33 protein-coding genes and 1 pseudogene are annotated in these 55,186 nt (G+C 72.9%); 22 read left to right on the plus strand and 12 right to left on the minus strand.

The genetic code is table 11. From position 1 onward, the window contains the following. The 4 genes from ACIRJT_RS37435 to ACIRJT_RS37450 form a co-directional block, all read right to left on the minus strand. Positions 1-3,948, minus strand: a 3,948-nt coding sequence (locus ACIRJT_RS37435; RefSeq protein WP_403918696.1) for a beta-ketoacyl synthase N-terminal-like domain-containing protein, incomplete at its 3' end; no start/stop codon positions are given. Positions 3,949-4,271: 323 nt separating this feature from the next. Then, positions 4,272-4,541, minus strand: a complete 270-nt coding sequence (locus ACIRJT_RS37440; protein WP_371624236.1) for an acyl carrier protein — start codon at positions 4,539-4,541, stop codon at positions 4,272-4,274. 318 nt (positions 4,542-4,859) lie between these two features. After that, positions 4,860-6,770 (minus strand): BTAD domain-containing putative transcriptional regulator, encoded by a 1,911-nt coding sequence (locus tag ACIRJT_RS37445; protein WP_403918699.1) that lies wholly within the window; start codon positions 6,768-6,770, stop codon positions 4,860-4,862. A gap of 176 nt (positions 6,771-6,946) precedes the next feature. After that, complete coding sequence (locus tag ACIRJT_RS37450; protein WP_403918702.1) at positions 6,947-8,509, minus strand: MFS transporter; 1,563 nt, start codon at positions 8,507-8,509, stop codon at positions 6,947-6,949. Between the two features lie 431 nt (positions 8,510-8,940). Here ACIRJT_RS37450 and ACIRJT_RS37455 point away from each other — a divergent pair, with 431 nt between their 5' ends. Continuing rightward, positions 8,941-9,651: a TetR/AcrR family transcriptional regulator gene (locus ACIRJT_RS37455; protein WP_403918705.1), complete on the plus strand. Its 711-nt coding sequence runs from the start codon at positions 8,941-8,943 to the stop codon at positions 9,649-9,651. Positions 9,652-9,828: 177 nt separating this feature from the next. On the opposite strand, the gene ACIRJT_RS37460 is transcribed toward ACIRJT_RS37455, so the two are convergent. The 3 genes from ACIRJT_RS37460 to ACIRJT_RS37470 are packed head-to-tail and all read right to left on the minus strand — an operon-like array spanning position 9,829 to position 16,442. Further along, positions 9,829-14,994 carry a type I polyketide synthase gene (locus tag ACIRJT_RS37460; RefSeq protein ID WP_403918709.1) on the minus strand — a complete coding sequence of 1,722 codons (5,166 nt, stop codon included), beginning with the start codon at positions 14,992-14,994 and terminating at the stop codon, positions 9,829-9,831. 3 nt (positions 14,995-14,997) lie between these two features. Continuing rightward, a complete protein-coding gene (locus tag ACIRJT_RS37465) occupies positions 14,998-15,135 on the minus strand; it encodes a hypothetical protein (RefSeq protein ID WP_403918711.1) in 138 nt (45 codons plus the stop codon). Then, a complete protein-coding gene (locus ACIRJT_RS37470) occupies positions 15,132-16,442 on the minus strand; it encodes a phenylacetate--CoA ligase family protein (protein ID WP_403918714.1) in 1,311 nt (436 codons plus the stop codon). The genes ACIRJT_RS37465 and ACIRJT_RS37470 overlap by 4 nt, the downstream gene beginning before the upstream one ends. A gap of 301 nt (positions 16,443-16,743) precedes the next feature. Between ACIRJT_RS37470 and ACIRJT_RS37475 the strand changes: the two genes are divergently transcribed. The 14 genes from ACIRJT_RS37475 to ACIRJT_RS37540 are packed head-to-tail and all read left to right on the plus strand — an operon-like array spanning position 16,744 to position 37,817. Further along, entirely contained in the window at positions 16,744-17,781 is a 1,038-nt protein-coding gene (locus ACIRJT_RS37475; protein WP_403918717.1) for a ketoacyl-ACP synthase III family protein, read from the plus strand. Between the two features lie 10 nt (positions 17,782-17,791). Then, positions 17,792-19,411, plus strand: coding sequence for a (2,3-dihydroxybenzoyl)adenylate synthase (locus ACIRJT_RS37480; protein ID WP_403918719.1), 1,620 nt, complete (start codon positions 17,792-17,794; stop codon positions 19,409-19,411). Between the two features lies 1 nt (position 19,412). After that, a complete protein-coding gene (locus ACIRJT_RS37485; RefSeq protein ID WP_403918722.1) occupies positions 19,413-19,685 on the plus strand; it encodes a phosphopantetheine-binding protein in 273 nt (90 codons plus the stop codon). Next, complete coding sequence (locus ACIRJT_RS37490; protein ID WP_403918724.1) at positions 19,682-21,166, plus strand: amidohydrolase family protein; 1,485 nt, start codon at positions 19,682-19,684, stop codon at positions 21,164-21,166. The genes ACIRJT_RS37485 and ACIRJT_RS37490 overlap by 4 nt, the downstream gene beginning before the upstream one ends. Beyond that, the gene (locus ACIRJT_RS37495; RefSeq protein ID WP_403918727.1) at positions 21,163-21,939 is read left to right on the plus strand and encodes a 2,3-dihydro-2,3-dihydroxybenzoate dehydrogenase; all 777 of its coding nucleotides are present in this window, start codon (positions 21,163-21,165) and stop codon (positions 21,937-21,939) included. Before ACIRJT_RS37490 ends, ACIRJT_RS37495 begins: the two co-directional genes overlap by 4 nt. A gap of 28 nt (positions 21,940-21,967) precedes the next feature. Then, positions 21,968-22,636 carry an isochorismatase family protein gene (locus ACIRJT_RS37500; RefSeq protein WP_403918730.1) on the plus strand — a complete coding sequence of 223 codons (669 nt, stop codon included), beginning with the start codon at positions 21,968-21,970 and terminating at the stop codon, positions 22,634-22,636. Next, the gene (locus tag ACIRJT_RS37505) at positions 22,633-24,516 is read left to right on the plus strand and encodes an anthranilate synthase family protein (protein ID WP_403918733.1); all 1,884 of its coding nucleotides are present in this window, start codon (positions 22,633-22,635) and stop codon (positions 24,514-24,516) included. Before ACIRJT_RS37500 ends, ACIRJT_RS37505 begins: the two co-directional genes overlap by 4 nt. Next, a complete protein-coding gene (locus tag ACIRJT_RS37510; protein WP_403918735.1) occupies positions 24,513-25,802 on the plus strand; it encodes a 3-deoxy-7-phosphoheptulonate synthase in 1,290 nt (429 codons plus the stop codon). Before ACIRJT_RS37505 ends, ACIRJT_RS37510 begins: the two co-directional genes overlap by 4 nt. Beyond that, entirely contained in the window at positions 25,799-26,551 is a 753-nt protein-coding gene (locus ACIRJT_RS37515; RefSeq protein ID WP_403918738.1) for a 4'-phosphopantetheinyl transferase family protein, read from the plus strand. The genes ACIRJT_RS37510 and ACIRJT_RS37515 overlap by 4 nt, the downstream gene beginning before the upstream one ends. A gap of 11 nt (positions 26,552-26,562) precedes the next feature. Continuing rightward, positions 26,563-27,951, plus strand: a complete 1,389-nt coding sequence (locus tag ACIRJT_RS37520) for an acyltransferase domain-containing protein (protein WP_403918741.1) — start codon at positions 26,563-26,565, stop codon at positions 27,949-27,951. Continuing rightward, a complete protein-coding gene (locus ACIRJT_RS37525) occupies positions 27,948-31,103 on the plus strand; it encodes an SDR family oxidoreductase (RefSeq protein WP_403918744.1) in 3,156 nt (1,051 codons plus the stop codon). The genes ACIRJT_RS37520 and ACIRJT_RS37525 overlap by 4 nt, the downstream gene beginning before the upstream one ends. Next, complete coding sequence (locus ACIRJT_RS37530) at positions 31,100-33,997, plus strand: KR domain-containing protein (protein WP_403918746.1); 2,898 nt, start codon at positions 31,100-31,102, stop codon at positions 33,995-33,997. The genes ACIRJT_RS37525 and ACIRJT_RS37530 overlap by 4 nt, the downstream gene beginning before the upstream one ends. Further along, a complete protein-coding gene (locus ACIRJT_RS37535; protein WP_403918749.1) occupies positions 33,994-35,403 on the plus strand; it encodes a cytochrome P450 in 1,410 nt (469 codons plus the stop codon). The genes ACIRJT_RS37530 and ACIRJT_RS37535 overlap by 4 nt, the downstream gene beginning before the upstream one ends. Next, positions 35,400-37,817 (plus strand): SDR family NAD(P)-dependent oxidoreductase, encoded by a 2,418-nt coding sequence (locus ACIRJT_RS37540; RefSeq protein WP_403918752.1) that lies wholly within the window; start codon positions 35,400-35,402, stop codon positions 37,815-37,817. Before ACIRJT_RS37535 ends, ACIRJT_RS37540 begins: the two co-directional genes overlap by 4 nt. A 39-nt stretch (positions 37,818-37,856) precedes the next feature. On the opposite strand, the gene ACIRJT_RS37545 is transcribed toward ACIRJT_RS37540, so the two are convergent. After that, positions 37,857-38,474: a TetR/AcrR family transcriptional regulator gene (locus tag ACIRJT_RS37545; protein WP_403918755.1), complete on the minus strand. Its 618-nt coding sequence runs from the start codon at positions 38,472-38,474 to the stop codon at positions 37,857-37,859. 262 nt (positions 38,475-38,736) lie between these two features. On the opposite strand from ACIRJT_RS37545, the gene ACIRJT_RS37550 reads away from it, so the two are divergent. The 4 genes from ACIRJT_RS37550 to ACIRJT_RS37565 all read left to right on the plus strand — a co-directional run bounded on the left by ACIRJT_RS37550 (position 38,737) and on the right by ACIRJT_RS37565 (position 47,881). Then, the gene (locus ACIRJT_RS37550) at positions 38,737-40,926 is read left to right on the plus strand and encodes an MMPL family transporter (RefSeq protein ID WP_403918758.1); all 2,190 of its coding nucleotides are present in this window, start codon (positions 38,737-38,739) and stop codon (positions 40,924-40,926) included. 151 nt (positions 40,927-41,077) lie between these two features. Beyond that, entirely contained in the window at positions 41,078-42,868 is a 1,791-nt protein-coding gene (locus ACIRJT_RS37555; RefSeq protein WP_403918761.1) for an ABC transporter ATP-binding protein, read from the plus strand. Then, complete coding sequence (locus tag ACIRJT_RS37560) at positions 42,868-44,607, plus strand: ABC transporter ATP-binding protein (protein WP_403918764.1); 1,740 nt, start codon at positions 42,868-42,870, stop codon at positions 44,605-44,607. Before ACIRJT_RS37555 ends, ACIRJT_RS37560 begins: the two co-directional genes overlap by 1 nt. 574 nt (positions 44,608-45,181) lie before the next feature. After that, positions 45,182-47,881: a LuxR C-terminal-related transcriptional regulator gene (locus tag ACIRJT_RS37565; protein WP_403918767.1), complete on the plus strand. Its 2,700-nt coding sequence runs from the start codon at positions 45,182-45,184 to the stop codon at positions 47,879-47,881. Positions 47,882-47,990: 109 nt separating this feature from the next. Here ACIRJT_RS37565 and ACIRJT_RS37570 read toward each other — a convergent pair whose 3' ends face one another. The 4 genes from ACIRJT_RS37570 to ACIRJT_RS37585 all read right to left on the minus strand — a co-directional run bounded on the left by ACIRJT_RS37570 (position 47,991) and on the right by ACIRJT_RS37585 (position 51,974). Beyond that, on the minus strand, positions 47,991-49,184 hold the full coding sequence (locus tag ACIRJT_RS37570; RefSeq protein WP_403918769.1) for a thioester reductase domain-containing protein: 1,194 nt from the start codon (positions 49,182-49,184) through the stop codon (positions 47,991-47,993). A gap of 64 nt (positions 49,185-49,248) precedes the next feature. Then, positions 49,249-50,490 (minus strand): aspartate aminotransferase family protein, encoded by a 1,242-nt coding sequence (locus ACIRJT_RS37575; protein ID WP_403918772.1) that lies wholly within the window; start codon positions 50,488-50,490, stop codon positions 49,249-49,251. Between the two features lie 10 nt (positions 50,491-50,500). Then, on the minus strand, positions 50,501-50,920 hold the full coding sequence (locus tag ACIRJT_RS37580; protein WP_403918774.1) for a type II toxin-antitoxin system RatA family toxin: 420 nt from the start codon (positions 50,918-50,920) through the stop codon (positions 50,501-50,503). A gap of 178 nt (positions 50,921-51,098) precedes the next feature. Further along, complete coding sequence (locus ACIRJT_RS37585) at positions 51,099-51,974, minus strand: BTAD domain-containing putative transcriptional regulator (protein ID WP_403918777.1); 876 nt, start codon at positions 51,972-51,974, stop codon at positions 51,099-51,101. Positions 51,975-52,312: 338 nt separating this feature from the next. On the opposite strand from ACIRJT_RS37585, the gene ACIRJT_RS37590 reads away from it, so the two are divergent. From ACIRJT_RS37590 to proC, 3 genes and pseudogenes are all read left to right on the plus strand, one after another. Then, positions 52,313-53,464 carry an FAD-dependent oxidoreductase gene (locus ACIRJT_RS37590; RefSeq protein WP_403918780.1) on the plus strand — a complete coding sequence of 384 codons (1,152 nt, stop codon included), beginning with the start codon at positions 52,313-52,315 and terminating at the stop codon, positions 53,462-53,464. A gap of 126 nt (positions 53,465-53,590) precedes the next feature. Then, a pseudogene (locus ACIRJT_RS37595) lies at positions 53,591-53,807 on the plus strand (ABC transporter permease); the annotation flags it as partial. A gap of 106 nt (positions 53,808-53,913) precedes the next feature. Beyond that, on the plus strand, positions 53,914-54,723 hold the full coding sequence (proC, locus tag ACIRJT_RS37600; RefSeq protein ID WP_403918784.1) for a pyrroline-5-carboxylate reductase: 810 nt from the start codon (positions 53,914-53,916) through the stop codon (positions 54,721-54,723). The last annotated feature ends 463 nt before the right edge of the window (positions 54,724-55,186 follow it).

Consider the following 55,186-nt stretch of genomic DNA (forward strand, 5'->3'; position numbering starts at 1 on the left):
GCGTTTGATGGAGTCGATGCCGAGGTCGGCTTCTATGTCCATGTCGAGTTCGAGCATGTCGGCGGGGTAGCCGGTTTTGAGTGCGACGACGTCGAGGAGTGCGGTCTGTACGGTCGCGGCGTCGAGGCCCGCGGGTGTGGGGGCGGGTGCTGTGGCCGGGGTGGGGGCTGTGGGGGTGGTGGTGCTGGTGAATTCGACGATCTGTCGGAGGGTGCGGAGTTCTGCGAGTTGTTCGGGGCCTGCGGTGATGGCTCCGGCGAAGCGTTCTTGGAGGATGCCCATGATTTCGACGCGTTTGATGGAGTCGATGCCGAGGTCGGCTTCTATGTCCATGTCGAGTTCGAGCATGTCGGCGGGGTAGCCGGTTTTGAGTGCGACGACGTCGAGGAGCGCGGTCTGTACGGTCGCGGCGTCCAGGCCCGCGGGTGCGGGTGCTGCCGGAGTCGCGGATGCCGCGGCCGGTGCGGGAGCCACCGGGGGCGCGAGGGGCTCCGGTGCGGGAGCCGCCGGCAGGGGCTGCGGCGCGGCGGCCGGAGCCGGGGCGATCTGCGCGGGGGCCGCAGCCCGCGGGGCGGGCAGGGGCGACGGGGCCCGCAGGGCCTGCGGCGCGGCCGGACGGGTTCCCGCGGCGGGCGCGGCCCCGAACTCCAGGCCTGCCAGGTCGCGCAGGATCTCGTTGGCCCGCAGGTGGCTGCGGCCGATGTCCAGGCCGTGTTCCTTGACGGCGTTCACACCGGCCAGCACCTGATCGACCTGGCCCTGGACGGCGGCCCGCTCCAGCAGCCCGGCCAACCGCTCCGCGCTCTGCAACTGGCCGTTGAGGTAGTCGTCGTGCAGGGCGAGGTGGTCGGCCACCAGACCGGCCAGGCGATCACTGTCCACGTGAGGTGTCTCCAAGGCGGTGGGTACGGGCACGGGAGCGGGCAGGGCCGGGGCCGCGACCGCCGCGGGGCGCAGGGCCGTGGCCGTGGCGGCCGGGGCGACGGGAGCCGGGGCGACGGCGGCCGGGGCGGGCAGTACGGCGGGGCGGGGAGCCGGAGCCGAGGGCCGGGCCGGCGCCGGGGTCGAGGGATTGGCCGGGGCCGGAGCCACCGACGGCACGACGGGCGAGGCGATCCGGTAGCCGTTGTCGATCGCCTCGCGGTACGCGGCCCGGCGCTCGGGCGAGACGTAGTTGATGCCGTTCAGCAGGATGGACATGCCCTTGACGGGCTCCGCCACCGGCGCTGCGGCGACGTAGCGGTCGGCCGTCTCCAACGGCACGCCCAGCACGGCGAGTTGTGCGACGGCCTGCTTGAGCGCGACGTCCGCGTCGCGGCCCGGCCCGGCGTCCAGGGCGACCGCCCAGTGCTCCCGGTCGCCGAGGATGCGGCGTACCAGCTGGGTGAGGATGTTCTTGGGCCCGAACTCCACGAAGACGCGGAACCCGGCCGCGTACATCTCCTCCACGCGGGCGGCGAAGTCGACCGGGCGGACGAGCTGTCCGGCCAGGACCTCGCGGTTGGCGGCGACGTCCCCGCCGTAGCTCGCGCCCTGGGTGTTGGCGAAGACCGTGCCGTTCGGACGGCCGATCCCGACGTGCTCGACGTCGGCGCGGAACGCCGTGAGCGCATGGCCGACGAACGGGGTGTGAAAGGCCGCGGAGACCGGCAGCCGGCTCGCCCGCAGGCCCGCCTCCTTCGCGGCGGCGACCAGTCGGTCGATCTCGTCCGTGGGGCCGCCGACGACGATCTGGTCGAGGGCGTTGCGGTTGCAGACGATCACATCGGTCCGGTCGGCGAGCAGCTCGGCCACCCGCTCCTCCGGGGCGGAGACCGCGGCCATCGCCCCGGCGTCGAACCCGGGGTCCGACGGCGGTGCCATGGCCCTGCCCCGGGCGCGGGCGAGCGTGAAGAAGGCGTCGTCGTCGAGTGCGCCCGAGGCCCACAGCGCGGTCAGTTCGCCGAAGCTGTGGCCGAGGAACCCCTCGGGGGCGAGGCCCAGTTCGCCCAGGTAGCGGAACTGGCCGGCGGACAGGGCCCCGATGGCCGGCTGCGCGTACGCGGTCGCCCGGAGCGCGGTCTCCTGCGCGGCACGGACATCGGCCCCGAACAGCGGCGGCGGGAAGGCGACCCGGGACAGCGGCGCCTCGCCGGGGACCAGGACGTTGGCCCGGTCGAAGGCGGCCCGCAGCGGGGGCACCGCCAGGACGGCGGTGCTGCCGAGGTTCGTGTACTGGCTGCCCTGGCCCGCGAAGAGCGCGCCGACCTTGCCGGTCCGCGCGGCGCTGCGCCGGTAGTGCACGCCCTTGGGGTGTGACCAGGCGTCGGCGTCGCCACGGGTTCGCAGTTCGCCGAGGGCCAGCTCCCGCAGGGCGGCCAGCTCGTCCTCCGTACGGGCGACGAGCGCGATACGGGCATGGCCCTCGGGTGCCGGTCCGCCGGTCGCGGGCGCGCCCGCGGCGAGCAGTCCGGTCAGCGCGGCCGTGTCCGGCGCGTGCCACAGGTGGACCGCGGCGACGGGGAAGGAGACCTTCAGGTCGTCGCCGTCGCCGTGCTCCTCCAGGACCATGTGGAAGTTGGTGCCGCCGAAGCCGAACGAGGAGATCGCGGCCCGGCGCTTGGGGCGTTCCGGGTCGCGGATCCACGGGCGGGCCTCGGTGTTCACGTAGAACGGCCCGGAGGTGAAGTCGATCGCGGGGTTGGGCTCGGACACGTTGATGGTGGGAGGCAGGACCTTGTGGTGCAGCGAGAGCGCCAGCTTGATCAGGCCCGCCGCTCCGGCAGCCGCCTTGGTGTGCCCGATCTGGGACTTGACGCTGCCCACGGCCGCGTACTGCCGGTCGTCGTTGCCCTCGGAGACGACCGCGGACAGCGCGCTCAGCTCGGTGGCGTCCCCGACGGCGGTGCCGGTGCCGTGCGCCTCGAACAGCTCGATGCTGGAGGGCGAGCAGTCGGCGTCCTCGTACGCGCGGCGCAGCGCGACGATCTGGCCCTCCTTGCGGGGGGCGTAGATGGACTTGAAGCGGCCGTCGCTGGAGGTGCCCATGCCCCGCAGCACCGCGTAGATCCGATTGCCGTCGCGCTCGGCGTCGGAGAGCCGGCGCAGCGCGAGCATCCCGATGCCCTCGCCGATCAGGGTGCCGTCGGCGTCCTTGTCGAACGGGCGGATCTGCCCGGACTTCGACAGGGCGGGCGTCTTGCTGAAGCAGAGGTACATGAAGATGGTGTTCTCGGCGTCGCAGCCGCCCACCAGCATGGTGTCGGAGCGCCCTTCGAGCAGCTCGCTGACGGCGGTGCGGACCGCGCCGAGGGAGCTGGCGCAGGCGGCGTCGATCGTCATGTTGATGCCGCCGAGGTCGAGCCGGTTGGCGACCCGGCCCGCCACCACGTTCCCCAGCATGCCCGGGAACGAGTTCTCCTCCCAAGGGGCGTACGCCAGACGGAACTTGGCGACGATCTCCTCGGCGTCCCGGTCGGACAGGCCGCAGCTGCGGACGACCTCCTTGAGCACCGGGCTCTGGAGGCGGGCGGTCAGCGGCTGGGTGAGCTGGTTGGCGCCGGTGATGCCGAGGACGACGCCGGTGCGGGACGCGTCGTACCAGGGCTGCTCGGCGCCGGCGTCCTTGAGCAGGTCGCGGGCGACCACCAGGCTGAGCAGCTGGAGGACGTCGGTCACCTCCAGCGTGTTCGGCGGGAGGCCGAACTCCAGCGGGTTGAAGGGGACGTCGGGGATGAAGCCACCGCGCTTGGAGTACGTCTTGTCCGGCACCGTGGGGTCGGGGTCGTAGTGCTCGTCCACGTCCCAGTGGCCCGCGGGCACGTCGTCGATGCAGTCGGCGGCCGATACGACGTTCGCCCAGAAGTCCCGCACGTTGCTGGACTTGGGGTAGAGCGCGGAGAGGCCGACGATGGCGATGGGGTCCCGGGCGAGCCGACGGTCGAGGTCGGATTCCTGCGAAGAGTTCACGGCAAGTCTCTCTGGATCTGGGCGAACAGGGACTTCGGGGCGCGTCGCCCCGGCCGCCGGCGCGAAGGCGAGGGGGGTCCGGAAGGCGGGGCGGGGAGCGGCCCTCGGAAGACGGACGGACCGGCTGCTCTCGCGTTGCGGGCAGCGGCCGTCGGCAGGGTGGGCCGGTTCGGCGCGGATGTGGTGGCCGCTGTCGGCGGGGCAGCCGGACCGGGGTTGCGGTTCGGGCCTCACGCCTCGTGGGCCCTGCCCGGGATCGGGCGGGCGGCGGCCGGCGCGTCGGGCGGCCGAGGGCGCTCCCGCCGGGAATCGCGGGAGCGGCCTCAGGCCGCGGCGGTGTGCTTCTGGCTCTCCTCGGCGATGTGGGCGGCGAGGGCCTCGATGGTGGGGTGGTACCAGAGGGCGGTGGTGCCGAGCTCGAACCCGAGCCAGGACTCCATCTCACCGGCGATGATCAGCGCCTGGGTGCTGTCGAGGTCGAGCTCGTCGAAGTACTGGTCGGCCGGGACGTCGGACGGTGCCACGCCGACCCGCTGGGCGATCTCCTCGATCAGCCACTTCTGGGCTTCCTCGGCCGATATGTTCTTCGCCATTTCCCATCCTCTCCAAGCGGTTTATTGCCCACGTCGGGGGCCTCGGTGAATTCCCCGCGGGACGCCTCACGAGTGGAGGCCTCAAAGGGCGGCAGGTGGAGCCCGGAACGGTGCCGGCCGGAATCGTCCTGCGATCCGTGACCCTAGGCGGGCACCAGTTCCGGAGCAACCGAACTCTGCTTGCATAAAGGCCGGGCAATGCTTCTTCCGGAGGAACTCTCCGCGTTCCGGGCCGCAATTGACTCGCTGAGCTGCGGTGATGGCCGGACGGGAGGGGCGGTGAAAAGTGCTGTCAGCCTGCCGTAAGGCTGTCAGCGGTCATGTCAGGCTCCGTTTCCGGCGGTCCTCGGCATTGTCCTGACGGGTGCCCGATGAGGGCTCCCGGGACTGGAACGGGTAGAGGTTGCCCGGCTCCCGCATTCCCTTCCGGTGTTCGGCGACGAACGCGGAGATCGACCCGTCCGGTGTCGCGGCGAGGCGGGTGACGGACCTGCGCAGGTCGAGCGGCAGGTGGCCGCAGGCGGCCGCCAGTTCTTCGGCGGCCCCGGGTTCGGCGGCCGTGCGCTCGGTGCCCAGGTGCGTCACGACGAGTTCGTGCGCCTCTTCGGCGGTCAGCGCGCCCAGGGGCAGGGAGAGCGCGCCCTCCCGTGTGGTCAGGTCGGCCAGGGGGGAACGGCTGGTGACGATCACCGCGTTGCCCGGTGTGCCCGGAAGGAGGCGGCGGACCTGGGACGCGTTCGCGATGTCGTCCAGCACCACCAGGAAGCGGCGGCCGGCCAGCAGGCTCCGGAAGAGGGCGGCCGCCTCTTCCGTGGTGTCGGGCATCCAGCCGTTGCGTACGCCGAGGGAGCGGATGAAACCGGTCAGCACCGTGGCCGGGGTCGCTGTCCGGTGCGCCGGGTCGATGCTGCCCTGGAGGCTGGCGTAGAGCTGTCCGTCGGGGAACGCGGTGAGCCTGCGGTGCGCCCAGTGCACGGCCAGCGCGCTCTTGCCGATGTCCGGGGGGCCGTGCACGACCGCGATGCCCAGGGAGCCGTCCTTGTGCTGTGACTGCTCCAGCAGGCGGTCCAGGGCGGCCAGTTGTTGCTTCCTGCCGGTGAAGGGCGCCAGGACCGGGGGGAGCTGGGCCGGCGCGCCCAGGGTGGGGGAGCCGTCGAACGCGCTCGTGGTCTGCTGGGCCAGCAGGTCCGAGGTGGCGAGAAGCCGGATTCCGGCGGGACGGGCGGCGTCCTCCAGGGGGGAGTTCCGCTCGACGGCCACGCTCTGCCGCAGGACGGCCTGGTGCGCCTGTCTGATGTCGTCACTCGGCTCGACACCCAGCTCGTCCTTGAGCCGTGTCTGCAGCTCGGCGAAGAGCTGGAGCGCGGCGGCCCGGCGCCCGGAAGCGGCGAGCGCCAGCATGATGTAGGCCTGGAGCGGCTCGTGGAGCGGCTCCTCGTACGAGGCGATCCTGAGGTGCTCCACGGCGAAGGCGGGCCGCTTCAGCCGCAGGGCCAGATCGGCCAGTTCGATGGCCACGTCGATATGACGCTGGGCGACGCGCACCACCGCGGGATGGTGCCACAGCTCGGGGAGGTCGTGCACCAGTCGGCCGTGCCAGCAGCCGAGGGCCTGCCCGTAGAGGTCGAGCGCGACCCGCGGGTCGTGCGCGGTGGTCCTGCGGGCCAGGGCCGCCCGGTCCTCGAACTGGCAGAGATCCACCCGCACGCCCGCGCTGTTGAAGACGTATCCACCGCGGACGGTGCGGATTCTCCGGTCGGTGGAGCCGTGTCCGGGGGGCGGATCGACGAAACGGCGCAACCGGGCCATGTGGGTGTGGACCAGTTGCGGATAGGCGGGCGGTGTCTCGCCGTTCCACAGCGCTTCCGCCATCTCCTCGTGGCTGACCGTACGGTCGGGCTGTACGGCGAGAAGACCGAGCAGAACGCGCTGTTTGCGCGGCAGCGGCATGGACCGGTCGCCGCACAGGGCCGAGAGGGGACCGAGCAGCCGGATCTCCTGGGCGTAGGGCCGGGAAGCCGGGGCGTCGGAGGCGTCCGGCTCCTCGCTGGCCCGCCAGCCGACGACTTCGGCGATGCGGGTCAGCGTCTCGTGCCGGGGCGTGACGTGGCCGTGCTCGATATGGCGTATGGTCCGCACGCTCACGGCTGCCCTGCGTGCCACCTGGTCCTGAGTCAGACCTGCTTTTGTCCGTGCGGTGCGCAGTTCGGAACCTCGTATAGTTCTCAACTATGTCCCCACCGTGAGCCGATTGGCGAAGTCGAAAGTGAACTCGCTGCTAGGTTTCCGCTCCCCGTCACTGTATTGCGCATGGTTAATGGAAGCGATCATTCCAGGGAGGGATCGGCGCGGAATAGATGTCCAATCCGCGACTACTTTCCTGTTCCGGCGCCGACGAACGCTCGTCAGGCGACAGGTTTCGGGCTTTCCGCCGAGCGCTGCGGGCCGATCTCCTGCCCGGTCTCCTGCCCGGTCTCCACGACGTCCGACGGGACGGGTGACCTGCGCACGAGGATCAGCACGAGGGCACCTGCCAGCACCGCCGCGACTCCGCTCACCAGGAAGGCCTGGTCGAGCCCGGTGGAGTAGGCCTGCTCGATCGTCCGCTCGCCCGCTTCCCTTGCTCCGGAGGGCAGTTCGGCGATCAGGCGTGCCGACTGGCCGCCCGTGACCAGCTCCGCGGCCGAGTCGGAGTCGGCGAACAGGCCGCTGTCGGACAGCTCCCGCCCGATCGCGCCGGTCAGGATGGCGCCCACCACGGGGATGCCGATGGCGAAGCCGAGCTGCCGGAAGGTGTTCGCCGCGCCGCCCGCCATGCCCGCTCGGTTCGCCGGGGCCGCCGCCAGGGCGGCCGAGGCGAGGATGGGTGACGCGATTCCGACCCCGATACCGGTCAGCAGCATGCCGGGGAGCAACGCCGTCCAGCCGGACGTGGCGGTCAGCCTCATCTCCAGCAGGGTGCCGAGGCCGATCAGGAGCAGGCCGGCGCCGATCGGCCACTGCGGGGCGGCCGACGAGAGGAAGCGGCCGGCCAGTCCGGCGGCCACGAAGGACATGCCGCTCAGCGGCATCAGGATGAGACCCGCCTCGACCGGGCTGAGGTCGAGCACGGACTGGGCCCAGACGGAGACGAACACGAGGTTGGCGAAGGCGGCGGCGCTGAAGACCACCGCACCGGCCAGGAGTCCGCCGAACGAGGGCGACCGCAGCAGCTTCAGGTCCAGCATCGGGTCCTGCCTGCTCCTCTCGACCAGGAAGAAGACGACCAGCGCGACCGCGCTCCCCGCGAAGAGGGCGAGGGTGGTGGTCGAGCCCCAGCCGTCCTCCCCCGCGTGGATCAGGGCGAAGATCAGCAGCGTCGCGGCTGCCGTGAAGCCGACCGTGCCCGGTACGTCGATCCGCCGTCCGGTTCCGGACGGGGAGCCCTTGAGGTGCCGGTGGCCGATGACCAGCGCGAGGGCCGCGACGGGCAGGTTGACGAAGAAGATCCAGCGCCAGTTGACGTGCTCGGTGAGCAGTCCGCCGAGGATCGGCCCGGCGGCGGCCGCCGCGCCGTTGACCGCGCCCCACATGCCGAAGGCGATGCCGCGGTCCCTGCCCTGGTAATTGGAGGCCAGCAAGGCGGTGTTGGTGGCGAACATCGCCGCGGCGCCCAGACCCTGCACCCCTCGGGCGACGATCAGCTGGGCGCTGCTGTCGGCCAGGCCGCAGGCGAGCGAGGCGGCGGCGAAGACGGCCAGGCCGATCAGGTAGACGCGGCGGGAGCCGACGTGGTCGGAGAGGGAGCCGATGGCCATCAACAGGGCGGCGAGGACCAGGACATAGATGTCGACCACCCATTGCAGAGCGGTGAAGGAGGCGTCGAGCGAGTCCGTCATCTGGGGGAGGGCGACGCTGACGATCGTCACATCGATCAACAGCATGAACGTGCCCAGGCAGACCGCCAGCAGCGGCATCCATTTGCGCATGGCGCGGTGCCTCTCAGGAGAAGGAGGAACGAGGGAATGAGGAACGAGGGTGGGTCGGGCCCCACGGGCTCTTCTGCTCGTCGGGTCCCACATCGCGCGGCGTGCTCCGCGGTCAGCGCAGGACAGGGCGACGCCGTCGGCCCTGACCGTACAAGTCGGTGTTAGACAGTGGCTAATAGGTTAGGCTGACTCTACGCCCTGCGGGTCGTCGGGCAAGGGTCTTCCGTGCCGGACTCCCTGGTAGCTCGCCCGATCGCCGGCGTCTTTCGTCTGGATCAGGTCGGATCGGGGAGCGGGGTCCGGTGCGTGCGGCTGCAAGGCGGAGGAGGAAGTCACCGCGGAGCATCGGCGACTGACGACAACGCCGCAGGTGCGCGTGCCGGGGGCCGCGGGCCCGACATGATCCAGACGAGAGGCGCTAGGTTTCAGTCATGCCCGATTCACCTCCGCGTGTGCCCGAATCCGCTCCGCGCCGCCGTTCACGCGCGTCGGCCGGCCTGCCGCCGATCACCGCGGACAAGATCGTCGACGCCGCGGTCGACCTGACGGCGGAACACGGCCTCGACGGCTGGTCGATCCGGCAGATCGCGACCCGGCTCGATGTCTGGCCCGGCGTGGTGGCCCACCACGTGGGCGACCGCGAAGCCGTGGTGATGGCGGTGACGGACCGGATCGTCGGCCGGATTCCCGTACCCGGTGCGGACGTCTCCTGGCGGGACTGGTTCCGTCAGCTGATGTTCGAGGGCCGTGAGGTCCTGAAGCAGTACCCGGGCGTCGCCCGCCGCCTGGTGGTGGTGGGCCCCAATGTGCCGTCCGCGCTGGCGACGATCGACGCCGGCATCAAGGTTCTCCAGGTGGCGGGCTTCGGAGGCCAGGCCACCGAGATCTACCGGTACCTCCTCAACAGCGCGTTCATGCTGGTGGCCGTGGAGGACGACCGGGGAAGCTTCTTCCCGAGCGCGCGGGCGGACATGGGCCGCACGATGGCGGCCTTCGCGCAGGACAAGGACCGGCCGGGTCTCGCGGCGGCAGGCGCGCAGGCGCTGTCCAGGAGCCAGGACACGGCCGAGCAGGACCTGGCGTTCTTCCGCCTGACGGTGGAGCGTTCGCTGGACGGCGCGGAGGCGCTTCTCAAGGACTGAGCGCCCGGTCGCGGCCCCCACGGGCCGGGGCCCCCCCCCCCCCCCCCCGGGCGCGCCCCCCGGGGGGGGGGGGGGCGGGGGGGGGGGCGCCCCCCCCGGCCGGCCCCCCGGGCCCCCCCCCGCGGGGCGGGCCCCCGCCCCCCGGGGGGGGGCCCCGGCCCTTCGTGGAGCGGGGGCTCAGTGCTGCCGCGCCCCGGCGGTCGACTCGTCCGGCGCCCGGGTCGCCAGCACGCCCGCCAGGAAGCCGGCGATCTCGCTCACCGTCGGGTAGTTCCACAGCAGCGTGGCCGGCAGGGCGACCCCGAGGTCGCGCTCCAGCGCCACCCGTACCGCCGCCGCCAGCAGGGAGTCGACGCCCGCCTCCGTCAGTGGCCGGTGCACCCCGATCGCGTCCGGCCGCAGACCGAGGACCGCGGCCACCCGGCCACGTACGTCGTCGAGCAGATAGGCCGCCAGCTCGTCGCCCGACAGGCCCACCCAGTCCGGCACTTCGGCCGGCCGGGCCGCGTCGTCCTGCGTCAGCTCCGCCAGCAGCGCCGGACGGGGTCCCCGGTGGTCGCGGAGCAGCCCGAGCACCGTGACCAGCGGTCCCGGGGCACCGGCCGCGATCTGGTCGAAGGCGCGCAGCGCCCGGTCCGGGGCCATGTCGGCCGCGCCGCGGGCGGCGAGTTCGACGTCGGTCGCCTCCGCCGCGGTGGCCATCCCCATGCCGCGCCAGCTGGTCCACGCGATCGACACGGACTCCCGGGCGCCGCCGGACCGCCGGTGGGCGGCGAGAGCGTCCAGATAGGCGTTGGCCGCGGCGTACGCTCCCTGGCCCGGCAGGCCCAGCAGCGGGCCCGCCGAGGAGAAGAGGACGAAGAAGTCCGTGGCACCGGGCGGGAAGAGCTCGTGCAGCACCCGGGCCCCCTCGACCTTGGGGCGCATGACCTGCCGCAGCGCGTCGGCCTCCAGGCGGTGCAGCATCGCACTGTGGACGGTGCCCGCCGCGTGCACCACGCCCCGGACCGGCGGCAGGTCGAGCCGTTCCAGCGCCTGCCGGGTCGCCTCCCGGTCGGTGATGTCCACGGCGAGCGTGACCACCGTGACGCCCGCCGACTCCAGCCGCCGAACCGCGGTGACCCGGTGGTCCTCGTCGGACCACTGCGAGCGCGGTGGCAGCGGGGTGCGGCCCAGCAGCACGATCCGGCGCGCTCCCCGCTGGGCGAGGTGCTCGGCCAGTTCGAGGCCCAGCACCCCGAGTCCGCCCGTGATCAGGTAGGTGCCGTCGGCCCGGCAGCCGAACGGCTCCTCGTCCGCCGCCGGGGCCGAGGGGACCAGCCGGGGCACCTGGACGGTGCCGTCGGCCAGGGAGAGCACCGGCTCCTGGGGGCGCAGGGGAAGCAGGTCCAGCAGCAGGGTGGCGGACTCCTCGCCGAGCGGGCCCGCCGGGACGTCCACGACGCCACCCCAGAACTCGGGGTGCTCGCTCGCCGCGACCCGGCCCATGCCCCACAGCGGCGAGCCGCCCAGCCGTTCCACCGAGGCCGCCTCGCGCACCCCGGACGTCAGGCACCACAGCCGGGGCTTGCGGTCGGGCAGCGCCGCGACCTCGGCGACGAGCCGTGCGAACGCGACCGCCGTGGCCTCCGGATCCCGGTCCGCGGGCGCGTAGAGCACATGGTCGGCGCCCGCGAGCGCGGTGGCGTCCACGCTCACGGTGGCACCCTGCCCCGCGCAGGCGGACACCAGGGAGCGGGCGAGCTGTTCCGGGCCCAGCACGAGCACCGTCCGGCCGGGCAGCGCGGTACGCGATCCGGCGTTCACCGGGAAGGGCTGCCACTCCAGGTCGAAGCGGCCGCTGGTGCTCCGCTCCTCGCCGGAGAGGCTGCCGTCCAGCTCGCCGTAGCGCAGTCCGCGCAGCGAGAGGGCCGACTCGGCGCCGTCCCCGCTCTCCGCGAGCCCGCGGATGTCCACGTGCACCGTGGTGGGGCGTTCCGCGTCGACCCGCACGGTGATGGCCGCTCTGCGGGGCGGTGGGCCGGACCGGCTCACCTGGTCGATGTGGGCGGGCATGCGCAGCACACCCGGGCCGGTGAAGACGACCGAGGCCATCGAGAGGGCGGCGTCCAGCACGGCCGCCCAGCTGCGGTCGAGCTCCGCGGTGGCCACGGCGGTCAGAACGCCCTCACCGCGGCACAGTTCCTCGATCCGCCACGGGTAGCCCATGTCGGCGACACCGAGCTCGGCCAGCCGCTCGATCACATGGCCCGGGTCCACCCGCTCCGGCGCGCTCACGTCGCCCAGCGGCTCGACGGCCCGCTCGCCGCCGACCTCCGCCAGGGTGTGCGTGGACCAGGCGTTGTCCGGCGCGCCCCGCTTGCGGGAGACGAGCCGCAGTCCGGTGCCGTCCAGGACCGTCTGGATCTCCCGGGTCTCCTCCTGCGGCACCACCACCGGCTGACGCAGCCGCAGATCGCTGAGCACGTCCGTGCGGCCCGCGGTGAGGAAGGTGTTCACCAGCACGGCGGCCGGGACGATCTCGGTGCCCTGGACGGGGTGGCGGCGCGGGTAGGGGCGGGTCCGCAGGTCGAGCGTCGTCGGCCAGACCCGCAGCCGGGAGGCGTGCACCGCCGTCGGGGCGCCGAGCAGGGTGTCGACGGGTGGCTCGGCCGTCTCCCGGGCGTCGACCCAGTGCCGCTCGTGCTGCCAGGCGGTCGACGGGAGTTCGGCGCGCCGGCCCGCGGGATGGAGCACCGACCAGTCGACCGGCACGCCGGCGCAGTGCAGCCGCGCCAGCGCGGTCAGCAGCGTGGCGCGCTCGGGCTTGTCGCGTCGGAGCGTCGGGACGACCAGGGCACCAGGGGCGCCGGCCGTGGTCTCGGTGATCGAGTGGCTGACGACGGGGTGCGCGGATATCTCCAGGAAGGTCCGGTGCCCGTCCTCGACGGCGGCCCGTACCGCGTCCGCGAACCGCACCGGGTTACGCAGGTTCGCCGCCCAGTAGGAGGCGTCCTGCCGGCGCCCGGAGCGCGGGTCCTCGACGGCGGTGAGATAGAGCCGCACCCGGGGGGTGCGCGGCTCCAGATCCGCCACGGCCAGGGCCAGTTCGGCGCTGATCTCCGTCATGTGCGCGCTGTGGAAGGCGACGTCGGAGTCCACCCGCCGGACGGTCCGGCCCAGCGCGGTCCACCGCTCGGCGGCCGCGTCGACGGCGGGGATGTCGCCGGCGACCACGGTCGAGGACGGCGCGGCCGCGATGGCGGCGCACAGGGCGTCGGTGTCGCCGATGTCGGCGGCCACCTCGTCGAACGGCCGGTCCACCATGACCATGGCGCCCATGCCGGCGACCTTGCGCAGCAGCGCGGAGCGGCGGCAGACGAGCCGGGCCCCCTCCGTCTCGGACAGCACGCCGGCCGCCACGGCGGCGGCGATCTCCCCCACGGAGTGGCCGATGATCGCGGCGGGGGCGACGCCGTAGTGCCGCCACAGGGCGGTCAGGCCGATCTGCATCGCGAAGAGCATCGACTGGACGGTGTCGACCGAGCCGAGGTCGCCGTCGGTGAGTACCTCGCGCGGAGTGAGCCCGAGCTCCTCGGCGAAGACGGGGCCGAGCCGGTCGATGGCGGCGGCGAACACCGGCTCGTCCCGCAGGAGTTCGCGGCCCATGCCGGACCACTGCGCGCCGTGTCCGGAGAACACCCAGACCGGGGCGCGCCCCGGGCCGGAGGCATCGCCGGTGACCAGGGCGGGGTGGGACTCGCCCGCGGCCAGCGCCGCGAGGGCGGCGGCGAGTTCGTCCCGGTCGCCGGTGACGACCGCCGCACGCTCGGCGAGGTGGGCGCGGCGGTGGGCGAGGGTGTGGCCGACGTCCCCGAGCGGGTGCGCGCCGACGGCCCCGGACAGCCGGGCGGCCTGGGCGGCGAGACCGGCTCCGTTGGCGGAGGAGACGGGGTGGAGGGTGAGCGGCGGTGCGGCGTCCGGCCGCCCGCCGGCCGCCTCGGTGTCCCGCCCGGCGGCCGGGCCGGATCCGGGCGTTGCGGCCGGGGCCTGCTCCAGTACGGCGTGGGCGATCGTCCCGCCGTAGCCGTAACTCGCGACGCCGGCCAGCCGGGGCCTTCCGGTCGTGGGCCAGGGCGTCGCCTCGGCCACCAGGCGCAGGCCGGAGGTGGCCCACGGGATGTCCTGGCGGGGCCCGTCGACGGAGAGGGTCGCCGGAATGACGCCGTGCTGCATGGCGAGCGCGGTCTTGATCAGCCCGGCGACCCCGGCGGCGGACTCGCAGTGGCCGATGTTGGTCTTCACGGACCCGATCAGGCACGGGCCGCGGCCCGCGGCCCGGTCGCCGACGACCTCGGCCAGCGCGGCGGCCTCGATCGGGTCGCCGACCTTGGTGCCGGTGCCGTGCGCCTCGACGTAGTCGACCTCGCCGGGCGCGACGCCCGCCGCCGCGTACGCCTTGCGCAGCACATGGGCCTGCGCGGTCGCCCGGGGCGCCATGATGCCATCGGTGCGGCCGTCCTGCCGGACCGCGGTGCCGCGGACGAGCGTGATGACGTGGTCGCCGTCGCGACGGGCGTCGGCGAGGCGCTTGAGGACGAGGACACCGCAGCCCTCGCCGCGGCCGTAGCCGTCGGCGGCCTCGTCGAAGGCCTTGGAGCGGCCGTCCGGGGAGATGGCCCCGGCGATGTCGAGGACCGTGGTCAGGCCGGGCCCGGCCATCAGCATGACCCCGCCCGCGAGTGCCAGGGGCACCTCGCCGGCGCGCAGGGCGGCGCAGGCCTGGTGCAGGGCGACGAGGGACGAGGAGCAGGCGGTGTCCACGGCGAGGCTGGGGCCGCGCAGGTCGAGGGTGTAGGAGATCCGGTTGGGCACCCCGCACAGCGAGGAGCCGATCCCGGTCCAGGCCTCCACCCCGGGCAGGTCCTCCAGGAGTCTGCGGCCGTAGTCGTCGGTGCCCACGCCGATGAAGACGCCGGTGTCGGTGCCGGCGAGGCTCGTCGGAGGGATGCCGGCGTGCTCCAGGGACTCCCAGGCCACCTCCAGCGCCATCCGCTGCTGCGGGTCGAGCTGGCGGGCCTCGGTGGCGGACATGCCGAAGAAGGCGGCGTCGAAGCCGCTGATGTCCGTCAGGAAGGCGCCGTTGGAGATCACGCGCGACAGCACGGCCGCGTTCTCCCGCGACCGGGCGCGCTGCGGGGCCCAGCGGTCCTCGGGGACCGGCCCGGACGCGTCGACCTCGTTCATCAGCAACGTCCAGAAGTCCTGCGGGGAGTTGATGCCGCCGGGGAAGCGGCAGCCGATGCCGACGACGGCGATCGGCTCGTCGGGGGACGGCGGCAGAGAGGACAGATCACTCACCATGGGTCACCGCTCACGGGTCGGGGCGTCGTCCGCAGCGGACGACGGGGGACGGCGGGGGACGACGAGGGACGAGAGGGGGCCGGCCGGGCCGGCGGGGCGGGCGAGGACCGGGGCCGGGGCCGGGCGGGGCTCGGGGGTCATGCGTACATGACCGCCTTGTCCCAGTCCTCGCCCTCGCCGAAGAGGTAGCGGGCCTTGAGGATGTCGCGCTGGGCGGTGAGGGCCGAGGTGGGGACCAGCGTGCCGAGCGGGAGTCCGGCGATGTCGTGCGGTACGCCGAGCTCGCGGTCCACCAGCCGGGTCAGCTCCTTGACGGCCCGTTCGCGTACGGCGTCCGGCGCCTCGAACTCGACACGCAGCAGGTCCGGTTCGGCCCTGGCCCGCCAGAACATCACGTCGTACTCGAAGGGCAGGCCGAACACCAGCTCCTCCAGGCGCTGCTGGGTGACCGTGCCGGAGCCGACGGGATACCCCGCGCCGGCCCGGCCCAGCACCCGGACCGTGGGCAGGACCCAGTCGCAGGCGCAGCCGTGGTCGGCGACCTCGACGTCGTCGGCGAGGTTGTAGCGCAGCAGGGGCATGGCCTCGCGGAACAGCGGGGTCACCACCAGCTGGCCGCGGCCGGTGGCGGAGAGCGTCCCGGTGTGCGGGTCCCACACCTCGAAGACCGCGCGGTCCGCCCACAGGTGCAGCGATCCCCGCGGGCACTGGCCGGCGATGGTGCCCGTCTCGGTGGAGCCGTACTCCTCGACGATCGGGATGCCGCCCCAGATCTCGCTGATCCGCCGCCGCCGCACCTCGGTGAGGGGCTCGGTGGCGGTGAACATCGCCCGCAGGGCGGGGAAGTCCTTCTCGGGGCGGAGCCCGGCGGCCTTCGCGGTGGCCGCGAGCATCATGATCTCGGTGGGGTTGCACCAGGTGAGGGTGACGTCCAGGGCGCGCATCACCCGCACCATCCGGGGCAGCGGCGTGGCCAGCGAACGGGCGTCGCCCGGCACGATGGTGGCTCCGCGCAGCCGCCCGGCCGCCTGGGCGAGGTGAGCGGTGATGACCAGGCCGTAGGGGGTGCGGACGAGGAAGGTGTCCGCGGGGGTGATGCCGACCCACTTGCGGGCGTAGCGCTCGGCCAGGTCGGTCCAGTCCTCGTCGGTGTAGTACGAGGCCGTGGGCTCGCCGGACGTGCCGCTGGACTCGTGGTAGGTGGCGAGCTTCTCGCGGTCGACGGCGAGCATCCCGAACGGGTACTGGTCACGCAGGTCCTGCTTGGTGGTCAGCTCGATCCCGGCGAAGTCCGCCGCCCCGGAGGGTGCCGCGCGGCCCGCGTAGCGGGAGGCGTAGAAGGGTGAACGCATCGCCCGGGCGATCACCCCGGGCAGCTCGGCCGCCTGGAGGCGCGCGAGTTCGGCGGGGTTGGACCAGTCGCCCGGTTCCGGACGCGGCAACGACATCGGATCTCCCTCGTCTGTGCCCAGGGCCGCGAGCAGCGGCGCGCGGCCGGTTACGCGCACAGCACAGCACCGGGACACGGGGCGCGCCCGAGTAGTCGCTACTCAAGTCGCGCGCGGGGGGCGCGCCGGGCGTGGGGCATCGGTGCTGCCCAGCCCCGTTCACCTTAGACGCCGTCTAAGGCGAAGGGGGTTCTTAGACGCTGTCCAAGAGAGGGGGTTGAGTACCGCCTACTCATGAGGGTCCGGCGCCGCAGCTGTTGTGCTTGCGGCCAAGGCCACCCACGACGAAGGAGTCGGCGCGATGAGGACCGAGAACCTGTATCTCGCCGGGATCGGCAGCCACCTGCCGCCCCTGTACCCGGCCGAACGCGCGGTAGCGGAGGGGCTGTACGAGGAGGCGGCGAGGGAGTCCTCGGGCATGCTCTCCGCGGCTGTCAGCGAGTCGACGCCCGCCCCCGACATGGCCGTCGACGCGGCCCGTGCCGCCCTGTCCGGATCCGGCCACACGCCGGACGACTTCGGCATCCTGCTGCACAGCTACACCTACCACCAGGGCCCCGACGGCTGGTCGGCCGGGCACTACGTCCTCAGGAACACCCTCGACCGCCCGATCCCCGCGGTGGAGATCAAGCAGGGCTGCCTCGGCATGCTCGCCTCCGTGGAGGCCGCGGCCAACCGGCTCATCGCCAACCCCACGCACGAGGCCGCGCTCATCACGACCGGCGACAACTACTCCACGCCGGGCGTGCGGCGCTGGCAGGCCTCCGGGCTCTTCGTGCTCGCCGACGCCGGATCGGCCGTGGTGCTCTCCCGCCGCTCCGGTTTCGCGCGGCTCCTCGCCGTCGGTTCGCTGTCCGACCCCTCGATGGAGATCCTGCACCGGGCGGGCGAGGACCTCTTCCCGCCGGGCGTCACCCGGGGGAGGGGCCTGAACTTCTCCGAGCGGGCCGAGAAGGTCCGTGAACAGTGGGCCGCCGGCCAGGCCCCGCCGATCAAGAACTTCGGCGACCGGGTCGCCGAGATCGCCGAGCGCACGCTGAAGGAGGCCGGCCTCACCCTCGACCAGGTCAGCCGCGTCTGCCACGTCGGCTTCGCGCGGCCGGCCCTGGAGGCGATGTTCCTGCTGCCGCTGGACGTCCCCGAGGAGAAGAACGACTGGGACCACGTCCGCACCATCGGACACACCGGGGCCGCCGACCTGTTCCTCGGCCTCGAACACCTCTGGCGCGGCGGCGAGGTGGGCCCCGGCGACAACGTCCTGCTGATCGGCGCCAGTACCGGCATGGAGGCCGGCGCCGCCGTCGTACGCATCACCGAGTCCGCGCCCGAAGCCGAGTGAGGAGGGCCCCATGCTCGCAGGATGCACCCCCTGGCCGCCCGATGTGGCGCGGCGCTACCGAGAACAGGGCCTCTGGCGCGGTGAGACGCTCGGCACGGTGCTGCGCGACGCCGCCCGCCGGTACGGCTCCGACACCGCGCTGATCCACGGCGACCGGCACATCAGCTACACCGAACTCGACACCTGGGCCGACCGGCTGGCCGCCGGCTTCCTGGCGCACGGCGTCCGGGCGGACGACCGCATCGTGGTCCAACTGCCCAACGTGCCGGAGTTCGTGGCGATCTCCTTCGCGCTGATGCGGATCGGCGCCAAGCTCGTCTTCGCCCTCCCCGCGCACCGCGAGACCGAGATCAGCCACCTCGTGGAGCTCAGCGGCGCCACCGGCTACGTCCTGCCCCAGGAGCACCGCGGCTTCGACCACCGGGAGACGGCCCGCACGGTCCTCCACGGCTGCGACACGCTCCGCTCGCTCTTCGTCCTCGGGGCGAAGGAGGAGGGCTTCGTCACCGTGGCCGAGCTGGAGGCCGCCGTCGCCGACCCCCGGCCCCTGCCCGAACCCGACCCGTCCGACGTCGCGTTCTTCCTGCTCTCCGGCGGCACGACGGCCCTGCCCAAGCTGATCCCGCGCACGCACGACGACTACGTCTACCAGGCCGGACGGGCCGCCGACGTGTGCGGGCTGACGGCCGCCGACACCTACCTCGCGGTGCTCCCCGTCGCGTTCAACTTCGCCTACGGGTGCCCCGGCGTGATCGGCACGCTGATGACCGGGGGCACCGCCGTGCTGGCCGACACCCCCAACCCGCTGGACTGCTTCCCCCTGATCGAGCGCCACGGGGTCACCGTCACCGCGATGGTGCCCTCCATCGTGCAGCTGTGGCTGGAAGCCGCGGAGTGGAGCGAGGACGACCTCGGCAGCCTGCGGCTGCTCCAGGTCGGCGGAGCCCGCATGCTGCGCGACTTCACGGCACGCATCGCCCCCACCCTGGGCTGCTCGCTCCAGCAGGTGTTCGGGATGGCCGAGGGACTGCTGACCTTCAGCCGGCCCGACGACCCGGCCGAGTCGGTGCTGACCACACAGGGCAGGCCGATCTCGGACGCCGACGAGCTGCGGATCGTCGACGCGAACGGCGCCGCGCTCCCCGCCGGAACCGTCGGCGAGCTCATCACCCGGGGCCCGTACACCCTGCGCGGCTACTACGGCGTGCCCGACTACAACCGGCGTGCCTTCACCGACGACGGCTTCTACCGGACCGGCGACCTGGCCCGGCTCACGGACCGCGGCGAGCTGGTCATCGAGGGCCGGATCAAGGAAATGATCATCCGCGGTGGAGACAAGGTCTCCGCCGGCGAGGTGGAGGACCACCTCCTGGCGCTCGACGGCATCGCCTCGGCCGCGGTGATCGGGGTCGCCGACCCGTTCCTCGGCGAGCGGATCAGCGCGTACCTCGTCGCCGACGGCCCCCGGCGGTCGCTGTCCGACCTCAAAGTGGCCGTGCACGCGCGCGGAGTCGCGGACTACAAACTGCCCGACGCCGTGAGCTACGTGCCTGAGCTGCCCCTCACCCCTCTCGGCAAGGTCGACAAGAAGGCGCTGGCGGCATCCGCCGCGTCCGAGCAGGAAGGCTGACGTGGACAAGTCCCCGAACCCGACGGAGCAGGACCTGCGCGAGACCCTCGCGCCGCTGCTGGGCATCGACCCGGCGGCGATCGAGCCCGACGCCAACCTCGTGGTCCTCGGCCTGAGTTCGCTGGAGATCATGCGGCTCATCAGCCACTGGCGCAGGAGCGGTGTCCCGGCCCAGTTCGACGCCCTCGTCGCGGCGCCGACGCTGAACGGCTGGATCGCCCACTTCGCCGCCGTGACGGACGCCCCGGCGGCCGGTTCGGGGGCGGGCCGGTGAGCGCCGAGCTGATCACGGGCGGCACCGTCTACACCGCGGACGACCGGGAGAGCGTGCACCCCGGCGGCGCCGTCCTGGTGGTGGACGGTGCGATCGCGGCCGTCGGCCCCGCCGCCGACGTCGAGCGGGCCGTCGCCGCGCTCACCCCGGAGCAGCGGACGGGTCTGTCCCGCCGCGACGCCCGCGGCATGATGGTGCTGCCCGGCTTCGTCAACGCGCACTGGCACGAGATGTTCGCCATGCGCCTCCCCATGCGCGGCGCCCTGCGCCCGGCGTCCGACCGCGAGGACCAGGTCGCGTTCATGGGCGGCGGCGGCGACATGCACCAGATATCCGCCACCTTCGACCGGTTCGACGGCCTCATCGACGCGATGACCCCCGACGAGGCGCAGGCCATCGCCGCGTACTCGATGTGGACCCAGCTGCGCGGCGGCGTCACCACCCTCGGCGACATGGGCTCCCTCAACCGCCCGCACTCCATGGTCGCCGCCGCGCAGGCCCTGGGCATCCGCTTCTCCGCGAGCACCTGGGCGAGCGACGCGATCTGCCCGCCGGACGGGAGCCGCTTCGTCCGCACCCGGGACACGGACGGGGTCCTCGCCCAGGCCGAGGACCTGCTGGAGCTGACGGCCCGGGACACCTCCGGCCGCATCCGGTTCCGTCCCAGCGTCGCCTACGTCACCAACATGACCGACGAACTGGCCCGCGGCATGGCCGACCTCGTGGCCCGGCACGACCTGGGCTTCGCCACCCACGTGGGCGCGCTCCGCAACGAGGTCGCGCTGATGCGCACCTACTACGGGCAGACCGGGGTCCGCCGGCTCGCCGAACACGGCCTGGTCGACGAGCGGTTGATGGCGGGCCACTGCGCCTTCCTCGACGAGGACGAGCAGAAGCTCATGGTCGCGGGCCGCGCCCACATCAGCCATTCGCCCGGGAAGTACGGCCCCTCCGGCGAGTCCTCGCTCACCGAGACGGGCGTCGTGCCCGCACTGCGCAGGCAGGGCCTGGACGTGTCGCTGTCCACGGACGGCTCCTCCATGCCGAGCGCCGGGATCGCGGAGACGATGCGCGCCGCCTGGCAGATGTACAACGAGATGAGCGCCGACCAGACCGAGGTGCTGCCCACCGACGCGCTGGCGATGGGCACCAGGATCGCGGCCAAGGGGCTGCGGTGGGACGACGCCGTGGGCAGCCTGGAAGCCGGGAAGCAGGCCGACCTGGTCCTGGTGCGGGCGGACGACTGGCGCTATCTGCTCAACCCCCGGCCGCTGGAGGGCTTCCTGTGGCTGGCCGGATCGGCCGACGTGGACACCGTGATCGTGGGCGGCCGCACCCTGCTGTCCGGGGGGCGGAGCGTCGGGGTCGACGAGGCCGCACTCCAGGAGCGCTATCTGGACGCGCTCACCTCGTTCTCCACCCGGGCGCTCGGCATCCCCGGCGAGGTCGTCGGACGGGTCGTCGGGGGGTGGACCCGATGAGCGCCCCGCTCTCCGGCGTCGCCCTGGTCACCGGAGCCGCCGGCGGCATCGGCACCGAGGTCGTCCGCGCCCTGACGGCCGCCGGGCTCCCGGTCGGGCTCGTCGACCGTGACGTCCCGGCCCTGTGGGAGCTGGCCGCCGAACTGGGCGCGGCCGGGGCCCGGGTGCTCGCGGTCCCCGCGGACGTGACCGTCAGCAAGGACGTCGACACGGCGGTCGCCAAGGTGGAGGCCGGGCTCGGCCCGATCGAGAACCTGGTCAACGCCGCCGGAGTGCTCCGCAGCGGACCGGCGGTCGAACTCAGCGACGCGGACTGGGACACCACCTTCGCCGTCAACGCGGGCGGCGTCTTCCACACCAGCCGGGCGGTGGCCGGGGTCATGGTGCCGCGGCGGCGCGGCGCGATCGTGACGATCGCCTCCAACGCGGCGGCCACGCCCCGTATGTCCATGGCCGCCTACGCGGCCTCCAAGGCGGCCTCGGCGATGTTCACCAAGTGCCTGGGCCTGGAACTCGCCCCCCACGGCATCCGCTGCAACGTCGTCGCTCCCGGCTCCACCCGTACGCCGATGCTCACCGCCCTCCAGGGCGACGCCGCCGAACGGGCCTCCGTGGACGGGGTGCCCGACCACTACCGGCTCGGCATCCCGCTGGGCCGGATCGCCGAGCCCGGCCACATCGCCGACGCCGTGCTGTTCCTGCTCTCCGAGCGGGCCGCGCACATCACCATGCACGACCTGACCGTAGACGGCGGAGCCACGCTCGGCGTCTGACCGATCCCGTGAGAAGAGGACACGTTCCGTGGCGATTGCGCCGATCGACCCCTACCCCCTACCGCGGGCCGCCGATCTGCCGGCCAATACCGTGGCCTGGACCGTCGACCCCCGCCGGGCCGTGCTGCTGGTGCACGACATGCAGCACTACTTCCTCGCCCCCTTCCCCGAGAACGCCGAACCGCGCACCGGACTCCTCGAAGGCGTCGCCGCACTGCGCGAGAGCTGCACCCGGGCCGGCGTCCCCGTCGTCTACTCCGCCCAGCCCGGCGACATGACCCCGAAGGAGCGCGGGCTGCTCCAGGACTTCTGGGGACCCGGCATGTCCGCCTCCCCCGAGGACCGCGGCATCCCGGACGCCATCGCGCCCGGCGAGGACGACACCGTCCTCACCAAGTGGCGGGCCAGCGCCTTCCACCGCACCGACCTGCTGGACCTCCTGACCGTCCAGGGGCGTGACCAGCTGATCATCTGCGGTGTCTACGCCCACGTGGGCATCCTGCTCACCGCCTGCGACGCCTTCGCCCACGGCATCCAGCCCTTCCTGGTCGCCGACGCGATGGCCGACTTCACCCCCGACTACCACCGGACGGCCCTGACGTACGCCTCGGCCCGCTGCGGCGTGTCCGTCACCACGGCGACGGTCTGCGACGCCCTGACGAGCGCGTCCGCGACGCCGGCCGGGAGCGCGTCGTGACCACACTCGACGAGCTGGCCGAGGGCGGGCGCCCGTTCGCCCTCCTGCACCGGCCCGAGAGCGACCACCCCGACACCGTCGACCTGCTGCTCGGCGACTTCTCCGAGGTGGCCACCACGGCCGGCCTGCCGGAGGTGAACGGCGGCGCCGACCGTCACGAGACCCTCGTCCTGCTGCCCTACCGGGTGATCGGCGAACGGGGCTACGACCACCACGACGACGGCGAGCCGCTGCTGGTCATGACGGTCCGGGACCAGTCGCGACTGCCGGTGGGCGACACACTCGGCCAGGTGCTGGCCTGGCCGGTCGAACTGGACGGAGCGACCGGGGACTTCGACCTGGCGGACGAGGCGTACGGCGCCCTGGTCCGGCGGGTGCTCGCCGAGGAGATCGGCCACGGATCGGGCGCCAACTTCGTCATCAAGCGCACCTTCGTCACCGAGATCCCGCACTGGTCGGTGCGGACCGCGCTGGCCTTCTGGGGGCGGCTGCTCCGCGGGGAGCCGGGAGCGTACTGGATCTTCATCGTCCACACCGGCGAGCGGACCTTCATCGGCGCGAGCCCCGAGCGGCATGTCAGCCTCGACGGCGGCGTCGCGGTGATGAACCCGATCAGCGGGACCTACCGCTACCCCGCCGACGGACCGGACACCGCCGGCCTGCTGGAGTTCCTCGCCGACGGCAAGGAGACCAACGAGCTGTACATGGTGCTCGACGAGGAACTCAAGATGATGAGCCGGGTCTGCGACGACGCCCGGGTGGTCGGCCCGGAGCTCAAGGAGATGGCCCATCTCGCCCACACCGAGTACCGCATCGTCGGCCGCAGCACCCGCGACGTGCGCGAGATCCTGCACGAGACGCTCCTCGCCCCGACCGTCACCGGCAGCCCGGTGGAGAGCGCCTGTCAGGTGATCGCCAAGTTCGAACCGCAGGGCCGCGGTTACTACGCGGGCATCGCCGCGCTGATCGGCCGGGACGCGCACGGCGAGCGGCGCATGGACTCCGCCATCCTGATCCGCACGGCGGACGTCGACGCCCGGGGCCGGATGCGGATCGCGGTCGGCTCGACGCTGGTACGCGACTCCGAGCCCGCCGGCGAGAGCGCCGAGACCCGGGCCAAGGCGGCCGGCCTCCTCGCCGCCCTCGACCGCGCGCCCGGCCCCCGGCGCCCGGCCGGCCATCACGACCATCCGCAGATCAGAGCCGCCCTCCTGGAGCGCAACCGGCCGCTGTCGGACTTCTGGACCACCCCCGCCGCGCAGCGCCGCACCGGCCGGGAACGCCTGCTGGTCCTCGACGCCGAGGACACCTTCACCGCGATGGGGGCCCAGCAGCTGCGGTCGCTGGGCTTCGACGTCACCGTCCGCCGGTTCGACGAGTCTCACCGTTTCATCGGCTACGACCTCGTGGTCCTCGGCCCCGGCCCCGGCGACCCCCGGGAGGAGGGCCACCGCAAGATCGCCTACCTGCGCGCCGTCACCGCGAGCCTGATCAATCTGCGGGTTCCGTTCGTCTCGGTCTGCCTGAGCCATCAGATCCTGTGCCGGCTGCTCGGCCTCCCGCTGCGCGCGCTGGACTTCCCCAACCAGGGCGTACGCCGGACGGTCGACCTCTTCGGCACCGCGCAGCAGGTCGCCTACTACAACAGCTTCGTCGCGCACTCCTCGGCCGACCGGCTGTACAGCCCGCTGGTCGCCCACGACGTGGAGGTCGCCCGGGACCCGGACACCGGCGAGGTGCACGCCCTGCGCGGCCCCGGCTTCGCCTCGGTGCAGTTCCACCCCGAGTCGGTCATGACCCGGCACGGCGTGGCCATCCTGGACGGCCTGGTCACCGGCGCGCTCGCGCCGGTGCCTCACGGAGTGGAGCTCACGGCGTGACCGGTTCCCTGCTCGGCGCCCCTCCCGTGCCGCCCGCGGCCGGCCCGCCGCACCCGCCCGCCCGGCAGCAGCCGCACTGGCCCGAAGGACCGGCGCTGCGCTCCTGCCTGGCAGCACTCGGACGGAGCCTCCCGCTGGTGCTCCCGGACGAGTGCGCCCGCCTCAGGAGCCGGCTGGCGGCGGTCGCCCGGGGCGAGGCGTTCCTCGTCCAGGGCGGAGACTGCGCGGAGTCCCTCGACGCGCTGGACGCCGGTTCGATCCGGCGGACCGTCGCCACCCTGGGCGGCGTGGCCGACGTGCTGGGCCGGGCCCTGGAGCTGCCGACCGTCACGGTCGGACGGCTGGCGGGCCAGTACGCGAAGCCCCGCTCGTCGGCCACCGAGATCCGCGACGGCGTCGAACTGCCCGTCTACCGGGGCGACGCGGTCAACGGCCACGCCTTCACCGCCGCGGACCGCACCCCCGATCCGGACCGCCTCGTCCGCGTGCGCGACGCCTCGGCCGCCACGCTCAACCTGGTCAGAGCACTCACCGCGAGCGAGGACGGCACGGCCCAAGAAGCGCTGCCTCGGGAGCTGTTCACCTCGCACGAGGGACTGGTCCTGGACTACGAACGGGCGCTGACCCGGGCCGATCCGGTCGGCGGCGGACGGTACGCGTCCTCCGGCCACCTGCTGTGGATCGGGGAGCGCACCCGGCAGCTGGACGGCGCGCACGTCGCGTACTTCGCCGGCATCAGCAACCCGATCGCGGTCAAGGTCGGACCGACCGCCTCCACCGACGAGCTGATCCGGCTGGTCGACCGGCTGGACCCCGACCGCGACCCCGGGCGGCTCACCCTGATCGTGCGGATGGGCGCCGGCCGCATCCGCGACGTGCTGCCCGACCTGATCAGCAAGACGACCGCCGAGGGCATGACGGTCGGCTGGGTGTCCGACCCCATGCACGGGAACACGATCGGAGCCCCCTGCGGGCGCAAGACGCGCCGGTTCGACGACATCCTCGACGAGACGGCCGGCTTCTTCGAGGTGACCCGCGGCCTGGGAGTGCACCCCGGCGGCATCCACCTGGAGCTGACCGGCGACGACGTGGCCGAGTGCGTCGGCGGCACCGGAGGCGGGGTCGGCTACGACGAACTGCCCGGCGGCTACCGGTCCGTGTGCGACCCCCGGCTCAACCGGCGGCAGTCGCTCGATCTCGCGCACCGGCTCGCCGCCCTCGTCGCCCGCGTGCCCTCCCCGGCGGACGGCGGGGGGAGGGCGGCCGACCGGGCCGCCGCGTCATGAGGGCCCCCGCCGTCGACGGTGGCCCGGTCACCGACACCGCCGACCTCTGGCTGCTCCCGGAACACGCCGTCGATACGTTCGCCGCGGAGTGCGGCGGCACGGACCTGCTGAGCGAGGACGAACGTACGCGGATGGCACGGCTGTTGAGGCCGGCGGACCGGAAGCGGTTCCTGGCCCGGCGGATGCTGTGCCGCTACGCGCTGAGCGCCCGCACCGGCCGCCCGCTCGGGGAGTGGCGCTTCACGACCGGTCCGCACGGCCGGCCCGAGCCCGAACCCGCCACGGACGGGCTGCGGTTCAGCCTCGCCGACACCGAGGGCCTCGTGGTCTGCGCCGTCACCCAGGGGCGGATGTGCGGGATCGACGTGGAGCAGACCTCCGTCTCCACCGACTCGGCCCACCACATCAGCAGGTTCTTCGCCTCCGAGGAACTGCTGGAGCTCTCCGCACTGGAGCCGGCCGCACTGGTCGCGCGGGTCGCCGAGCTCTGGGTGCTCAAGGAGGCCTACCTCAAGGCCCAGGGGACGGGACTGCACCGGAGCCTCGCCGAATTCTCCTTCGCCGCGCGAGGACCGACGACGCCCGGGCGGATCACCGTACGCGACTCCGTACGCCCCGGCGCCTGGGCCTTCGAGCTCCTCCGCCCGGGCCCGCACCACCTGGTCGCCCTCGCCGTCGAGGGCGACGACCGAGCCGCAGTGCGGCAGACCTGGCTGACCGGATCCGGGAAGCCGACCGACCCACGATGAGGGGATGGCCCATGAGCCGAGAACTGGATATGACCGTCGCACTCTTTCCCGGACAGGGCGCCTACCGCGCCGGCGCGTTGAAGGGGTACTGGGAGAGCGGGGACCGGACGGTGCGGACCACCTTCGAGGAGGTGGACGCGGTCGCCAAGGAGATGATCGGCCGTGCTGTCTCCCCGACCGTGTTCCAGCCGTCGCCGCCCAGTCCCGCGGCCCTCCTGGAGTCCGCCCCGGACATCCTCCAACTGGCCGTCTTCACGACGGCGGTCGCCACCCACCGGCTGCTCACCGAACGGGGGGCGGCCCCTTCGGTGCACCTCGGCCACTCCCTCGGCGAGCTCGCGGCGCTGACCTGCGCGGGGGCGTGGGACCTGACCGACGCGGCGGAGATCCTCTGCGAGCGGATATCCGTCCTGCGCGAGCACGACGACAGCGGCGGCGTGATGCTCGCCCTGGGCTGCGACGGCGAACGCGCCGAACGGATCGTCGGCCTGATCGGCGACCCCGGCCTCGTGCTCGCCGTCGACAACGGGCCCCAGTCCGTCCTCTCCGGCCGCGCCGAGCCGATCGCCACGGCCGCGGCCGTCGCCGGCCAGCTCGGCATCACCCACACCCGGCTGCGCTCCCCGCACCCCTTCCACCACCCCCTGCTGGAGAAGGCACGCGGCGTGCTGGCCGAGCGGCTCGCCTCCTTCCCCTCCCGGCCGCTCGACGTGCCCGTCTACTCGCCGATCCTGGGGAGGTTCTACCGGGACGGGGACGACCTGGCCCGGCTGCTCGCCCTCCACCTGGTCACGCCGGTCGAGTTCGGACCGGCGGTCTCGGCCCTGCACGCGGCCGGGGCCCGGGTGTTCGTCGAGACCGGGGCCGGCCGGGTGCTCAGCTCCCTGGTGGAGCAGGCCAGGCCGGGCGCGTACGTGGTCGCGCCGCTGGCCGGGCGGGACGAGGAGGCGGGGCTCGCCGCGGCGGCCGCCGCCCTGCGGCCCCCGCTGACCCGCGGCGGCGTACCGGCGTCGGCGCTTCCGGCGGCCGCCGCTCCTGTGGACACGGCTGCCGCGGCCACCGTGACGCCCCCGGCGGCCGTCGTCCCGGAGACCGCCGCCGTGGCCGCGACGCCCGCCCCCGACCGCGACGAACTCAGCGGCCGGGTGAGGGCCCTGTACGCGGAGGCGATGGAGTACCCGGAGGAGGTGTTCACGGACGACGTGCAGCTGGAGGCGGACCTCGGGGTCGACTCGGTCAAGCAGACCGAGCTGCTCAGCAGGCTGGGGGACCGCTTCGGCCTCGGCCTGCCGCCCACCGGGCTGCGCGTCGCCGACTACGACACCTTCGGCAAGGTCGTCGACTTCGTGGCGGCCGGTGTCACCGACGGCGCGGACGCCGGAAGCGCGGCCGGCCGATGACGCACCCCGTCCGTGGCGCCGACGCGGAGTTCGCCGGACGCGTCGCCCTGGTCACCGGCGGCGCGGGCAGCGTCGGCCGGGTCGTCGTCGAACGGCTCGCGGAGCGCGGCGCGACCGTCCTGCTGAACTGCTTCCACTCCTACGACGCCGCCAAGCAGCAGGTGCGCGCGCTCGTCGACCGGGGGCTGGACGTACGGCTGATCCGCGGGTCGGTGGCCCGGCGGGCCCAGGTCGAGCGCATGTTCGCGGAGATCGCCGAGGAACACGGGCGGCTCGACATCCTGGTGAACAACGCCGCCGCCGGCTCCTTCGTGCCCTTCGAGGAGATCACGGAGGACCTGCTGGACCGGACGTACGCCACCAACGTCAAGGGCCCGCTGTGGTGTGCGCAGTACGCCCGGCCGCTGCTGGCGGCGTCCGGCGGGCGGGGCGGCGCCATCGTCAACGTCTCCTCCCTCGGAGCCGCGACGACACCGGCCAACTACCTCCCGACCGGCGTCTCGAAGGCGGCGCTGGAGTCGCTGACGCGCTATCTGGCCGCGGAGCTCGCCCAGGACGGGATCCGGGTCAACGCGGCCTCGTGCGGTCTCATCGACAACCCGGTGGGCCGGCTGTTCCCGGATTTCGACGACGTCCGGGCGAACACCGTGGCGGCGACCCCGCTGGCCCGGCTGGGCCGCCCGGAGGACCTGGCGGAGGTCGTCCTGTTCCTCAGCTCGGAACGCTCGGGCTGGGTGACGGGGCAGACGGTCCTGGCGGACGGCGGTCTGACGCTGCTGCGTTCCGCGATGTCGCCGACGCCGGAGGCGGAGCCGGTGCAGGCGCCAGTGACGGAGCCAGTGACGGAGCCGGTGACGGCGCCGGTGACGGAGCGCGAGCCGGAGCGCGAGCCCGCCGCGCGGTCGGCACCGCGGTCCGTGCCGGAACCCGCGCCGCTCCCGCCGGCGGCAGCACGGACGCCGGAGACTCCACCCTCTCCGGAGACCGAACCGTCTCCGGAGACTCCGGACGACGACCCCATCGCCGTGGTCGGCATGGGGCTGGCCATCCCGGGAGCCTCCTCGCCGGAGGAGTTCTGGCGGCTCCTCACCGACGGCGCGGAGCTGTTCGTGGACGCGCCCCGCGACCGGTGGGACATCTCGCGCTTCCACGCCGAGGACCGCCGGGCGCCCGACAAGACCTACCAACGGCGCTCCGGCTTCATCACCGACTTCCGCCCCCACGAGAAGCTGCGGGCGGAAGGGCTCACCGACGCCGGACTCGACCACACCGCGCTCTGGCTGCGGCACAGCCTCCACCAGGCACTCGAAGGCGTCGGCCGCGCGGACGGCGACCGCTTCTCCTTCTGCGTCGGCTACACCCCCGACGGCAGCCAGCACCTCGAAGAGTCCTACGTGCTCGGCCACGCCCTGGAGACCCTCGCCGAGGACGGCGACGACGCCGTGCGCGGCCCGGTCGGGGACGCCCTGCGCCGGAGGTTCGGCCGGGGCGGCGAGCCCGGCGAGGCGCGCCATCCGCACCGCGTCGGCCAGGTCGCGATGGACGGCATCCTGCCGGACGGCACCCGGCTGCACATGGTGGACACCGCCTGCTCCTCCTCGCTGTACGCGATGGACCTCGGCGTGCGCGACCTGCTCTCCGGGCGCAGCGACGTCGCGGTGTGCGGGGGCTCCTTCGCCCTCGCCCCCAGCGGATCGATCCTGTTCGCCAAGCTGAACGGCCTTTCCACGGGCGGCGCCGTCCGCGCCCTGGACGCCGGTGCGGACGGAGCCCTGTTCTCCGACGGCGCCGGACTCGTCGTGCTCAAGCGGCTCTCGCGGGCCCGCGCCGACGGCGACCGGGTCCTGGGCGTCATCTCGGCGATCGGCCTCTCGGCCGACGGCCGGGGCAAGGCCATCTACGCACCGGCCCCCGCGGGCCAGGAACTCGCCGTGGAGCGGGCGTTCGAGCGCAGCGGGCTCGGCCCGGACGACATCGACTGGATCGTCGCCCACGCCACCGGCACGCCCGCGGGCGACGAGGCCGAGTTCACCAGCCTCGCCCAGCGCTACTCGGGCGACCGCGTCCAGCAGGTCACCTCCAACAAGTCCCTGGTCGGGCACTGCGGTTGGGCGGCCGGGGTGGTCTCGGTCATCCATACCCTGCTGGCGCTGCGCCACGGCACGATCCCCGCGCAGTACCGGTTCACCCGGCTGCCCGACACCCTGGCCGAACGCGCGACCGGCCTCACCGTGCCGCGGCAGCCCGTGTCCTGGCCCGTCGACGGCGACCGACCGCGCCGTGCGGCGGTCTCCGGCTTCGGGTTCGGCGGCACCAACGCCCACGTGATCATCTCCGAGGACCACAGCGCGGTCCGGACCGGACATCCGGCGGCCCTGCCCGCTCCGCTCGACGAGGACCTCGTCCTGGTCGGCTGGTCCTCCCAACTGCCCGGCAGCCCCTCGTCCGAGGAGGTCGCGGCCTGGGCCGCGGGGGAGGCCGACGAGGACTTCGCGCCGTCGTTCGGCCCGGCCTACCCCGTACCGCCGTTCCAGGAACTGCGGATGCCGCCGCCCACCGCCCGTACCACCGACCGCACCCAACTCGCCATGATCCGCTGCATGCAGGCCCTGGACGAGCCGGTACGGCAGCTGTGCCTGAGCCACCACCGGACCACCGGAGTCGTGGTCGGCCACACCGGGGCCACCCGCAACGCCCTGCTCTACAAGTCCCGCGCCTACCTCGACGAGATCCGCCACGTGGTGGCGGGAGCGGGCGGGCCCGCCACGGAGAAGTTCGTGACCCGGCTGGAGGAACGGGCCACCGGTCTCATCGCCGCGCCGACCGAGGACTCCTTCCCCGGGGCGATGCCCAACGTCATCGCGGCGCGGCTGTCCAACTACTTCGACCTGCGCGGTCTCAACATCACGGTCGAGGCCGGAGAGGCGTCCCTGCTGGAGGCGTTCGACGTGGCGGGTTCCTACCTGGACTTCCGGGAGATCGACGTCGCGCTGGTCGCGGGCGTCAACGGCACGGCCCTGCCCGGGTGGAACGACGAGGAGGGCCGCTGGCCCGCCGAAGGAGCCTTCCTGTTCGTCATGGTCCGGAGGTCGCTCGCCGAGGAGGCCGGCCTCCCCGTGCTGGCCGTTGTGGAAAGGAGCGTGGCGGCGTGAGCCCCTCGCGTCAGGGAGCCACCACCCTGCTGGGCGCCGAGGGCGCCCGGGAACTGATCGCCTTCCTCACGGGGTCCGAGCCGGGCCGGACGGAGCAGGGCCCCGCCACCGCGGTGATCGAGCGGGCCCCGGAGCAGGGCGGCCCCGTCCACCGCCTGCGACTGCGCCGTCCCACCGCGGTGGCGGTTCCCGTCGAGCCCCGGCCCACCGCCCATGTGGTGAAGCCCGCCGAGCCCCGGCTTCCCGCCGCGGTGGTGGAGCCCGTCGAGCCCCGGCTTCCCGCCGCGGTGGTGGAGCCCGTCGAGCCCCGGCTCCTGGACCGGCACGTCCTGGGTCTCGCCCCGGCGCCGCGCAGGGATCCCGGCCCGCCGCCACCGCTCTTCCCGCCGTCCACCGCACTGCTGACGCACGGCCTGGCGGCGCTCGGCGCGTACGACCTGCCGGCGGACACGGAGCTGCTGCCGCTGTCGCAGGAGGACGCGCTGGAGGAGGCGGTCCGACGTGCCGCCCCGCGCCATGTGCGGATCGTGGTCGACCTGACCCGGGAGGACAGGGGCCGTGGCCCCTCCGAGCGGCTGCTGCGGCTGCACGACGCCCTCTTCCGTACCGCGAAGGCCTGCGCCGGGCTCCCCGAGCTGCCCGCATCGTTCGTGCTGATCGTCCTGGGCGGCATCGACGCCGACCGGGTGCAGCACCCGTGCGCCGGGCTGTTCTCCGGGTTCGCCAAGAGCCTGGCGCTGGAGTGGCCCGACTCCTCCGTGGTCGCCGTCGTCCACGAGGCCACCGCGCTCAAGGACGCCGAGGCCGACGCGGCGGCGGAGTCCCTGGCCCCGCAGCTCCTGCCCGTCGTCGCGTTCGCGGGCGGCGTCCGCCTCCTGCTCCGGGCCGTGCGGGACCGGGGCGCCACCGCATCCGCCCCGCGACCGCTCCGTACCGTCGTCGCGGCAGGCGGCGGCCGGGGCATCGGGGCGACGCTCCTCACGGCGCTGGCCCGCCGGGACCGGCCCCGCTTCCACATCATCGGCTCCACCCCGCTCGGCGCCGGAACACCCGAGGAGGCGCCCGGACGCCAGGAGTTCATCCGGGCGCACAGCACCGGGCCGGACCGGCTCTCCGTACGGGAGGCCAACGCGGCCTACGACCGGCTGGCCGCCGCGGCCGAGGTGCGCGCCACCGTGCGCACGCTGAAGGAGATATGCGGTGCGGAACGGGTGACCTACCACGCCTGTGATCTCCGCGATCCGCACGCCGTACGGGAGGTCGTCGCGCGGATCGAGTCGGCGGAGCGGGACGGCGTCGACCTGCTGCTCAACGTCGCGGGTACCAACCGGGCCGCCTCGGTGGCCAAGAAGAGCCTCGCCGACTTCCGGGCCGTGCGCGACCTGAAGGTACGCACCCACACCAACCTCAGGGCCGCGTTCGGCGACCGGCGGCCCCGCCGCTGGTGCAACTTCGGTTCCTTCGTCGGCTTCACCGGACAGAACGGCGAGACCGACTACGGATCGGCGAACGACTACCTCAACACCGCTGCCGCCGCCGGCGCGGCCCGGGGCTCGGGCGAGTTCACCATCGGCTGGACGCTGTGGCGCGACGTCGGCCTCGGGGCGACCCCGATCATGCGGAGGTTCCTGGCGAAGAGCGCGCAGTTCACCGCCATGCCCACGCCGGAGGGCATCGACCACTTCCTCCACGAGATCGACCAGGCCGAACCGACCCCGCTCACCGTGCTGTTCGGGGACGCGGAACGGGCCACCATGGAACGGGCCGCACCCGGCTACCTGGACTTCTGCCGCGTACCGGCCCCCGACTCCCTCGCCCCGGACTCCCTCGCCCCGGACCCCCTCGCCCCGGCCCCCCTTGCCCCGGCCCCCCTTGCCCCGGACCCCCTCGCCCCGGCCCCGGCCCCCGCTGCGACGCCCGCCCCGGCCCCCGCGCGCCCGGCGCTCCCCGGCTTCTTCGTCGACGACATCGTCGACCGAGGCGCCGACCGGCTCACCGTGGTGCGCACCTTCACCCTGGAACGGGACGCCTACCTGCGCGAGCACGTCGTCAACGGATTCCCGACCCTGCCCGGCACCTTCGTCCCCGAACTCGCCGCGCAGGCCGCCATGCACCTGGTGCCCGGCCGGGTCCCGGCCGTGCTGGAGGACATCCGGCTCGACGCGTTCCTGCGCGTCTACCGGCCCGGCCGCGGCGAGACCAAGAAGATCACCGCGCGCCTGGTGGAGAGCGGACGGCACGAGTCCGTCGTCGACGTCGAGGTGACGGGCGACGTGCTGGCCCCCGGCGGGCAACTGCTCGTCAAGGACCGCCGCCACTTCTCCGCCCGCGTACGGCTGCGGGACGAACCGGTCGCCGCACCGCGCTGGGAGCACTGGGACGATCAGGGCACCGAGGCGGTGGCCGACCCGTACCACCTGCCCAATCCCGCCGTCCTGCTGAGCGGCGTCTTCGTCTCCACCGGAGACACCCGCGCCCACCCGCACGGACGGCGCGCCCGCTACGTCCCGGACCGGCCGGGCATCGAGCGCTGGTTCTCCGGCCTCGTCGTGCCGTCCGTACTGCTCGACGGCCTGGCCCGGACCTCGGTCCTGAACCGGAGCGACGGCGACTGGATCCCGCTCGCCGTACCGCGGACCATCCGCCGCATCGACCTGTACGACGGCCACACCGACGCCTCACTGGCCGCCGCCGGCACCCGGGTCGAGCTCTACTCCCTGCCCGCGCGCCTGGATCTGGAGAGCGCCGAGGAGAACCGGTCGGTCGCGGTCACCGCGGCCGGGGACGTCGTCCTGCAGATCAAGGACATGACCGGAGCCGTGCTCGGCCATGTGAACCAGACCACCGGCGAGTACCGCGGACGCCGCAGCCCTGCCGAGGAGACCACACCATGACCGACACGCCCGACGTCGCCCCCGCCGCCCCCGCGGCCCCGGAAGCCGGCGTCTGCCCGGTGACCGGCGCCCGGGCGAAACCGGTCGGGGGACCCACGAAGTTCCCGCGCTCCTCCCCGATCGTCTCCACGATCGCGTACGCCGCGGACCCGCCCGGTTACTCGCTGCGCGCCCAGCGCGACCACGGCACCGTCGTGAAACTGCCGATCCTGCCGCACAACCCGACCGTCCAGATATCCGCACCCGACGGCATCCGCCGGGTGCTCCAGGGCAACGCCGACAACTACGCGCGCGGCGCCTACTACGAGGCGTTCGAACTGTTCATGGGGCGCGGGCTGCTGACCCTGGACGACGGGGACTGGCGCGTCCACCGCAAGACCGTCAACTCGGCGTTCACCCCGAACGCCATCGCCGCCCGGGGCGGGGAGAGCGACCTGGCGGTCGCCGCGCTGCTCGACCGCCTCGCCGAACACGCCCGCACCGGAGAGCCGTTCGACCTCTTCCGGGAAGCGATGAGGCTGACCTCCCGGGTGATGGGGATCGCCCTGGTGGGCAAGGACCTCTCGCAGGACGGCGGTGAGTTCGCGGAAGCGGTCACGGTCGCCCTCGAAGCGATCTTCAAGAACGTCGGCTCGGTGGACAAGGCGATCCCGTCGTTCCTCCCGACCCCCTACCGCCGCCGCGTCGCGCGGGCCCGGCGGACCCTGGAGCGGGTCGTCGCCGAGGCGGCCCGGGACGTGGACCTCGGCGTCGGCGGCGAGGTCGCCACGCTCATCCGCGAGTCGGACCTCCCCGAGGACGCACTCTGGGCCGACCTGGTCACCCTCTTCCTGGCGGGCGTCGAGACGACGGCGCTGTCGCTGACCTGGACGCTCTACGAGGTCGCCCGCCACCCCGAGGCGCACGAGCGCCTGCGGGAGGAGACCGACCGGGTGCTGGGCGACCGCCCGCCGGTCGCCGCCGAGCTGGACGGCCTCACCTACACCGCGATGGCGGTGGACGAGAGCCTCCGGATGCACCCGCCGGTCTGGCAGTTCACCCGTGAGGCGATCGAGGACGACGTCCTGGCCGGCCACAGCATCCCCGCGGGCACCCCACTGCTCGTCTCCGTGTACGGGGCGCACTACAACCCCGAGCAGTGGAAGGACCCCGAGCGGTTCGACCCCGAACGCTTCCGGCCGGGCGCCGGGGCCGATCGGGACCGTTCGGCGTACCTGCCGTTCGGAGGCGGCCGTCGCCAGTGCATCGGCAAGCGCATGGGACTCGCGCTCCTCCAGCAGACGGTCGCGGCGGTCTTCGGCCGGTACGAGGTCTCGGTGGAGCGGGAAGCGGTCCGCGGCGGCGCGTTCATCACGCTGTTCCCCAAGGGCGGCATGCGCGTGCAGGTCCGGGAGCGCACCCGATGACCACGTCCACCGCGGCCGCGGAGGCGGTCGGCCAGCCGGCGCTCCGACCGCACCTCTCCTCCTTCGACCCGGACGCGTTCGTGCGCCCGGTGGGCCGGTTCGTCTGGGAACCCGTCCCCGTCCCGCACCCCGGCACGCTCGCCGACCGCCCGCTGGCGGGGCGGCGCGTCCTGCTGGTCGGCGAGTCGGCCGGGCTGGTCGCCGCCGTCGCCGGGGAGCTGGGTGAGCGGGGCGCGCTGGTCGTGCGCTCGGACCCCGGCACGCCGCTGAAGGCCGAGGGCTGGGACGGCATCGTCGATCTCAATGTGACGGGCCGGACCTACGAACTGGGCGACACCGACTGGCGGTCCGCGCTCGCGCGCACCACCGAGGCGATCCGGGCCGCCTACGGGCGCTGGAGCGAGGAAGCGCGCTTCGGCCGCCACGTGTATCTGGCCGTCACCCACCTCGGCGGTCTCTCCGGCCACGGACCGGGCCGCGTGCCGCAGCCGCTGGGCGGCATCTGGGCCGGACTCGCCAAGTGCCTGCCGCGGGAACTCCCCGCGGCGGGCGTGGTGGTGGTCGACCTGGACCGGGCCGACGCGACGGCGATCGCGGAAGCGGTCGAGCGGGAGTTCGCGGCGCCCGCCCATTTCGAGGTCGGCTACCGCGACGGCGTACGCCACGTGCTGGCCGGACGGCCGTCGCCCGACCGCGCGCCGGGGCCCCGGCCGCCCGGTCCGAAGGACACGGTGCTGATCACCGGCGGTGCGCGCGGGGTCGGGTTCGCCGCCGCCCGCTCGTTCGCCGAGACCTTCGGCTGCCGGGTGGTGGTCACGGGCCGCGGCGAGCTGCCGGACGAGGGAGAGACCACCTCCCTGGACGACGCGGCGTTCGCGCTGTGGCGCCGTCGCCGGATGTCGCGGGCGCGCACCCCGGGCGATCTGGCGGAGCTGCGCCGGGAGATCGCCCGGGCCGACGAGGCCCGCAAGGTCCTCGGCAATCTGCGGCGGGCGGCCGAGGACGGCCTGCGCATCACGTATCTGCGCTGTGACTGCACGGACGCCGAGCAGGTGGAGAGCGTCTTCGCCGCGCTCGGCGACGGCCCGCAGTACGTGGTGCACAACGCCGGCATCGACGAGCCCGCCCGCTTCGACCGCAAGTCCGCCGCAGCCGTGATCCGTACGGTCGACGTCAAGGTGACGGGCTTCGCCCAGCTGGTCCGCGCGATCCTCGCCCGGCCCGAACGGCGGGCCGCGCTGCGGTTGCTGAGCAATGTCGGATCGCTGGCCGGCCGGATGGGCGGGATGGTCGGCCAGATCGACTACGCGGCGGGCAACGAGGCGCTGGCCCGGCTCGGGTTCTGGGCCCGCGACGACCTCGGCCTGCCGGTGCAGACCCTCTGCTGGCCGACCTGGGAACGCCTCGGCGTCATCGCCAACTACTCCGCGGCCGTCCGGTACGTCTCCACGCTCGACCCGGCCGAGGGCGCCCGGCGCTGGGCGGAGGAGATCGCGTCCGGGCACACCGACGAAGCGGTGTTCCTGGGCCGGATCGGGGCCGTCCTGGCGCCGGGGCAGCTGCGGGGGTTCGGCATGCTGACCGGCCACCCGGACCTGCCGCGGCTCCACGCGCTCGACCACCACCTCGGCGAGGTCGAGGAGTACGCGCTGTTCCGCTCGATGCGCACGCGGTGGACGCTGGAGGCCGGGGCGCATCCCTGTCTGACGGATCTGCGGATCGAGGGCCGGCCGGCCGTCCCCGTGGGCGTCGTCCTGGAGCACCTGGTGGCCGCGGGCGACTGGGTGGTGCCGGAGGGCTGGCCGCTGCTGCACCTGCGGGAGGTGCACCGGTTCACGGTGCGCCTGGCCGGACTCCGGATCACCGGCGGACGCCTGGTCCTGCACCGGGAGGCCGAGGGCGCCCGGCGGGACGGCGTGTGGCAGGTGGACGTCACCGTGCGCGATCCGGCCGGTGAGCGGGTGGCGGCCGCCACCCTCGTGTACGGGCCCGAGCCCGCCTCGCTCCCCGCCTCGCCGCCCGTCGCCCCGCCGGAACCGCCGGAACAGGCGGGCCCGGCCGGGCCGGACGCCGGGTGGCTGGACTGGGCCGGTGTGGTGTTCCGGGAGGAGCGGCCGACGCCCGGCGACGCGGGGGCGTTCGCCCTCCGCCCGGTGGCGCCGGCCGACCTGTGGACGACGTCCTTCCCGCCCGCCCACACCCTTTCGCCCGCGGCCGTCGAGACGATCGTGCGCGAGGTGGACCGCTCCCGCGCGCGGGACGGCGCGGGCACGTTCACCGTCGAGAGGCTGGTGCTGAGCCCGGGGGCGCAGGAGACCGACCTGGTGCGCAGGGGCGCGGTGTCCGGAGAGTGGCGGGGAGCCCGTGCCGGGCGCGAGGTACTCCTGGCGGAGGGCGTCGCCCTTGGGCCCTGAGGCCTGTCGTGGAGGCACCGGAGTCCGCGGCGCGGGGCCCTACGGGGCTTCGGCCGCGGACTCCGCGCCGCGCGCACGCCAGCCGCTGACCACGGCGTACAGGGTCTCCTCGTAGGCGGACCCGATGTCGAGTCCCGGCGGGGCGTTGCCGGACAGTTCCAGGGAGACCAGGCCGTGGGCCGCGCCCCAGCAGGACAGGGCGATGACCTCGGCCGTTCCCTCCTTGAACTGTCCGGCGGCCTGGCCGCGCACCACCGCGTCCACGAGCGGCTGGATGGTCGAGCCGGCTTCGCTGCGGCGTTCGGGCGTCGGTTCGTAGTCGCCGCGGTCGGCGAAGACGATCCCGTACAGATGCGGGTTGGCGAGGGCGTACTCCCGGTAGGCGACACCGAGCCGTACGACGTCGGCCGAGGGGTCGTCGGAGGAGTCGACGGTGTCCAGGCGGGCGATGAACAGCCGGACCGCCTCCTCGTACAGGCTGTCGAGCAGTCCGGCCTTGTTCCCGAACAGGGAGTAGACCGCCGTCGTGGATGTCTTCACGTCGGCGGCCAGCTTGCGCAGGCTCAACGCGCCGGTGCCGCGGTCGAAGACCGTGGCGGCGGCGCGGTTGATGAGCTTGTGGCGAAGAGCGTCGTCATGTGTCTTGAGCCTGGCCATGACCCCAATGTAGCGCAACGGTGTTTTGAATGGCTTGCGACAGTGGTTGTCGCTGAAGGGCTGACACGAGGCTGACATCGGCCAAAATTTCTTGCACAGTGTCTAACTCGCACAAACGCCCAGCTCGGAGCGTGTTTGCTCCTACTCGCCGGGTCTGATGGCTGGCCTGATTCGCCGTGCCGCGTATTGATAACACTGTTACTGTCGTCGTAGCTTGGGGACTGTGACACGACGAACTGGCAAGGCGATCTAGGGAGTTCGGATGTTCGAGACGTTGGGGCGCTTCATCCATCGGGGGCGCAAACCGCTGCTGATCCTCACACTGGTGTTCGCTGTCTTCTCGGGGGTGTACGGCCTCGGCGTCTTCGGTGACATGAAGCCCGGCGGCTTCGAGGACCCGAACTCGGAGAGCCGTAAAGCGGCGCTCCTGGCCGAGGAGGCGTTCCCGCAGCGGGCGCCGGACGCGGTCGTGGTCTACCGCAGCAAGGACAGGACGGTCGACGACCCCGCCTTCCAGGAGGCGGTCGTCGGCAAGATCTCCTCGCTGCCCGAGTCGTCGGTGACCGGCGCGGCGCACTACTGGATGACCAAGATGCCCGCCCAGGTCAGCCGGGACCGGCACGCCACCTATGTGGCGATGAATCTGAAGGGCAGCGACGACAACGCCAAGGAGGCGTCGTACAAGAAGGTCAAGGACCAGCTGGACGTCGCGGGGTACGAGACCTTCCGCGGCGGCCCCGTCCCCACCGGCTTCCAGGCCGGTGAGCAGATCGGCGAGGATCTCGCCGTGGCCGAGGGCTTCTCCTTCCCCGTCCTGTTCCTGCTGCTGGTCGTGGTCTTCGGCGGACTCGCCGCGGCCAGCCTCCCGCTGTTCGTGGGAGGGCTGTCCATCATCGGCTCCATGGCGGTGCTGAGGGTCATCGCCCAGTTCACCGACGTGTCGGTGTTCGCCATGAGCCTGGTCACGATCCTGGGCCTGGCCGTGGCCATCGACTACGGCCTGCTGATCGTGAGCCGCTACCGCGAGGAGCTGGCCGCCGGGCACACCGGCGAGGAAGCCCTCTCGCGTACGGTCGCCACCGCCGGCCGGACCGTCATGGTCTCCGGCATCACCGTGGCGGTCGCCCTGTTCGGCATGACCTTCTTCCCCTTCGCCTTCCTCAAGTCCATGGCGTACGGCGGCGTCGCCGCGGTCGTCCTGTCCGTCTTCTTCTCGATCATCGCGCTGCCCGCCGCGCTCGCGGTGATGGGCCCGAAGGTCAACGCGCTCTCCCTGCGCCGCAAGAAGGGCGCCGCGGCTCCCGAGGCCAAGGACGAGGGGCCCTGGTTCCGGCTGGCGCACGGCCTGATGCGCCGGCCCGTCGCCGTCGCCGTGGTCGCCCTCGCGGTGATGCTGGCGCTCGCGGTGCCGTTCCTGCGGATCGACTTCGGCGCCAACGACGCGCGGCAGCTGCCCGACAGCGCGGAGGGCCGCCAGGTCCACAACATCATGGAGCGGGACTTCGAGGGCGACGGCGTCAAGTCCATCGACGCCCTGCTGAAGCTCTCCGGCGACGCGAAGTCCCCGGAGCAGGGTGCGGCGCTCCAGGCGTACGCCGAGCGGCTCGCGAAGGTGCCCGGGGCGAAGGACGCCCAGATCAGCGGGGTGGAGGGCACCTCGGGCCGGGTCTCCGTCAGCTTCGACGGGGTGGCGGTCTCCTCCGAGGCGCGCGACCTGGTGAACGACCTGCGCGAGGTGGAGCGGCCGGCGGGCGCCACGGTGTACTTCGGCGGTGAGACCGCGGTCTTCGACGACACGCTGGACGCGCTCGCCGACGTGCTGCCGTGGATGCTCCTGTACATCGCCATCGCGACGTACATCCTGCTCTTCCTGGCCTTCGGCTCGGTGCTGCTGCCGCTCAAGGCCATCGCCATGAACCTGCTGTCGCTGTCGGCCACCTTCGGCATCCTGGTCTGGATCTTCCAGGACGGGCACCTGGCCGACCTGATCGGGTTCGACCCGACCGGCAACATCGAGCCCAACATGCCGATCATGCTGTTCGCCCTGATCTTCGGCCTCTCCATGGACTACGAGGTCTTCCTCGTGTCCCGGATCCGGGAGCAGTACGACCAGCTCGGCGACCCGACCGCCGCCGTGGCGACCGGGCTCCAGAGCATCGGCAAGCTGATCGTCAGCGCCGCCCTGCTGATGTGCGTGCCGCTCGCGGCGATGGCGACCAGCGGTGTGCTCACCATGACGCTGTTCGGCGTCGGCATGGTGATCGCCATCCTGCTGGACGTGGCGGTGGTCCGCATCCTGCTGGTGCCGGCCGTCATGAAGCTGATGGGGCGCGCCAGTTGGTGGGCCCCGGGCCCCCTCCAGAAGGTGTACGCGCGCTTCGGCATCAAGGAGGGCGACGCGGCTCTCGCGGAGAAGAAGCCCGCCGAGGAGCGTGTCCCCGTGGGCCGCTGAGCCGGTCGGCCCGCCGGGTGAAGCGATCCGCTCAGCGGCGGCACTTCACCCGGCGGGCCGGAATCCGGCCGTACCCGACCGGCCGACTCGAATGTCGGGTACATTCGTCACATCCATTAGACAGTGTCTAACTGAGGTCATGGAGGACCGGATGGCCACGGAAGAGGCCGTACTGGGCGAGATCCTTCGCCCGATCAAAGGAAAGCTACGGCTGGCCGTGGCCGCTCAGGCGGTCTCGGCGATCGCGGGGGTCGTCCCCTTCATCGCCATCGCCGAACTCGGTCGGGTGCTGCTGAGCGACCACGCCGACCGCTCGGACCGGGCGTGGACCATCACGGCCGTCGCCGTCGGCGCCCTGCTCGTCAGGCTCGCCTTCATGCTGGCGGCGGGGGCCCTGTCGCACTTCGCCGACAACCAACTGCAGTCGCACATCCGCCGGAGCCTGGTGGCCCGGCTGGCCCGGGTGCCGCTGGGCTGGTTCTCCGAGCGCAACTCCGGCACCGTGAAGAAGGCTGTGCAGGACGACGTGGACGCGATGCACCACATGATCGCCCACTCCGTCCTGGAGATGACGTCGGCGACCGTCGTCCCGGCGGTCTCGCTGGCCTACCTCTTCTGGGTCGACTGGCAGATGACGCTCGTGACGATCGCCCCGCTCGTCGTCGGGCTCGGCCTGTACAGCATCACGATGGCGCAGATGGCCAAGCACCTGCCGGACTACGACCGGGCGATGGGCGAGATCAACGGCAGCGCCGTCGAGTTCGTCCAGGGCGTCGCGGTGGTCAAGACGTTCGGCCAGACCCACCGGGCGCACCAGAAGTTCCGGGACGCGGCGGACGACTTCGCCGCCTTCTTCCTGTCCTGGGTCCGGTCCACCGTCCACTCCAAGGCGGTCGCGGAGATGGTCCTCTCGCCCATCGCCGTTCTGCTGGCGGTCGTCACCGGAGGCGCCTTCCTCATCACGGGCGGCGGGCTCGCCGGCGTAGACCTGCTGCCGTTCGCCCTGCTGGGCGTCGGCCTCACCGCGCCGGTGCTCGCGCTCTTCTACGCCAGCTACGAACTGCGGTTCGCCAAGGCGGCCGCGGCGCGGGTCCATGACGTCCTGCACGCCGAGGAACTGCCCGTGGCCCAGGAGCCGATCAGCCCCTCGGGCGACCACGTCAGCTACCAGGGCGTGCGGTTCAGCTACGACGGGGAGAAGGAAGCCCTCGCGGGGATCGACCTCGATCTCGCCCCCGGCACGGTCACCGCGCTGGTGGGCCCCTCCGGCTCCGGCAAGAGCACCCTGGCCACCCTGCTGCCGAGGTTCGGCGACGTGACCGGCGGCAGCATCACCATCGGCGGTGTGGACATCCGGGACATCGCGCTGGACGACCTGTACCGCAGGGTCGCCTTCGTCTTCCAGGACGTCCGGCTCACCCAGACCTCGGTGGCCGACAACATCCGCATGGCCCGGCCCGACGCGAGCCGCCAGGACGTGATCGCCGCGGCCCGTGCCGCCTGCGTCCACGACGTGATCGAGGCGCTGCCCCGCGGGTACGACTCCGTGGTCGGCGAGGACGCCCGCTTCTCCGGCGGGCAGGCCCAGCGGGTCTCCATCGCCCGCGCGGTGCTCGCGGACACTCCGATCATCGTCCTGGACGAGGCGGCCGCCTACGCGGACCCCCAGTCCGAGGCGGAGGTGCAGGAAGCCCTGTCCGAGCTGACCCGGGGAAAGATCGTCCTGATGATCGCGCACCGGCTCTCCACCGTCGTCGAGGCGGACCGGATCGTGGTCCTGGAGAACGGGGAGCTCATCGAGTCGGGCACCCACGCCGAACTCGTGGCCCGCGACGGCCGGTACGCCCGGATGTGGCACGCGCACGAACGCAGCGCGGTCTGGCAGCCGCGCTGGAACGAGCCCGACCCGGCCGCCGCCGCTCGAACGGGAGGAACCAGCTGATGATCAGCCAACTGCTCAAGCTGGTGGGACCGGAGCACAACCGGCCCATCCGCAGGATGATCACCGCGCTGGTCGTCTGCGCGGTCCTCCAGGGCGTCGCCTTCGCCCTGCTCGTACCCATCCTCGAAGCGCTGCTCGGCTCGGATCCGGACTCCGTCTGGCCGTGGCTGTGGACGCTGCTCGGGGTGTCCGCACTCTACTGCGTCGCCTACTACGACTCCCTGCGCACCGGCTTCGACGCCGGCGCCACCCTGTCCCGGATGCTGCACAACCGCATCGGCGACCAGGTGGCCTCGCTGCCGCTGGGCTGGTTCGGGCCCGAGCGGGTGGGCCGGCTCGGCCAGCTCGCCACCAAGAGCGTCATGGATGTGATGGGCGTACCGGCCCACCTGCTGAGGCCGCTGGTCACCAGCTTCGTCACCCCCGCCACCGTCGTCGCCATCATGTACTTCTTCGACTGGCGGCTCGCCCTCGCGGCGACGCTCACGGTGCCGCTGATCGTCGTGGTCTACCGCTGGAGCGCGGGGCTCACCCGCTCCGCGGACGAGGCGCGCAGCGCCGCCCAGGCGGTGACCGGTGGGAAGGTCGTCGAGTTCGCCCAACTCCAGCCGGTGCTGCGCGTGTTCGGGCGCAACACGGAGGGCTCCGGCGGCAAGGGGCTGGACGCCGCGCTGGAGACGCAGGCCGAGGCGTCCCGGCGGGTGCTGATGACCGGGGTCCCCGGACTGGTCAGCTTCGCCCTGGTGGTCCAGGCCGCCTTCACGGTGGTCCTGGTGACCGGCGTCTACCTGGCGCTGGAGGGCGGTCTGGACGTCGCGAAGCTGCTGGCGATCCTGGTGCTCGCGGCGCGCTTCACCGAGCCGATCGCCGAGGCCGCGGTCCTGGGATCCACCCTGCGCACCGCGCGGGCGGCCCTCGACCGGATCGCCGAGCTGCTGGCCGAGCCCCGGCTGCCGCAGACCGCCCACCCGCTCACGCCGCGGGGCCACGACATCGAGTTCGAGAACGTGGACTTCGGCTACGGCGGCGCCCAGGTGCTGTCGGGGGTGTCGCTGAAGCTCGCGGAGGGCACGATGACGGCCCTGGTCGGACCGTCCGGCTCGGGCAAGACCACGGTCAGCAAGCTGATCCCCCGGTTCTGGGACGTGGACGGCGGCGTCGTGCGGATGGGCGGGGTGGACGTCCGGGAGATCGACCCGGAGGTGCTGATGTCGAAGATCTCCGTGGTCTTCCAGGACGTCTACCTCTTCGAGGGCACGATCCTGGAGAACATCCGGCTGGGCCGTCCCGGAGCCGCCGACGAGGAGGTCCGCGAGGCGGGCCGGCTCGCCCGGGTCGACGAGATCACGCTCCGGTTGCCGATGGGCTGGGACACCAAGGTCGGCGAGGGCGGCGCGCTGCTCTCCGGCGGCGAGCGCCAGCGGGTCTCCATCGCCCGGGCGATCCTGAAGAACGCGCCGGTCGTGCTGCTGGACGAGGCGACCGCGTCCCTCGACCCGGAGAACGAGCGGGCGGTGCAGGAGGCGCTGGGCCACCTGACGGAGGGGCGGACGCTCCTGGTCATCGCGCACCGGCTGCAGACCGTGGCGGCGGCCGACCAGATCCTGCTGCTGGACGACGGGCGGATCGTGGAACAGGGCGCCCACGACGACCTCATGGCACGCGAGGGCCGGTACGCGTTCTTCTGGGCGCAGCGCAGCCGTGCCCGGCGCTGGCGGCTGGCCGCCAGGTCGGCCTGACGGCTGGCCGCCAGGTCGGCCTGACGGCCTGTCCCGCCGTACCGCCCCGCCCCCGAACCACTCGCCCCCGGCAGCCCCCGCGCCGGGGGCGAGTGCCGTGAGACCCGAGCGGCAGCCGTTCTGACCTATGGCAAAGGGTGATAAGAGAAAGTTAATTTCCGGTAGCAACCCATCGCGGCGAAGTAAGGATTGCCGGTCGGTATTGCCTGTCCGAGTTGGTTCCGGTGGCCGGCAAGCTGTTTATCAGGCAACTTGAGCTTTCACGGTCCCGTCAGGTCGCTGTCAGCTTCACTTTCAAGGTGCCGGTCTATACTTGACCGAAACCGATGGTTCCCCGGTCAGGTTTTGACGGAAAGTCACCTGCCTCGAAAGGTGAGGGCAGGTCACTTTTCGGCCATGCTCGAGTGCACGTGTAATGCGGCGTTCATGCGGCTGACACGTAGGGGCAGGCCAGGGGGCTGCGGGGCGTTATCTGAGAGTGCTGACATTCTTCCTGCGGGGGCATGAGATTCAGATGTCAACAGAGGTTCTCTTTCATTGGCCGATAACGGGTAGACAGGCCGAGCTCAAGGACGTGGAGCGCGCACTCGGGCGCGGCGGCGGAGCGCTTCTGGTGGGCGGAACAGGAGTGGGTAAAAGCCTTCTTCTCGCCACCGCCCTGGAACGTGCCTCCGACGCGGGCCGTACCGTCCTTTCCGTCGGCGGCGCGAGCTGGAGCAGCGGCGCCCGCGCGAAGGGATACGGGTCGCTCGGCGAATGCCTCGACTCGATCGAACCCGCGAACCGGAGCGGCTCGGCCACCGACCGCCCACTCGTCGGCGTCGACGACGCCCACCTCGTCGACGACGCGTCGGGCCACCGGCTCCACCGGCTCGTCGCGGCGGGTTCCATCAGCGTGCTCGCCGCCAGCCGCAAGGACGCCCACACGCCCGCCGGAATCGACAAACTCTGGGTGGACCGGCTCATCGACCACGTCGACGTGGGCCCGTTCGACCGCGCACAGCTCCGGGACGTCCTGCACGCCCGGCTCGGCGGCCACACGGACGCGGCCACCCTGGAACGCCTGTGGTCCGCCACGCACGGCAACGCGCTGGTACTACGGGAACTCGTCGACCACGCCGTCGAGAAGAAGTCGCTGCGCCGCGTCGACGGCGTCTGGTGGTGGGAGGGGCTCACCCACCCTCCCAGCCGCCGGCTGTCCGAACTCATCCGCCTCGGACTGCGCGACCTCAGCCTCGACGAGCAGGAACTGGTCAACACGCTGGCCGTCGCCGAGCCGCTGGAGATGGACATCGCCGCCGCGTCCGGACTCGCGCACGCGGCCGAGTCCCTGGACCTCCGGGGCATCGTGGCCGTCCGCTACAACGGTACGCGCGTAGAACTGCGGCTGGCCGTTCCGCTCAGCCGGATGGTGGTCGTCTCCCGGATGTCCGACCTCACCGCGCAGCGGCTGCGCCGACAGGTGGCGGACGCGATGGAACGCCGGGGGGCACGGCTCCCCGAGGACGCCCTGCGCGTCGTCTCGCTGCGGATCGAGGCCGGGCTGCTGCCGGAGCGCGAGCAACTGCTCGTCGCCGCGCGCACCGCGGTCCGGCGGCGGATGCACGAGCTCGCCGAGCGGCTCTGCCTGCTCGCCCTGCGCGCCACCGACCCGGGAAAGCCGCTGCTGCACGGCGCCTCCGTGTCCGACTTCGGTGAGGGCCCGGAGGCCGTGTGCCGCATGGTGGCGCACGCGGTCCAGCGCTCGGACGCTCCCAGGGAGTCCCTCCGGGCCGCCCTGCTCCTCGGCGAGGTCCTCATCGGCAAGGGGCGGCACGAGGAGGCCGAAGCGGTCTTCGACACGGCCCTGAGCGCCGCGGTGGACATCCCCCAGACGGAATACGTCGCCGCCGTGCACGCCCGGGTGGTCAACCTGGCCTGGCGGCTGCGGCGGGTCAAGGACGCCGGAGCGGTGCTGGACCGCGCCGTCGCCGCCGTCGGACAGGGACAGGCGGGAGTGCTGCACGGCAGCCGCGCCCTGATCGCCATGATGTCCGACCGGCTGCGCGACGCCGTCGACATCGGTGAAGCCGTCCTGCGGGCGGGGGACGTGCAGCAGACCGTCACCCAGGGCCTGGTCCCGGTGATGGTGCTCGCCCGGTCCGAACTCGGCGACGCGGCGGGCGCGCTGGAGTTACTCGGCCGCTACCGGGAGCCCTCCTTCGACTGGGACGGCGAAGCGGCGGCCCTCCTGGTGGCCCTGGCCGCCCGGTGCCTGTGGCACACGGGCAACCTCAGGGAGGCCGAGGAGGCGCTGGCCACGACGCGGCGCTACGACGACGCCGACCGCTGGCCGGCGCTGCTCCAGACCGTCCTGGCCGGCGCCCGGCTGCTGCGGCTCCGCGGCGAACCCCAGCGGGCGGTGGCGCAACTGCGGCAGGCGGTCACCCTGGACACCTGCCACGAATGGCCGGTCACCCGCGCGTGGACGCTCGCCCAGCTGGGCGGCGCGCTCGCCGAGTCGGGGCAGCACGCGGAGGCGCTCCGCACGCTGGTCGAGGCCCGTACCGTGCAGCGCGAAGCCGTCTCCCACCCGATCGCCGACGACGAGATCGCCTACGACCGGGCCCTTGTCCTCGCCCACACCGGCGACTACTCCGGAGCCGCCTCCGCCGCCCTCGATCTCGCCGACCGCGCGGAGGCCCAAGGACGTACGCCCACCGCCCTGGCGGCCCTGCACCTGATCGCCCGGGTCAAGGAGAACGCCTCCTACCGCTTCCGGTCACGGGCCCGGCAGTTCGCCGCCCGGTGCGGCGGCGCCACCGCCCGGGTGATGTCCGATCACATCCAGGCGCTGGCCGAGGCCGACGGGAACGCCCTCACCAAGGTCTCCCGGCAGTTCGGGGAGATGGGCGCACTGCCGCTCGCCGCCGAGGCGGCGGCCCAGGCCGCCCGCGCCCACCGGGCCGCCGGACAGCGCCGCAAGGGCCGGGAGGCCTGGGCCACCTGCGAGAACCTGCTCCGCGGCGGCACCTTCGCCCTCCCGCCCTGGATCGTGAACGAGAACCGCGGCGACATGGCCCCGCTCACCCCGCGCGAACGCGAGGTGGCCGCGCTCGCCGCCACCGGGATGTCCAACCGCGACATAGCGCTCCGGCTGGTGGTGTCGGTGCGCACGGTCGAGAACCACCTGCACCGCATTTACCACAAGCTGGGCATCACGGAGCGGCAGGCGCTGCACCGCTCCCAGGGACAGGAGACGCCGAACCGCGCGGTCAGGCTGTCGGCCGGCTGACCGGTGCCCGGGGCCGCGCGGCCCCGAGCACCGGCGGGCGAAGGGCGGTGGCCGACGGGAATCCTCGTCGGCCACCGCCCTTCGGCCCGTCCCGCCCCGGGGCCGCCCGTCAGCTCACCCCGGCGGTGACCGCCACCGGTTCGGGCAGCGTGCCCTGGCGGACGAAGTAGGAGACATAGGTGGCGAACAGCGCCTCGTCGATCTCCGGACGGAGGACCCCCGAGTCGCTCAGGAACGCCCGCGTGGCCTCGTCGGAGAACTCCGCCGCCTCGAACCTCTCCAGGTCCACGATCAGCCGCATGAGGGGGAACATCGAGTTCTGCACATCGGCCGAGACGGCCTTCATCCACTTCAGGATGCTGACTTCCCTGATCTCGTACCCCGCACCGCGGACGAGTTCGAGGATCCGGTCAGAATCCAGCGAGCCCGCGCTCACCTGGTGGAACACCTGCCCGGTCGACCGGGCGTCGCGGGAGGCGGCGACCAGCGCGGCGCTCACGTAGTCGACCGGCACCATGTTCATGTCCAGCCCGAACCGCCGCGGATAGACGCCCGCCTGGATCGACCCCTTGATGAACCGCCACACGAAGTCGTTCGGCTGGCAGGCCCCGGTGGTCGAATCGCCCCACACCTGCCCCGGCCGGTGGACGGTCACCGGTACCCCGCGCCGGTGGGCCTCCAGCACCAACTGCTCGGCCACCCACTTGCTCTTGGTGTATCCGAGGGACAGGGACTCGGGCGGCCCGGTCGGGTCCGACTCCTTCCGCGGGGTCTCGTGCTCCTTGGGCTCGAAGATGCCGGTCGTCGAGACGTGGTGCAGTGTGGCGCCGGCGGCGCACGCCAGCCGCAGGACCTCGTGGGTGGCGTCCACCGTCGGCTTGCGCAGCCACTTGTAGAGGGTGAGGAAGTTGACCTTGGCCGCGGAGTGGTAGACCGCGCCGACGCGCGCGGCCAGCTCCGCGTACACGTCCTCCTCCATGCCGAGCCGGGGACGCGTGACGTCCCCGGTCACGACCCGGACGCGGGAGAGGTCCACCTGGTCCAGCACCTCGTAGGAGCCGAGCGTCTTGCGCAGCCGCGCGAGACCCGCCTCGGCGTCGGCGGCCCGTACCAGGCAGTGCACGGTCAGGCCGTGCGCCAGCAGGTCCTTCAGCAGGAAGCTCCCGAGGAACCCGGTCGCGCCGGTGAGCAGCACCTCGGAGACCGTGCTCGGGTCCTTCGCCTCGAAACCGGTGATGTCGTCGGCGAGCACGACATCCTCCGCGAACTCCTCGGCGATTCCCGCATACGTGGGCGGAGTCATCAGTCTTCTTCGTTCCTTTCCCGGGACACGGTCCCCGGATCCGTGACGCATCAAAGGGGCGGACTCAGCCGCCGGCGGCCTGGGCTATCGCCCCGCCGAGCAGCGACAGGGCCTCCTTCACGTCTTCGTCCGACGCGATGATCGGGGGCAGCAGCCGCAGCGTGGTCGGACGGCTGATGCAGGGGGAGATGACGAGACCGCTGCCGGCCAGGGCCGCCAGCACGTTGCCGGAGACCTCGGCCGTGGTGAAGTCGATGCCCCACAGCAGACCCCGGCCCCGCGTCCCGGTCACGACGTCGCCGTGGCGGTCCTCGATCTCGGCCAGACCGGCGGCCAGCGCCGCGGCGATCCGCTCGCCGTCCTCGACGTGCTCCTCGATGGTCGCCAGCGCCGTGGGGATCACGCCCGTACCCAGGGGGTGGCCGCTGAACGTCGCGGTGTGCAGCATCGGGTCGGCCAGCAGCGGCGCGAACAGCCGGTCGTTGCCGACAGCCGCCGACACCGGCACCACTCCGCCGCCGAGCGGCTTGCCGAGCAGGACGGCGTCCACCGGCAGACCGGCCTCCAGCGCCAACGACCGCGCGCCGCAGCGCCGCAGCCCCACCTGGATCTCGTCCGAGACGACGAACGCGCCGTGCTCCCGCGCGTCCTGGCACCAACGGGACAGGACGGCTTCGTCCAGGATCCGCACGCCGTTCTCGGCCTGCACCGGTTCGAAGAAGACGGCGGCGACGTCCCTCTCGGCGATGACCCGGGCCACCGCCTCCGGGTCGTCGGGGGCGATGTGCACGACGTCCCGCAGCAACGGCTCCAGTCCGGTGCGGAACCTGTCGTTGTGGGTCAGCGAGAGCGCCCCGAGGGTCTTGCCGTGGAACGCGCCCTCGACGGCCACGACCGTGGTCCGGCCGGTCGCCAGCCGGGCGAGCTTCAACGCGACCTCCACGGCGTCGGCGCCGCCGCACCCGAAGTAGACCCGGTTCAGCGTTCCGCCCAGGTATGCGGTCAGCTTCTCCGCGGCCAGCGGGGCCGCCGGGTTCTGGACCGTCCGGGTGGAGGTGGGCAGGACGTCCAACTGCGCCCGGACCGCGCCGACCACGGCCGGGTTGCGGTGCCCGAGCAGAGCCACGGCGTACGAGCCGAAGTCCAGCACGGAACGGCCGTCCGACAAGGTCACCCGACAGCCTTCGGAGGAAGCCTCGACGGCACCCTGCCCGCTGAACTTCCCAGCCACCGAAAGAGCGGGGGAGAAGTGCTTCTTCACCCGTCGGAAGGTTGCCTTGGCATCGTCCGCACGAAGTTCACTCATGATTTTCCCCCTAGACGCTCTGGCCGACGATGTCCCGCTGGTAGCCCTCGAGCGCCTTGGCCACAGCGGGGTGAATCATCTCGGCGACCATCGGCAGACCGATATCGAATTCCACCTTCAGCTCCAGGCCGGTCCCCTCCGCGTCCTCCACGACCTGCCAGTACCCCTCGTAGAGCGCGAGATCGCCATCCACCTGCCGAAACGCCACCCGGCGCCGCTCGGCGTCGATGACGTCCTCCTGCTCCCACTCCATCTCGGACCCCTTGAGCTCGACCACCCAGCTGCTTTCGCGGAGACCGTCCTTCTCGCCGGTTATCTCGACCTCGTTGACGCCTCCCATGTACGAGGGGAACGCCTCGATGTCCAGCAGCGCCTTCCACAGCTGATCAGGACTTCCGGCGCCCCGATGAATTTCATGCAGTACGGCCACGGGAATTTCCTCTCTTCGCTATTCACGTCTTCGCTCTTCGCGGAATTCTTCGGCGATCCGCATTTTAGGAGCGCCGACCGTCCGATCAGTTGGTCGCGAGGGCATACCTGACACGTCATTGACAGCCTGACGAGGGGCAGCGGACCGAACGCCGCGGCGGGCACGGACGCCCGCGCCCTCAGGCGGAGTCCCGCCGCTGCGCCGAACCTCCCCGCTCCACCAGGGCCGTCAGCCGGTCCAGCTCGGCCCGCATCGAGCGCTGCTCGCCGGACAGCTGGTCCACCCGGCGGCGCAGCCGCACCACCTCCAGGTCGTCCCCCTCCTCGTGCGGGTGCGCCCGGTCTCCGGCGACCTCCTCCCCGTCGTGCTCCAGCGCCCAGGGGCCGCCCCGGCCATGACCGGCCTCGTATATCTGCCGTACGGCGGAACCGTGCCCGCCCCGGTCGTCCTCGGGAGCGCGCAGCCTCCGGACCGTCGACGCGCCGCCCCGCTGGAGCGCGAGCGCCAACTGCTCGCGGAACCGCTCCCGCTGAGGATGTACGGAGACCAGCTCCTCCAACCGGCCGATCACCTGGCGGTGCCGGCCGAGCCGGATGGAGGCCTCGCACAGGTCCTCCACGGCCGACAGGCGTTCCTCCTCCAGCCGGGCCGCGACCCCCGCGCACAGCGGACCGTGCGAAGCGCCGTCCAGCGCCGGTCCGCGCCACAGCCCGAGCGCCCCGCGCAGCAGGGCGGCGGCGCCCTCCGGGTCCGTCGCCAGCTGCCGTCGCGCCCGTGCCGTCCGCAACCGGAACTGCACGCTGTCGAGCTCCTCGGGCCCGGCCTGGAGCAGATAGCCGGAGCCGCGCGCGATGAGACGGGGCGTGTTCGCCCGCGGCGGCTCCGCCTCGATCAGCTGCTGGCGCAGCCGTGAGACGTGCGCCTGCAGCGCGTTGATCGCCTTGTCGGGGGCGTTGCGCCCCCACAGTTCGTTGATCAGTGTGTCCGTGGGCACCACGGAGTCCAGGCGCACCAGGAGCACGCCGAGCAGCACACGCTGCTTGGGGCTGTTCAACGGAATGCTCCGCCGCCTGACATCGTCGTGGATCTCAGGGGCACCCAGTACACGGAACTGCATCACAGCCTCCACCGGTCCGCGCGGCCTGCACGGTGCCGCATCACCGAGGCCATCACGTCCCCGTGGTCCGCATCGTGAGTACCCAGGTACTCAAACCCCGGTCTTCTCCGTCCGCCCTGCCGCTCCTCGCCCGTGCCCGCACGATGCCTCCGGGGGCTCCGGGCGGTAGGGAAGCGGGTTCCGGAAGCTGAGTACCGGTTACTCACGCCCCGCACGCCGAAACAGTGATGGTCTGCGTCCCATGCACCGCGACAGCAAGGACAGGAGCGCCTGACATGACTCGGTGGGATGCGGAGGCGGCCGTCGTCGGACTCGGTTCGTGGGGGGCCTCGACCCTCTGGCGCCTGGCCGCCCGGGGTGTCGACGTCCTCGGCTTCGACCGGTCCGCCGTGGGCCGGGACGCCGACTCGCGGCAGCCGGGCTCCACCATGTTCCGGCTCAGCCGCTCCGAGCACCCGGGACTCGTCGCGCTGGCCCGCCGTTCACGGGAGCTGTGGGCGGAACTGGAGGACGTCGCGCGCACGCGGCTGTTCGTCCCCTCCGGCGGGCTCGTGGTCGGCCCGCAGGACGGCCCGACGGCCGGGGGCGCCCTGCGGACGGCACGCGAGCACGACATCGACGTCCGCACCTTCTCCGCCCGGGCGCTCCGCTTCCAGTACCCGCGCCACACCGGGGTCCCCGACCACCACATCGGCGTGTGGGAGCCGTCCGCCGGGCTGCTCCGCCCCGAGGCCGCCGTCCACGCCGCGGTCGGTGCCGCCCGGACCGCGGGAGCCCGGGTCTTCGAGTACACCCGGATCACGGCGATCGACCTCGTCCCGGGCGGCGTCGTGCTGCGCTCGGCCCAGCGGGACGTCCGGGTACGTCAGGTCGCGGTGACGGCCGGACCCTGGCTGTCGTCGCTGGTCCCCGAAGTCCCGTTGGAGACGTACCGCGCTCCGGTCACCTGGTTCCGCCCGCTCGAAGCGGACGCGGGCTTCGCTCCGGAGGAGTTCCCCGTCTTCGTGCGCGAGTTCGACGACGGCCGGGTCCTGCACGGCAGTGGGGCCGAGGGCGACCAGGACATCAGACTGAGCCTGGAGGACCGGGGGGTGGCCAAGCCGACGGACCCCGACGACGTGGACCCGGCCGTCCTGTACGACGACTGGTCCTCTCTCGCGAAGCTGCTGCCCGCGAAGCTGCCGGGACTGCACCCACTGCCCGCCAGGACCGCGACGTCCCGGACGACCCGCACCCCGGGCGCGCCCTTCGTCCTCGGCAGCCCGGTCGGCGACCCCCGCCTGATGGTCGCGGGCGGCAGCGGCGCCCGGGGGCTCCAGCACTCCACCGGGATCGGCGACGCCCTCGCGGACCTCCTCCTCGGAGCCGGGACCGGAGCCGGCACCGGAGCCGGCCCGGACGCCGCCGCGCGGGGCCGCCTCCGCTGAGCGCCCCGGAACACGGCCGAGCCCCACCCCACGAAGACGACCCGGTCCGGCCGCCCGCGGCCTCACCGTCGTCCGGGGCGACCGCACCGTCCTGCGCGCCCTCGACTCCACTTCGGCGCGGGCGCGTTCTGCGGCCTGTTCGCCCCGCGCGAGGCGATGCCCCCCCGTCCTGGAGGCGATCTCGAACGGCCTGCCCGTGTCGTACGCGGTCGACGGCATGTACCAGGTCCTCCACCACCCCGACGTCACCGGCGACTTCGTCCGCGACATCGCCGTGGTCGCGGGAAGCGCCCTCCTGGTCCGCTGCCTCGGCGCGATGACCCTCCGCCGCCGTACGCCGTGAGGGCCCCGGTGCGAGGATGACGGGGAAGACGGCGGGACAGCCGAACCAGACGCTCGGCAACAGAGCACAGCCCAGTACAGCCCAGCACCGCCCGGAGGGTGAACGCATGACCCAGACAGTCGCAGTCCTCGGCACCGGCAAGATCGGCGAGGCCCTGCTCAGCGGGATGATCCGGGCGGGCTGGCGACCGGCCGACCTCCTGGTGACCACCCGCCGCGGCGACCGGGCCCAGGAACTCCACACGCGGTACGGGGTCGAGTCCGTCACCAACGCGGAGGCGGCGAAGAACGCCGACGTCCTCATCCTCGCGGTCAAGCCGCAGGACATGGGCAAGCTCCTGGACGAGCTGGCCCCGCACGTCACCGCGGACCGCCTGGTCATCAGCGCCGCGGCCGGCATCACCACCACGTTCATCGAGGACCGGCTCACCCCGGACACCCCGGTCGTCCGGGTCATGCCCAACACCCCGGTCCTCGTCGACGAGGGCATGTCCGTCATCTCGGCCGGCAGCCACGCCACCGGCGCGCACCTCGCCACCGCCGAGGAGATCTTCGGCGGCGTCGGCAAGACCCTGCGCGTCCCGGAGTCCCAGCAGGACGCGGCGACCGCCCTCTCCGGCTCCGGCCCCGCCTACTTCTACTTCCTGGTCGAAGCCATGACCGACGCGGGCATCCTGCTCGGCCTGCCGCGCGCCCAGGCCCACGACCTCATCGTCCAGGCCGCGATCGGCGCCGCCGTCATGCTCCGGGACAGCGGCGAACACCCGGTCAAGCTCCGCGAAGCCGTCACCAGCCCCGCCGGCACCACCATCAGCGCCATCCGCGAGCTGGAGAACCACGGAGTACGCGCGGCCCTCATCGCCGCCCTGGAGGCGGCCCGCGACCGCAGCCGCGAACTGGCCTCCGGCAACGGCTGACGCCCAGCTCAGCCCCACCGTCCGCCTCCGGCCACCGGCACCACCGGCCGGGGGTTGACACACTCCGGCCCCGTCCGTAGTGTGCTCCGAGTTGTCCGACGTGAGCGCCGACCCCGGTCGGTCCCCGGACAGCCATTCCGCAGTAACCACGACAGGACGCGCGACCTCGTGTCGCATGCTTTTTCGTGTGCCTGCGCGAAATGAGGAATCCGCGTTCGAGAGAGCGCACCCCGATTAGCGTCGGGGCGCAGGATTCCGCTAAAGTCTCACTCGTCGGAACGGCCCAACAGCCGGGAAGACAACCCCCCGCTGACTGGGAATCAGGCCCGAAAGGATCTGATAGAGTCGGACTCGCCGGAAAGGGAAAGCGCGAAAGCGAAGGACCTGGAAAGCGAGATGCGAGGCCCGCTTCGACCGGGAATCGGACACGAAAGAGTCTGATAGAGTCGGAAACGCAGGACAG

It is taken from the genome of Streptomyces sp. NPDC102283 (genome assembly GCF_044766265.1).
Classification (GTDB): Bacteria; Actinomycetota; Actinomycetes; order Streptomycetales; family Streptomycetaceae; genus Streptomyces.

Excerpts from the sequence above, each read along its gene's own strand:
- ACIRJT_RS37440 (WP_371624236.1), bottom strand. The coding sequence starts at position 4,541 with ATGGCGAAGAACATATCGGCCGAGGAAGCCCAGAAGTGGCTGATCGAG.
- ACIRJT_RS37450 (WP_403918702.1), bottom strand. The coding sequence starts at position 8,509 with ATGCGCAAATGGATGCCGCTGCTGGCGGTCTGCCTGGGCACGTTCATG.
- ACIRJT_RS37455 (WP_403918705.1), top strand. The coding sequence starts at position 8,941 with ATGCCCGATTCACCTCCGCGTGTGCCCGAATCCGCTCCGCGCCGCCGT.
- ACIRJT_RS37460 (WP_403918709.1), bottom strand. The coding sequence starts at position 14,994 with ATGGTGAGTGATCTGTCCTCTCTGCCGCCGTCCCCCGACGAGCCGATC.
- ACIRJT_RS37465 (WP_403918711.1), bottom strand. The coding sequence starts at position 15,135 with ATGACCCCCGAGCCCCGCCCGGCCCCGGCCCCGGTCCTCGCCCGCCCC.
- ACIRJT_RS37470 (WP_403918714.1), bottom strand. The coding sequence starts at position 16,442 with ATGTCGTTGCCGCGTCCGGAACCGGGCGACTGGTCCAACCCCGCCGAA.
- ACIRJT_RS37475 (WP_403918717.1), top strand. The coding sequence starts at position 16,744 with ATGAGGACCGAGAACCTGTATCTCGCCGGGATCGGCAGCCACCTGCCG.
- ACIRJT_RS37480 (WP_403918719.1), top strand. The coding sequence starts at position 17,792 with ATGCTCGCAGGATGCACCCCCTGGCCGCCCGATGTGGCGCGGCGCTAC.
- ACIRJT_RS37495 (WP_403918727.1), top strand. The coding sequence starts at position 21,163 with ATGAGCGCCCCGCTCTCCGGCGTCGCCCTGGTCACCGGAGCCGCCGGC.
- ACIRJT_RS37515 (WP_403918738.1), top strand. The coding sequence starts at position 25,799 with ATGAGGGCCCCCGCCGTCGACGGTGGCCCGGTCACCGACACCGCCGAC.
- ACIRJT_RS37520 (WP_403918741.1), top strand. The coding sequence starts at position 26,563 with ATGAGCCGAGAACTGGATATGACCGTCGCACTCTTTCCCGGACAGGGC.
- ACIRJT_RS37525 (WP_403918744.1), top strand. The coding sequence starts at position 27,948 with ATGACGCACCCCGTCCGTGGCGCCGACGCGGAGTTCGCCGGACGCGTC.
- ACIRJT_RS37535 (WP_403918749.1), top strand. The coding sequence starts at position 33,994 with ATGACCGACACGCCCGACGTCGCCCCCGCCGCCCCCGCGGCCCCGGAA.
- ACIRJT_RS37540 (WP_403918752.1), top strand. The coding sequence starts at position 35,400 with ATGACCACGTCCACCGCGGCCGCGGAGGCGGTCGGCCAGCCGGCGCTC.
- ACIRJT_RS37545 (WP_403918755.1), bottom strand. The coding sequence starts at position 38,474 with ATGGCCAGGCTCAAGACACATGACGACGCTCTTCGCCACAAGCTCATC.
- ACIRJT_RS37550 (WP_403918758.1), top strand. The coding sequence starts at position 38,737 with ATGTTCGAGACGTTGGGGCGCTTCATCCATCGGGGGCGCAAACCGCTG.
- ACIRJT_RS37555 (WP_403918761.1), top strand. The coding sequence starts at position 41,078 with ATGGCCACGGAAGAGGCCGTACTGGGCGAGATCCTTCGCCCGATCAAA.
- ACIRJT_RS37560 (WP_403918764.1), top strand. The coding sequence starts at position 42,868 with ATGATCAGCCAACTGCTCAAGCTGGTGGGACCGGAGCACAACCGGCCC.
- ACIRJT_RS37570 (WP_403918769.1), bottom strand. The coding sequence starts at position 49,184 with ATGACTCCGCCCACGTATGCGGGAATCGCCGAGGAGTTCGCGGAGGAT.
- ACIRJT_RS37575 (WP_403918772.1), bottom strand. The coding sequence starts at position 50,490 with ATGAGTGAACTTCGTGCGGACGATGCCAAGGCAACCTTCCGACGGGTG.
- ACIRJT_RS37590 (WP_403918780.1), top strand. The coding sequence starts at position 52,313 with ATGACTCGGTGGGATGCGGAGGCGGCCGTCGTCGGACTCGGTTCGTGG.
- proC (WP_403918784.1), top strand. The coding sequence starts at position 53,914 with ATGACCCAGACAGTCGCAGTCCTCGGCACCGGCAAGATCGGCGAGGCC.